Below are 49,297 nucleotides of genomic sequence, written 5' to 3' on the forward strand. Positions count from 1 at the left end.
GCGTATATCGTTTGTTTGGTACTCCTTTTGGCATAGCAAAACACCCCACTTGTTAGATAGTATACCATACTGTCTAACAAATGGGGTGCAGTTCAAACAGAATGTAATCTTTATTTTTGTTTTTGATCTCAAAATACTGCTGCATCATGGGCGTCAGTTCAGCCATGTTCTTACCTCTTTCTTATAATTTGTGTGCAAACAGACAGCGAAGCGAGGTTTTCTCGATCTCTGCCTCGATAAATTCACCGATTTTGATATCGTCACCGCGCACGCACACGAGCAGGTTGCCCTCGGTACGGGCGGTAAACGGATATTCCGGTCCTTTGGCATTGCCGTCTACAAGCAGACGCAATTTTTTACCCTGATACGCCGTCTGCTTTTCAGCAACGATTTCATCCTGCGCCTTGAGCAGGCGCTCGAAGCGGCGCTGCTTATCCTGCGGCGTAGCGTTATCCTCATAGGAGGCTGCGGGCGTGCCCGTGCGAGGCGAATACAGGAAGGTAAACAGCAGATCAAACCGGGTATCCTGCACCAGCTTCAGGGTCTGCTCGAAATCCTCGTCCGTTTCGCCCGGGAAACCGACGATAATATCGCTTGACAGCGTAATATCCGGCATTTTCGACCGTGCATCCGCAATCAGCGATTTGTAGTGTTCTGCCGTATAGCGGCGGTTCATGCGGTGCAGAATCTCGTCGCTGCCCGACTGGAACGGCAGATGCAGCTGCTTTGCGACCTTGCCGCACTCCGCCATGGTGGAAAACAGCTTGGGAGACGCGTCCTTCGGGTGGCTTGTCATAAACCGCAGCCAGAAATCGCCGGGCACGGCGTTGAGACGGCGCAGAAGATCGGCAAAATTCACGTCAATGCCGAGATCCTTGCCATAGGAGTTGACATTCTGGCCGAGCAACGTAATCTCCTTGTAACCCGCCGCGACCAGCTCACGCAGTTCTTTCTCGATCTCCTCCGGTCGGCGGCTACGCTCTCTGCCGCGCACATACGGCACGATGCAGTAGGTGCAGAAATTGTTGCAGCCGTACATGATGGACAGCCACGCCTTTGCGCCCTTGGCACGCAGCACCGGCAGACCTTCGGCGATATCATCCTCGCCGCCGATGTCGAACACGCGCTTTTTCTCGGTCAGCACGCGGTACAGCAGCGACGGAAATCGCCAGAGCGCATGCGTGCCGAACAGAAGATTGACCTGCGGATAGCTTTTCTTAATCTTCTCGACGTTTTTCTCCTGCTGGGCCATGCAGCCGCACATTGCAATAACAATGCCCGGGCGCTCCTTTTTCAGATGGCGGAGTGCGCCGACGTTGCCGAACGCACGATCCTCGGCATGCTCACGCACAGCACAGGTGTTGAACAGAATAAAATCTGCCTCGTCGGGCGTATCGGTCATTTCGTAGCCCATTTCGGACAGCATGCCGCGGATACGCTCGGTATCCGCCTCGTTCTGCTGGCAGCCGAACGTATGCGTATAGGCTTTGGGGCGCTTGTCCCCCAATAGGCGGGCTACTGCGTCAATATAGGTAAACTGCGATTGCAGCTGTTCTTCGGAAACATTCTGGGTTGCCATGAAACTCTCCTTTTATCGAAATGGAGTGCCGTCAGAAGTAAACACGTTCATGCGGTGGTACGCGCTGAACGGAATCTCGTACTGCGGCAGATACTGCCGAATGGCACGGGTCAGATATTCCGGACTCATGTTGTTATTGCCGGCAGCGGTGGTGACAACAGCGGTCACCTCATCAGGGCCGTCAGTAACGGTCAGATCGCGCATCAGCTCACGCATATTGACCGTCTTTTCGCCGCGCTTGGAACGCTTGACGATCTCGACCATGGGGCGGCGGAACAGATTGCGCACATCGTCGGCAAAGCCCTTGGGCGTACCATCCTCAAAACCCCATGTGATGCGGTACTGCGACCATTCAATTGAACCGACCTTCATGCCGCCGTCGGCAAGCGGGTAAATCTCGATTGCACGCAGGCCCTCGGGAAATACATCATTGAGCGCTTCCACCGCATTTTCCGGCACGGCTTCTGCCGTGATATTGAAATCCAGAAATTCGCACTCGCCGGAGTAGCCGGTCGAGAGCGGCAGCGCCACCGAAACGTAGGCGTGCTGATTGAAACCCTCGGTGAACCACAGCGGCATCTGGCAGCGTGCCATCGAACGCTGCATAGCGTGCATCAGATCAAGGTGAGAGATATACTTGGCTCTTCCTTCTTTGGCAAATTTCATTCGAGCCTTAAACATGGCACTTGCCTCCCTTCAGCAGAGCGCTTGCGCCGCAGCCGGCACACTGGTGCATACAGTCCGGCGTGATAGCCGCTTCGCGGGAACGCTCCCACTCACGCTTGAGATGCTCCTTGCGCGTGCCGCAGCCGATGTGATCCCACGGGAACACCTCGTCCATCGGACGCTGACGAGATGCGTAGAACTCTGGATCGAGTCCGCAGTCGCGAAACGCCTGCATCCACTTGTCAAAGTCGAAGCACTGATCCCAGCCGTCCATCTTGCAGCCGCGCTGCCACGCCAGCAGAATCGCCTTGCCCTGACGGCGGTCGCCGCGTGCAATAACGCCCTCGAGCACCGAGGTCTCGGCATCATGCCAGTTGTAGGTGACATTCTTGGTTTTCATGACCACCTTGAGGTGCGCCTGCTTCTCGCGGAACTGCTCGAGCGTGTCCTGCGCGTCCCACTGGAACGGGGTCTGGGGCTTGGGCACAAAGCACGAAGCCGACGCTGTGATACGCACGCCGCGCGCACGGTTGGGCGTGTTCTCACGCCAGCAATAGGCGACCTTTTTGCAAATGTCGGAAATGCCGTCCAGATCCTCGTATGTCTCGGTCGGCAGACCCATCATGAAATAGAGCTTGACGTTATTCCAGCCGCCTTGAAAGGCAATCTCGCAGGCATGTAGTACATCCTCCTCGCGGATGTTCTTGTTGATAACATCACGCAGGCGCTGCGTACCGGCCTCACATGCGAACGTCAGGCCGCTTTTGCGGGTTTTCTGTACGCGCTCCATCAGTTCGGCGGAAAAGCTGTCCGCACGAAGAGAAGGCAGCGACAGGCTGATATGCCGCGGCTCACAATAGTCGAGCATGCACTCGGTCAGACCGGACAGCTCACCGTAGTCACTGGTAGACAGCGAGGACAGAGAGATTTCCTCGTAACCGGAGTTCTTGAGCACCGCCTGCGCCTGCTTGAGCAGCACTTCCTTGGACTTGGTGCGCAGCGGACGATACGTGTGGCCGGCCTGACAGAATCGGCAGCCGCGCGGACAGCCGCGGAACAACTCGATCATCGCACGGTCGAACACAATATCCGTCGAGGGCACGACGAAGGACTCCGGATAGTACATGGTATCCAGATCCTTGACGATGCGCTTCTGCACGAGTGCGGGTGCGCCGTGTGTCGGCGTAACGCTCTCAATTGTGCCGTTCTCGTGGTACTTGACCTCGTACAGCGAAGGTACATACATGCCCTCGATCTGTGCTGCCGCAATCAGGAATTCCTGCTTAGACCAGCCTTCGCGCTTGGCCTTGCGGTACAGATCGGTAAATTCCAGCATGATCTCCTCGCCGTCGCCGATCATGAACAGGTCAACGAAGTCAGCCAGCGGCTCCGGATTGTAGGCACACGGACCGCCGCAGGCTACAATATGCTTGAGTTCGGTACGGTCCTTTGCCAGCACCGGAATACCGCCGAGATCCAGCATATTCAGAATGTTGGAAAACGACAGCTCATACTGCAGCGTAAACGCGATAATATCAAAGTCATAAAGCGGATCACCGCTCTCCAGACCATACAGCGGCAGACCGGCCTCGCGCATTTCAGCCTCCATGTCGATCCATGGCGCGCAGACGCGTTCGCACCAGATGCCCTTCTGATCATTGAGCAGGCCGTAAAGGATACGCGAACCGAGGTGAGACATGGCAACCTCATAGGTATCCGGAAAACAGAACGCAAATCTCAGATCGATGTTCTTTTTATCTTTCATCACCGAGCCCCATTCACCGCCGACGTAGCGTGCCGGCTTCTGTACACGGGACAAAATGGCTTCCATCTTTTTATGCAAGACGTATTCCTCCATTTTCATTCATACAGATTATTGTATCATATCCTTCCGAAAAAAACCATACTGTTTTTGACTGTTTTCGCGCAGAAAGTACACAAAACAAAAAAGAAACGCGAAGAAAGCCTTTACACTTTCTTCGCGTTTTGCTTATTCCTCTGAAATTTCCGGCTTACTGCCGAGCAGTCGGGACGTATTGAACACAGTCAGCGCCGTGAGTACGGCATCAACGACAACTGCCATCCACATCTGCGCCAGACCGATCAGCGCCAGTACAGCAAGTACCAGCTTGATGGCGGCCAGCAGTGTCAGATTCTGCATTGCCACTCCGTGTGTACTCTTGCAGACCTGAACAGCTTCGCCGAGACCGCTCAGATCATTTGCGGTAATCAGTACATTCGCCGCATCCGCTGAATAGCGGGAGCCGCGCGTGCCCATTGCCACACCGACATCAGCCATCTTGAGCTGCTCGATATCGCTTACGCCGTCGCCGACATAGGCGGTCGTACCGTCTGTCGGAATCGTGCGCATCATAAAGTCCAGCTTCGCTTGCTTTTCCTCGGGCATCAAGCTGCAGTGAACGGTATCGATACCGGCGGCATTTGCAATTCGCTGGGTTGGTGTCTCAGCGTCACCGGTGATAAGTACAGTACGCTCAACGCCCTGATCCTTGATCTTCTTGATCGCGTCAGCAGCGGACGGACGAACCGTATCCTCCAATTCAATCACGCCGATGTGCTCCCCTTCACAGGCGATGTAAACAACCGTGCCGTCGATATCCGGCAAGCCCTTGACACCGCGGGAGACCATCAGCTTTCGGTTGCCTACCAGCAGAACGTGATCACCGATACGGGCGCGCACGCCGCGGCCCGGGAATTCCTCGAATTCCTCGATCTTCGGCAGCTTTTCCCGGCATGCACTTACGATTGCGCGTGCAACCGGATGCTGCGAAAGCTGCTCGGCTGCTGCGGCAAGTGCCAGACAGTTCTTTTCGGAGAACTCCTGCGTGGGATAAATCTTTTTAACCTGCAGATTGCCGGTGGTCACTGTGCCGGTCTTGTTGAATACGACCAGACGCAGATCTGCAGTCCGTTCCATCGCTTCGCTGCCCTTCATGTGAACGCCTTCGCTCTCAAGTCGGCCGCCGCCGCATACAAAAGCAAGCGGTACAGCCAACGCCAGTGCGGTCGGACAGCAGGCGATGAGAAGCGTCAGTCCGCGATATACCCAGCCGGTCATATCCGAACCGGGCATGAACAGCGGCGGAAGTGCGGCTGCCAGTACGGCAATGACGATCACAACCGGAACCAGGCGCTTGGCATTACGCTGCGCACTGTTTTCCAACGCTGCCTTGTGTTCGGCAGCTGCATTCTGTACGCGGCGAATCTGACGAACCGCGCAGTCCTCGTAGCGCGAGATCACACGAATCAGCATCAGAGAGCCGTTATACCGGCTGCCTGCCAGCACACGCGTATTCTTATCAACTGCCATCGGCACGTTTTCGCCGGTAAGCACGCTGTCATCCACCGTGCCGTCTCCGCGAAGCACAACACCGTCAATCGGTACGCGCTCACCCGAGTGCACCAGAACCAGCTCGCCCAGACGGATATCTGCCAGCGGAACCTGACGCTGTTCGCCCTTCATGTTGACGACCGTTGCCTTTTCCGGCATGAAATCATGCTGCTGCGGCAACGCCTGATAGGTGGATGCCAGAACGATATCACCTGCGATTTTGCCAATCTCGAACAGGATGAGCACAACCGTTGCTTCTGCACGGCTGCCGAGCGCGAATGCGCCGATAGACGCTATTAGCACGAGCAGATATTCATCGAAAAACGAGCCGTGTGTCAGATTGGTCAGCACACGCGCTGCAATCGGCAGCGCTGTGATCAAAAACGCCAGCAGGCAGAGCGGCAATGCCGCGCTCGAATCTCCCATTGCGATTCCGGCCACAAGAACGATTGCCGCGGCAGCCAGCCGTGCACCTACACTCTGCATATCCAGCCGTGTCATCGGCTGATAGGTCACTTCAGCACCTTCCTGTATACGGCGTGCATTTTCTCGCCGCAGACGGGTCTGCTCACGCCGACGCATTTTCGCCCGGTACTGTGCCTTCTGCACGAAATTCATACCGGTGGTATCGTCCGCGTCCTCCGGAGCTTCGATTACTGACGGTTCCGGCTTCTTTTCCTCCGGCTTTTTTTCATCCTTTGGTTTAGGCTTCTCCTTAGGTGCGGATTTTGCCTGTTCCTTTTTCTCCGCCTTGTCCTTTTCATGGTTTTTCAGTTTTTCTTTTAGCTTCTGCAGCCTGTCCGGCTTTTCCTCTATGATAGGCTCGAATTCCGCTTCCTCTGATTGTTCTTCCTCAGGAAGCTCGTCCTCTATACCTTCGTCGTCAAATTCCGGTTCGTCCCAGTCGCCCTCGTCTTCGGTCTCATCCGACGAATCTTCTTCTTCGTCAAATTCGTCTTCCGAATTTTCCGGCGATTCCTCAGCTGCGTCTGATTCCTCCGAGGGCTTTGCAGGCTCAGCTGCCGCCGCTTCCTCGGGCGGCGTTTCCGCCTCCGGAGATTCGCTTTCACTTTGGTGCGATGTATCGGCTTCCGGCTGTTCTGCATTCTTGTCCGGCGGCTCAGGCTCGCCGGGCGGCGCTGATTCTTCTTTTTCAGGCAGTTTTTTATTCTCTTCGGGTTTAGGTTTTTCCGGAGCGGCAAACAGCTGCGCTACTGCCGAATTTTCCAGATCCGCTAAAATCGAATCGACCTGTGCTAAAATATCTTCCGCCGTTGTCTGGTCCTTCTTCTGTTCCGAATCAGGGCGGTTATTTTCGCTCATTCCGTTTATCCCTCCTGCACGTGCGCGATTCCCTGTGCCAAAATGGTCTGAATATGATCATCGCACAGCGCATAGTATACTGTTTTTCCGTTTTTTCGACTCTTGACCAGCCGCGCCTGCTTCAAAAAACGAAGCTGATGCGATATCGCGGACTGGCTCATGTTCAGCAGCGATGCAATATCGCAGACACACAGCTCCGCGGAAACGAGCGCCGCCAGTATCCGCAAGCGGGTCTTGTCGGAAAACGCTTTGAAAAAATCTGATGCGGCTGTAGTGATCTCCTCTGCCGGCATTGCGCTGCGCGCTGCCATAACTGCATCTGTATGGACGATATGCTCCTCGCAGCACTCCAGTTCTGCGTCTGTATGCTTTGCCGACAATTTGATCCCTCCCGCAATATGTGCATATCTATTCAACTTATGATAACATTCCAGTCCACTTCTGTCAAGAATCGAGTCGGACACAAATGACAATTTTGCGTGCAAAAAAGTCCTGCAGGCCGGATACGGTCTGCAGGACTTGAACGCAATTTTTACTTTTCGGGCTGTTCACGCTTCGGATCGGTCATAACTTCCTTGAATGAAGTTGCCAGACCCGCAAGGCTCTGAATCTCGCTCGGGATGATGATCTTGGTTGCCTTGCCGTCGGCGGCGCTGCTGAATGCCTCGAGAGATTTCAGCTTGATAACCTGCTCGGTCGGTGCCGCTTCATTCAGCAGAGTGATGGAGTCTGCCAGTGCCTTCTGCACGGTAAGCAGCGCTTCCGCTTCACCTTCGGCCTCCTTGATCTTGGCAAGGCGATTTGCCTCTGCAGCAAGAACAGTTGCTTCCTTTTCGCCTTCAGCCACCAGAATCGCGGACTGCTTTTTACCTTCCGCTACCAGAATGGACTCACGGCGTTCGCGCTCGGCCTTCATCTGCTTCTCCATAGATTCCTGAATGGCAGCCGGCGGAATGATGTTTTTCAGCTCCACGCGATTTACTTTAATGCCCCAGTCATCGGTCGCTTCATCGAGGATGGAGCGCATTTTGGTGTTGATGATATCGCGGCTGGTCAGCGTCTGGTCAAGCTCAAGATCACCGATGATGTTTCGCAGTGTGGTTGCAGTCAGATTTTCGATTGCCGCCATCGGGCTTTCGATACCGTATGCAAACAGCTTCGGGTCGGTAATCTGGAAGTACACGACCGTGTCGATCTGCATGGTTACATTATCCTTGGTGATAACCGGCTGCGGCGGGAAATCGACTACCTGCTCCTTGAGGGTTACCTTGCGGGCAATGCGCTCAAACAGCGGCACCTTGAAATGCAGGCCGGTGCTCCATGTGTCACGGTAGGTACCGAGACGCTCGATAACATACGCCTTCGCCTGCGGCACGATCACGATATTGCTTGCAATGAACGCGATGAGCAGAACAATCAGCACAATCCAGATGATGGGTACAATAATATAATCCATGATAACGCTCCTTTACAGTTGGTTCGGTTTTACAATCGCCTTGACGCCGCGGATCTCCACAACCGTGACTCTTGTCCCGATTGCAATTTGCGCGTCAGTCGTACTGCGGGCTGTCCAGATCTTTCCGTTGATTTTCACCGCACCGGTCTCCAGAACATTGTCAATCGGTTCGGTAACAACGGCAGCCTGTCCGATGATACGATCTGCGTTGGTTGCCTGCTGCCGACTGCCGAGAAAACGGCGGCAGAGCGGACGCACCAGTACAAGCAGCAGCGCGGAGAACACGATGAACACAATCCACTGCCCCATCAGTCCGACCGAAAGGCTGGCTGCAATGAGTGCCGCGACACCGCCGGCAGCGAACCAGATGCCGCACAATGTGAGTGTAAACGCCTCTACCGCTACACTGATGATAATGACAGCCAGCCAGACATACAGGCTGTCAATTCCAAACATCATAAACTATCCCCTCCTTTGGCAACAGTATAGCATGTGCATACGAAAAAGTACAGCAAAACCCGATCAAATTTCCGGCTAATCTTTGCATATTGCACAAAATGTCGAATAAAACAAAATCCGCTCGAACCGTGCAGTACAGTTCGAGCGGGAAATCTTCAAAAAATCAGCGGGTCATGCAGCGCGAGACGTATCAGCCAAATTGCGATATCCAGCACGATAACGCTCCACAGCAGCACGCGCTCGAGGTTTTTGGAGCCGAAAAGCGGCTTTTTGCCAAACAGCGCGTACAAAACGACCGGCGGCAGCACGAAAACCATCGGGTGAAACCGCAGTGCCGTACGAAAGTCCAGTCGGAGCAGAGCGGCAAGTGCGCGGCTCAGTCCGCAGCCGGGACACGGCACACCGGTCAAGTATTTGATCGGACAGTTCCAGCCGAACAGCAGCGCCGAGGCATATGCCAACGCACCCAGTATCAGCAGCACGAGCAGGCCGTTCAGACCGCGCCGAAAGCGCTCCGGCATCAGCCCTTGTAGGTCTCGCGGAACTCGAGGAACTCGTCATAGGTGCATTCCTTGTCCAGAACGCCCTTTTCACGAATTTCGATAATACGGGTCGCAATGGTCTGCACGAACTCGTGGTCGTGGGAAGCAAACAGCACGGTGCCCTTGAAATCACGAACGCCGTTGTTGACTGCGGTGATGGATTCCAGATCAAGGTGGTTGGTCGGCTGGTCGATGACGAGCACGTTCGAGCCGAACAGCATCATGCGCGCCAGCATCAGGCGAACCTTCTCACCGCCGGACAGTACGCGAACCGGCTTGTAAACATCGTCGCCGGAGAACAGCATACGGCCGAGGAAGCCGCGCAGTGTGGATTCCAGTGTATCCGTGCGGGAATACGGCGCGATCCAGTCGAGCATATTCTCCTCGTGGCCCTCGAAGAACTCGTTGTTGTCCTTGGGGAAATAGCTCTGCGAGGTGGTGACACCCCACTTGAAGCTGCCCTCATCCGGTTTCATCTCACCCATAAGAATCTGGAACAGCGTAGTCATTGCCAGCTCGTTATCCGAGATGAACGCAATCTTGTCACCGCGGCGCACGATGAAAGATACGTTGTCGAGCACCTTCTCGCCGTCGATGGTCTTGGAGATGCCGCGCACCTCGAGAATGTCCTTGCCTGCCTCACGGTCCGCGTCAAACGCTACCCACGGGTAACGGCGGGACGAAGCCGGCATTTCCTCGACGGACAGCTTGTCGATCAGCTTGCGGCGGCTGGTCGCCTGACGGGACTTGGACTTGTTTGCCGCAAAACGCTGAATGAAGTTCTGCAGTTCCTTGATCTTTTCCTCGTTCTTGCGGTTCTGATCCTTGATCATGCGCTGAACCAGCTGAGAGGACTCATACCAGAACTCGTAGTTGCCGACATACAGCTTGATCTTGCCGTAGTCGATATCAACAATATGGGTACATACATTGTTCAGGAAATGACGGTCATGCGATACAACGAGGACGGTGCCCTCAAAATCGGCAAGGAAGTCCTCCAGCCAGCGGACTGCCTGAATATCCAGATGGTTGGTAGGCTCGTCCAGCAGCAGGATATCCGGCTTGCCGAACAGTGCACGCGCCAGCAGCACCTTGACCTTCTCGACGTCACCGAGGTTCTTCATCTCGGTGTACAGGATGGCATCTGCATCCAGACCCAGACCGTTCAGCAGCTGGCTGGCCTCGGTCTCGGCGTCCCAACCGCCCATTTCAGCAAACTCGGACTCCAGCTCGGCAGCCCTGTTGCCGTCCTCCTCGGTGAACGGATCCTTCATGTAGAGCGCATCCTTTTCGTGCATGACCTCAAGCAGACGCTCGTTGCCGCCGAGAACCGTGTTGAGAACAGTCTCCTCGTTGAAGGCAAAGTGGTCCTGCTTGAGTACGCTCATACGGGTCTTGGGCGCAATCGAAACCGTGCCGGTGGATGGGTCCAAATCGCCGGACAGAATGCGCAGAAATGTAGACTTGCCTGCACCGTTTGCACCGATAACACCGTAGCAGTTGCCCTGGGTAAATTTCAGGTTTACATCTTTGAACAGCGGCTCGCCGCTGAAGTTTAAGCTAAGATCGCTGATAGTGATCATGTAAGAGATTCCTCCCGCATTATTTTTCAATTAGAATCAGTATACCACATAAACCGCTGTTTTCACAGATAATTTACAGATGCAGCCGTATTTTTGTTCATGTTGTCTTGAAACGACACCCAGAATGCTATATACTATATTTATAAATATCAATCCCTATTTGTTTCAGGAGGTTTTTCCCTATGTCTAACCTGATGAAAGTTATCAAGTCTCGCCGCTCTACGCGCGCGTTCAAGTCCGAGCTGCCGCCGAAGGATCAGATCATGCAGATTGTTGAAGCTGCCGAGTGGGCTCCCTCCGGCATGGGCAAGTATCTGTGGCACTTTACCGTTGTTTACAGCGCCGAGAAGTCGCTCAAGCTGGCTCGTGCCGTCGCTGAGGCAGACAATCGCGGTCCGCAGTACAATTTCTACGGTGCGCCGGTCAACATTATCATTTCCTACAAACGGGATGAGCACCACGCTCTGGTAGACGGCGCTGCTGCAATGGAGAATCTGCTGCTGATGGCTACCGAGCTTGGCCTCGGCTCCTGCTGGATCAACCAGCTGCGCGAGACCTGCGACGTGCCCGAGGTTCGTGCACTGCTGACTGAGTACGGCGTACCGGAGGACCACATCGTTGTCTGCTCCGCTGCAATTGGCTACATCGAGAAGGAAACGCCGGCAAAGCCGCGCCATGAGGGCTTAGTTTCGATTACCGAATAATCGAAATAATGGAAAATTGAGAATTGAGAATGGAAAATGCCGCTATTCTTGCGTGCATTAAATTATTCGGCTGTGCCAAATACCTTAATTTTCAATTCATTAGCGACGAAAGGAGCTAATATCATGGATGAGAAGATTGCTAAATTAAAAGAGTGGATCGACGGCAGCGACAACATTGTCTTTTTCGGCGGTGCGGGCGTATCGACCGAGAGCGGCATTCCGGATTTCCGCTCGGTGGATGGTCTATACAACCAGCAGTACAAGTACCCGCCGGAGACCATTCTCAGCCACACGTTCTTTTTGAGCGAAACTGAGGAGTTTTATCGCTTCTATCGGGCGAAAATGCTGGCTCTTGATGCAAAGCCGAATGCGGCTCACCTCAAGCTGGCCGAGTGGGAACGCGAGGGCAAGTGCCGTGCCGTTGTAACGCAGAACATCGACGGTCTGCACCAGAAGGCAGGCTCGAAGGAAGTGCTTGAGCTGCACGGTTCGGTGCTGCGCAACTATTGCATGCGCTGCCGCAAGCCATATCCGGTTGAGGATATCGCCAAGGGCACCGGCATTCCGCGATGCTCCTGCGGCGGCATTATCAAGCCGGATGTCGTGCTGTACGAGGAGGGACTCGACAGCTACACGATCAACAAGAGCGTAGACTACATCTCCAAGGCTGATATTCTGATTATCGGCGGCACATCGCTGGCTGTGTATCCGGCCGCTGGTCTGATCGACTATTACCGCGGCAATAAGCTGGTTTTGGTCAATAAGTCCCCTACTCCTGCGGATCGCCGTGCTGATCTGGTCATTCACGCGCCAATCGGCGAGGTTTTCTCGCAGCTGTAAAAATAAAGCTCCCTTTTCCGGTTATATAAACTGCAAACCGAAAAAGGTGGTATTATGCCGATTGATAGAATTGCACTCATTTTTGCCATCATCGAGGGATGAAACTGCTGTACAGATAGGAAAAGACCCGCTTTCAGCGGGTCTTTTCTCGTCAAATGGTAAGAGGTAAAATAGGAATACGCGATATTCAGCTTAGTTGAATGCCTGCTCGAGGTCAGCCAGAATATCATTGATATTCTCGGTGCCGATGGACAGACGGATGGTGCCCTGATGGATACCCTGATCCTCCAGCTCCTCTGCGGTCAGCTGCGAGTGAGTGGTGGTTGCCGGATGGATGACCAGGCTCTTAACGTCAGCAACATTTGCCAACAGAGAAAAGATCTGCAGCTTGTCAATGAACTTAAATGCTGCTTCCTTTCCGCCCTTGATATCGAAGGTGAAGATGGATGCGCCGCCGTTCGGGAAGTACTTCTCGTACAGAGCATGATCCGGGTGATTCGGCAGAGACGGATGGTTCACATGCTCAACCTGCGGGTGATTGGTCAGGAACTCAACAACCTTCTTGGTGTTCTCAACGTGACGCTCGATACGCAGAGACAGAGTCTCAGTGCCCTGCAGCAGCAAAAATGCGTTGAACGGAGAAATGGTAGCACCGGTATCACGCAGCAGGATAGCGCGGATGTAGGTTACGAAAGCAGCAGGACCAACTGCATCTGCGAAAGAGATGCCGTGATAACTCGGGTTCGGCTCAGCGATCGGTGCATACTTGCCGGATGCCTTCCAGTCGAACTTGCCGGAATCAACAATGATGCCGCCGAGGGTCGTGCCGTGGCCGCCGATGAACTTGGTAGCAGAGTGAACAACGATATCAGCGCCGTACTCAATTGGACGGATGAGGTACGGGGTACCGAAAGTGTTGTCGATTACGAGCGGCAGACCGTGCTTGTGCGCAACCTTTGCGATAGCCTCGATATCCGGAATATCGGAATTCGGGTTGCCGAGAGTCTCGATGTAAACCGCCTTAGTATTGTCCTTGATAGCGCCTTCCAGTTCTTCCAGATTGTGTGCATCAACGAAGGTGGTCTCAACGCCGAACTGCGGCAGAGTATGTGCCAGCAGGTTGTAGCTGCCGCCGTAGATGGTCTTCTGTGCTACGATGTGGTCGCCGGCCTGAGCAAGTGCCTGAATGGTGTAGGTAATCGCTGCGGCGCCGGAAGCGGTAGCCAGAGCGGCAACACCGCCCTCGAGTGCTGCAATGCGCTTCTCGAACACATCCTGCGTGGAATTGGTCAGACGACCGTAGATATTGCCTGCGTCAGCCAGACCGAAACGGTCAGCCGCATGCTGGCTGTCATGGAAAACGTAAGAAGTGGTCTGGTAGATCGGAACTGCACGGGAATCGGTAACCGGATCAGCGGTCTCCTGACCGATGTGCAGCTGCTTGGTTTCAAAGGACCAGTTTTCGGTATTCTTGATAGTTGCCATGATAATAATCTCCTTTTTATATACATGTTTGAAGTGATTGATTCGTTTCGTGTACTAAAAAGAAGGTTCACATTCGCCCAAATCGGAAATTCGAGCGGAGCAGCTTTTCAAAGTAGTATCGCATAACCGCGTCTCCTAAATTCATATTATTTCACTGGGATTGCTATGATTATACTAAACTCCCCCTCTTCTGTCAACCCTTTCCGACAAACTTTTTTCGTTCCGGCAGATTGCCCAATTTCCGATGGTCCAATCCCTATTTTTTCGATAGGTTTTGGGGTGGTGTTTCCTGTTCGCCATCCAAATAAAAGAAAACCGCCGCACAGGGATTGTGCAGCGGTTTTGATGATCAATGTTCAGCAGCGAAAAATCAGAACTCGATCTTCTTTGCGATATAAGCAGCAACTTCCTCAATCTTGATGCGCTCCTGCTCCATAGTGTCACGGTCACGAACGGTTACGCAGCCATCCTGCTCGGTCTCGAAATCGACGGTTACGCAGTACGGCGTACCGATCTCGTCCTCACGGCGGTAGCGCTTACCGATAGAGCCTGCATCGTCAAAATCAACAGAGAACTGCTTAGCCAGCTCCTGCCAGATCGGCATAGCCTTGTCGGTCAGCTTCTTGGACAGCGGCAGTACAGCAGCCTTGAACGGTGCCAGAGCCGGATGCAGACGCAGAACAGTACGAACATCGTCCTTGCCGTTCTTGTCCTGACCTACGACTTCCTCGTCGTAAGCGTCGCACAGGAAAGCCAGTGCAACACGGTCAGCACCAAGCGAAGGCTCGATAACATACGGAATATACTTCTCATTTGCTTCCTGATCGAAGTATTCCATCGAAACACCCGAGGTGTTCTGATGCTGGGTCAGGTCGAAATTGGTGCGGTCGGCAATGCCCCACAGTTCGCCCCAGCCAAACGGGAACATAAACTCGATATCGGTGGTAGCGTTGGAGTAATGAGACAGCTCCTCCGGATCGTGGTCGCGCAGACGCAGGTTCTCGTCCTTCATGCCGAGAGACAGCAGGAAGTTGTGGCAGTAATCCTTCCAGTACTTGAACCACTCAAGGTCGGTGCCCGGCTTGCAGAAGAACTCCAGTTCCATCTGCTCAAACTCGCGGGTACGGAAGGTGAAGTTGCCCGGAGTAATCTCGTTGCGGAAGGACTTGCCTACCTGACCAACGCCGAACGGAATCTTCTTACGGGTGGTGCGCTGGATATTCTGGAAGTTTACGAAGATGCCCTGTGCGGTCTCCGGACGCAGATACAGCTCGTTCTTCGCGTTCTCGGTAACGCCCTGGAAGGTCTTGAACATCAGATTGAACTGACGGATGTCGGTCCAGTTGTGCTTGCCGCAGGTCGGGCATGCGATCTCATGTTCGTCGATGAATGCCTTCATCTCAGCCTGGCTGAGTGCGTCAACACTCTTGCCGAGATCGTAGTTGTTCTCAGCACACCAGTCCTCAATTACCTTGTCGGCACGGAAACGCTCCTTGCACTCCTTGCAGTCCATCAGCGGGTCAGAGAAGCCGCCAACATGACCGGAAGCAACCCAGGTCATCGGGTTCATCAGGATCGCGGAGTCAAGACCTACATTGTACTGGCTCTCCTGCACAAATTTCTTGCGCCATGCTGCCTTGACGTTGTTCTTGAACTCAACGCCGAGCGGACCGTAGTCCCAGGTGTTTGCAAGACCGCCGTAAATCTCCGAGCCGGAGTATACAAAGCCGCGGCCCTTGCAGAGCGCTACGATCTTTTCCATTGTTTTTTCGCTGTTTTTCATGTTAAATTCTCCTTTTGGCACAGCTGGCTGCTGCACGCTGTTTTTGCTTTGCACCGGAAAAAGTGCTTGACATGAAATTATTCTACCGTTATAATTAATCATTGTCAAGAGTAGTTTAACGAGTTAAACGAATAGAATTCGGTTTGATCAGTAAATTGCTTGCGAGAAGCTGACATTAAGGCGATTCGCTCAGTTGGGAGCGGAAGCGGTACAGAAAGCAGTCCCCGTTCTTCCCTGTTCAGTTGAGTTTGCTCAAAACGCTTTTCTTGACACATATATTCGGGCTTGTAGCTCAGTTTGGGAGAGCGTTCGGTTCGCATCCGAGAGGTCGAGGGTTCGATCCCCTTCAAGTCCACCATAATGCGAAGATACAAACTTTTTTTCATAGTTCGGAATGTTTTCGCATTAACCATCAGAATAGAGCACACCTGATTGCGGGTGTGCTCTTTTTCTTTGCCCTCCTCTCTGTTATAATAAAAATATAGGATTGGAGGAAATATGAATGGTTTCAAGAAAAATTTTTGTCGGTGAAAAATACTTGCACTTTAAGAACAAGCTGTATCAGGTACTCGCTATCGCCACGCACACAGAAACCGGCGAACCGCTGGTGATCTATCAGGCGCTCTACGGCGACTTCAAAATTTATGCGCGGCCGTATGATATGTTCGCCTCCGAGGTGGATCACAAGAAGTACCCTGATGTTACGCAGCGTTTCCGCTTTACTCATGTAATCTTTGACGGAGATACGCCGAAGGCAACTGAATAAAAACAGCCCCTCCAGGAGCCAGCATAAAACCAGTTCTCGGAGGGGTTTCGCTTTACTCCTGCATAGCCTCGGCAGGCTTCTTCACAAGGTCCTCACCGTACTGATACCGCGCCCAGACCGAAGCCTACGCCGCGGTTGCCGGAAGCGTCATACGGGAAGAAGTTGACGGTCACGCGAGCATACATACCGGAGTAAACATCGGTCGGCAACAGGTCGGCATGGACGTTGGAAATATGCACGCACTGCGGCTTCTGCTTGTGACCCAGTGCCCCTTGCACTCCCAGGACGAACGGCTCACCGGACGGACGGGTGCCGTCGCCGCCGCAGATAACCAGATAGCGTATCTGCAGACGTTTTCCCTTCCACAGCTCCTTGACGTCGTATCCCACAGAGCGGTCAGCTGCTCGAGCTACTCCTCCGTCCAGCAGAAGTAAAGACGCTTGCTCGGCTTGATGCCGCAGCTGTGCTTCCCGACTGCAGCCAGATTGGCTGCGAAATTGTTGTTTTACATTGAATCTTCTTTCTTGTGTATTTTATCGTACAATGCCAATACGCCGCTTGACGATGTCGGTCGCAACGTCGCCAAGATAGTACATCACGCGATGCTCGCCGGACACTCTCGGTGCGCCGATTATGCGCTTGGCTTTGTGCTTGTCAGTAAAACCGTAGATTTTTGCGACTTGCTCCAGTGTCAGCAATACCATGTTCGAATACATCCGCATCAGGTCGTTCTTGCCCCCCTGACGGAGTTCCTGATAGGTTCAGGCGTTTATGTTTTACACCTCCTTGTGTGATTTATAATCACGCAGGTGGTACACTAATTACAACCAATCGAATGTTTGATGTAAAGTAAGGGTGTTTGTTCTGACATTAGGAGAAAGAATCAAAAGAGAAAATGGTCGAAGTTCCCGACACCTATCTCAAGGGCCGCAAGCCGGAGGATTTCTGCGCTATGCATGTCCGCGGTGGCAGTATGTATCCTGATTTCCGTAATGGTGATATCGTGCTGGTGCTCAAGCAGAACACCAGGGAACCACAGCGGCGAGATCGGAGTCATCAGCTATGGCGATGACGAAATGACCATCAAACGCATCAACTATGTTCAGAGCTAGGATTGGCTAGAGCTTGTGCCCCTGAAACCCGTCTCACCCGCCCAGACGGATCGAGGGCACCGACCCGGAAAGATGCCGTATTATCGGTATCCCGCGCGTACTGATACGCGAGTTCTAAATATAAAAATTACGCCCACCGGCTGCAACCGATGAGCGTTAGCGAGTGCATTCTACCCTCTTATTTTACAACCAAAGATGTTTTACAATAAAAACAAACACATCAGACGGATGTTTCCGCAAAACGTTTACCTATAATGGCAAGCGGTACTCCGTCCGGGTAAAGACCGCGCGCGATCTCTGGCACAAGGTCGAGGAAAAGAGTAGCGGCTATCTTTTTACGCAGCCGACTACCGGCAGACCGCACACCGAAACGTCCATGAAGCAGATGTGGCGCTCGTTCAAGCAGGCACTTGATCTCGATATGGGCGCACAGATGGCCAGCGGCGCAATCGACCCGGAAACGTCGTTGTGGCTGATGATCTCACGCCGTACTGCCTGCGGCATACATACGCGACTGATTTGCAGTCCGCCGACGTGCCGATCAACGTTGCAAAGGACTTTCTGGGCACAAGTCGATTGCCATGACGTCGCATATTTATACGCACCTCTCCGATGAAGCGTTCACGAACGCCTCGTTAAAGGTGCTCAGTTTTGCGACCGAGAGCAGGAAGAAAACGCAGAAAAAAGTCGTCTCTATCCATTGATTTTTGCTCCCACACTTAGTCCCACATCCTGCACCCGTAAAAACCCCAAAAAAACCGCATTCACACAAAAACAAAAAAAGCGCCGCTTCCCTTGCGACACTGTAAAAAATTCAAATAAACAGAGAAAAAGCTCCCAAACCACAATGTTTAGGAGCTTTTCGTTTGGTGGAAGTTACAGGGCTCGAACCTGTGACCCTCTGCTTGTAAGGCAGATGCTCTCCCAGCTGAGCTAAACTTCCATCGGGTCGTTGTCGTCTCATCCCTGACGACTTGTTTAGTATATAACAGAATTACGAATCTGTCAACACATTTTCTGAAAAAATTCCAAAAAATTTTTAGACCCGAAAATTTACGCCGCGCACAGCGTTCTCCGACATGCGCGGCGTAATGTATTATCGTTCCATCTTTTCACAGAACCTCATCAGCATTGCCGCGACCTGTGCGCGGGTGGCATTCCCATGTGGATTCAGTCTGCCGTGTGAACCGTTGACGATTCCGTTCGCTGCCGCCCATCGCATAGCATCGACCGCGTAGGCGCTGACGGTATCTGCGTCTGCAAAGGCATCCAGTGTGCCGCTGGCTTCAGGGACATCCGCATAGCGGTACAGCATGGTGACGAGCTGCTCTCGTGTAATGCCGGCCTCCGGCGCGCGGCCATCCGAAATGCCTGCCGACTGCGCCCACGCCATGCCCTTCTCGTACCAGTTTGCACCGCCGGTCGTATCCGCACCCGCGTACCGTGCGAGAATCGTCATCAGCATACCGCGCGTGGTCGTGCCATCCGGCGAGAACGCATCCGTACCTGTGCCGCTCATCAGACCCTTTTCCACAACACAGCGTACGGCATCGGCGTACCACTCGGTTGGCTTGACGTCATCGAAGCTCACATTTTGAGCAGGCTGTCTCTCGAAAATAGGTGTAAGCGTGACATTGCACGCAGGCATGACGAATGTAAACCGACCGTCCTTCTCCGTCACTGCGACCGGCTTGCCGCTCTGGTCGGTAACCGCGATTGTTTTGAGCGCATAGCCTTCCTTTGGCACAGCTTTAATCATCACTGTGCTGCCTTTGGCTGCGTTTTTCGGTGTGATTGAGACCTCGCCGTGCTCGCTCTTAGCCGCAGTCACCGCACCGGTCGGCGTGCGGACCGGACCGCCGCCGCCACTGCCGCTCGTTCCGCCACTCTGCTGAGCAGTGAACACCGGTGCTGCAGTCTGCGTGCCGTTCAGTTTAGTAAGTGCTTCCTCCGTCAGCGTCGTGTACGTTTTATCACCGATTTTCCACCCGTCAAACGTGTATCCGCGCTTACTATCGGTCGGAAACGCCGTTCCGATATCTCCCGCGCCGTAAACGTTGGTCTGCGCACTGCTGTCCGCAAACACGAACGTGATCTCCGCGCGGCGCATATCCACTGCGGAACGGTCGATCGTGTACGTCACGCCATGGATGGTCAGCGTATCGCCCGCGGCCACGGCATCCGGCGCAGAAACCGTGATCGGCTCGGTCGCAAAGCCGGTCAGTCGAATCGTCAGGCCGTCGATTACGGCAGTAACGGTACTCGGCGTGACAGTTGCCGTCTCGAGCGCCTTCTTGATCTGAAACGAGAAGGTTTGTGCCTCGGGCAGCACATAGTTGCCCGCCTTTCCGCCTGCCAGAGCGACCGCACGTGCGGTGTACTCCCCGATTTCGGTCCGGCTGCCGTCCTCGATTATGACAGTAAGCGCATCTCCGTTCACCGCGCCAATCGCTTCTGCCGTGACCGATTTCGGCGTACTATCATAATAGAAAATACTCTCGCTGTTCCATTTTATCTCAACAGGCTTCGGCTGTACGGTCAACACGCCGTTTTCGTATGTAATTTTGTAATTTTCAGCTTGTGCATTCATCGGGATAATCGTGTAAGTTCCAATATCGCTAAACTGCGCATAGTCAAACGCATAGTGCAGACCCGAAAGCACAGTTTCGTTCTCATTATTCACGAATCCGTTGATTTCCACACCATTATCACTTAACGTTTCCCCATAGGTTATGGTTTTATCCTTGGCACGAATACACAGCGGCGCTTTTTCAATATGAAACCGAACCGCTTGCGAGGTTGCGGAAGCCGTGCTGCTCGTTTCCGATGCATACGCTTCCACCCAGTAAGTTCCAGCGTTGATCGGCGCACCATCCAGCTGATTGCTCTTTGCACCGTTGCTGTCGGCGTAGTAGCGATATGTCGGCGCGGACGTGCCCGAGCAGGTCAGATTGCTCTCGCTGTACGGCAGACCGGTATAGACTGCATCCTTCGCGCTTACAATAAGTTCGACCGCTTTCGGCAGGATTTTACCCTTTACAGTGCAGTTTTCGTCCTCTAACGTGTAATTTTTATTCGTAAGTGTAACTGTAACCGTCACGTCCCACTCGCCAGCTTCGGCAGATGCGTACCGTGTTGAGAGCGTGTAATCCGTGCCCTCGCTCAGTGCCGCGCCTTCCGGAAGATTGCTGAACGCCAAACCGCTAATCCGTGCATCATCATCGCGTCCGTTGCATGTCTTGTCCGCGACTTTCAGCGCTGTTGTATCCAAGGAAATCGTGCGCTTATTGATTGTAAAACTGCCGACATTCACCCGTTCGACCGCAGAAAAGTTATCACTCGATGCAATCCCGACCGCCACGTTGTAAGTTCCGGCACGAACCGGCAAAGCTGTGCTGTCGTTGTACCAAACTGTGACCTCGCCAACGCCTGTTCTCGTCCACACCGACGCCTCACACGGCTTGCCGTCGTAGGTCGAATCAACAGGCAATGCAATCTTGTAATCGGTGTCCTTTTCGGGTGTTTTCGGTGTGATTTGGAATGTTTTCTCAACTTTTCCGGTATAATTTTCCTTGCCGGTAATTGTCACCGTTCCTGCACCGCAGTCTCTGTTATTGGTGTAAGAAAGTTCGTAATCTACGTTGATTTTCAACGTTTTATTGTCTATTGCGATGATTGGCTTGGGATTATGCTCGACTCCGTCATACACATACTCGGTCTGCTTCATATCAATCTGCGCGTCTGCAATATCCCGCGGAGTAACTTTCAGCGTGCCATTGGCATAGCTGATTGCGTAATTTTTCGTCTTATCTGTACCGTTTCCGCATATTTTTGCATTATGTGGTACATTTTCTGCATTTCCTGCATTCGTCTGCGTGCCGGAAACCTTCACCTCGATGATTTTGTCGCCGGGCACCAGTTTGCCTGCTGTGTATCCATCTTTCACCAGAGGTTCGCCATCGTACACTTTCTCTGCACTTTCCGCCGTAATTGTCAGCGGTTTCGGCTGAATTTCTGCAGAAAACTCCTCGCTTTCCACAGTGTACTTGCTGTCTTCCGACATAAATTTGAGCCGATATTTGTCCCCGACATTCGGGACGGTTTCACCGTTTACGACCTCGAATGTGCCGGAAAGTTCGGTGCCGTTCAGCGTTGCACTGCAACCGGAAACATCAACCATTTCATTCCAGGTCTGGCCGTATGTGCCGGTGGCCACTGCAGACCAGTTAATAACCGGGGTTTTCTCTGTGTTTTCTTCGGCTGAGCACAAAACGATGTCAAGTTTCTCAGGTGTAATCTTCATACATGAAGCCGTCAAGTGATAGACAGCTCCTGATTTTGCAAATCTTGTGACGTACATAAACCATTGACCGCCTTCTGTCCTGAAAGAAACTCCATCCAGTCCGTCAGACGAAACCGCAGTTCCATCCGCAGTATTCAGTTCAATATCACAAGACGCCTCTGAATTGACCGTTTTATCCTCAAAAAGCGCATCTGCCGTATAAGTATCCCGACATGGCTCATCATTAGTTGGAATCGAAACAGTAATCGACTTTTCAACTACAGGTGTACCATTTCGATTGATTCGGATTGATGTAGTTGGTTGAGCCTTTCTACATATCCGTTCCGGATAAACCGCATTCTGATAAGTGCCGTCGGCCGCTCCCGCAGGAACGACTACCATGCCGAGCGCCATCGAGAGCGCCAAGACCACCGAAAATGCCGTTTTAAGACGTTTCACGTTTTCCTCCTGACCCGCAAGCTGGTATTTGACGATTGCGTGCGCTTTGTTCACTGCACTCTGCACAATTTTTCGCAGAGAACACATATATTTTTATTCAGCTTACCATGAGGTTTCATATGCGTCAATGTTTTAATCGACAAAATTCGACATATAATATTCATCATTTTCCATAAAGGCACAGCCAGTCGTTAGTCTGTTTCTTTGTGTCTACTCCGCTTATACAGTGAGCCTTTCATCGGCAGAATATTCATATTTGCATATTTATGTTATTATCTTAAAAGCGACTACTAATTCTCTATTATGGCATTTCCATATATATATTGTCTGATGTTTTTCGTTTAATAACTATACGTTCATTTATCTGTGTTTCGCATAAATATTCTATAAGTGCAAAAAGCTCCGTGAAGCTTTCCACAGGGCTACGCCGTTGATGAGTAATAATAAGACGAAAAACACGAGCGCTGTATATTAATTTTACCCGACAGTTTAGTTTCTCCATAAATCCATGCTATTCTTCCTGATTCATATGATAAGGTACAATAAGTTGCGCAAATTGAAAACCTCACCACGACCTCCGGTAATGTCACGCTCCACATGACGCGGCTCAAGGGCGTGTCCTTCGAGACAGCCATCATCGAACGGTATCGCTGCCGGGAGAGCAGCGTGGAGGAAGCGCTCATCGAGATGTATCTGGCAGGCGTTTCCGTGCGCCGTGTGGAGGACATCACCGAGGCGTTGTGGGGCAGCAAGGTTTCGCCCGCTACCATCAGCGAGCTGAACAAGAAATCCTATGTCCACATCGAGGCCTGGCGGAACCGTCCGTTACAGGGCGGACGCCATCCATACGTCTACGTGGACGGTATCTACCTGCGCTACCACTGAGGCGGAGAGTACGAAAATGTAGCTATTCTGGTGGCAATCGCCGTGAATGAGGATGGTTTCCGTGAGGTTTTGGGAGCTGTCGAGGAAATGAAGGAGGCCAAGGCCAGCTGGGTCAGCTTCTTCCAATGGCTCCGCGGCCGCGGTCTGGACGGCGTGAAGCTCATCGTCGGCGACAAGTGCATGGGGATGGTGGAGGCCGTGGGCGAGGTGTTCCCGGACGCCAAATACCAGCGCTGCACGGTGCATTTCTATCGCAATGTTTTCTCTGTTGTACCTAAATCCAAGGTCAAAATTGTAGCAAAAATGCTCAAGGCGATCCAGCCAAAAGACGCCCCGCGACAAGGCTAAAGCGGTCGTTGCCGGACTGCGCGCCATGAAGCTAAAGGAGGCTGCCAAGAAGGTCGAGGACGGCATTGAGGAAACTCTGATCTACTGCGATTTTCCCAGCGAGCATTGGACTCGCATCCATACCAACAACGTGATTGAGCAGCTGAATCGTGAAATCCGCCGGCGTACCCGTGTGGTGGGAACATTTCCTGACGGCAACTCTGCTCTGATACTGGTCTGTGCCCGGCTTCGCCATGTGGCGGGCACGCAGTGGGGCAGCAAAAAATATATGAACATGAAGCACTTGGAGACGGCGCTGGACGACGCCTTTATTGCCGGTTGACTTCATTCAGCCGGAGCCTGCAAATAATTTTGCGCATAAATCTTGACGGGACCGAATCTATTAGATGCACGCATGTGATATAATCTTGGCCACGCATTTTGTCAATTCATATACAGATCTTTGTCGAAATCATAGATGCTACCGCACTGTTTCCGATTATTGAACAAAAAAGTGCTCTCCGTTTGATGGAGAGCACCTTCGCTTTTCACTTATCCGACACGCTGTCTGGAGTGGTGCAGTTCGATCTGCTTGGACTTGATGAACACGCTCAGCTTCTTGTAGGCGAGCATGGTAATCGCAGTCAGGATTGCGCCTTTGATGAGATTGAACGGCAGAACGCCAAGCAGCAGATAGCCCTGCATGCCGGTCACATACGGGTTGATAGCATTGCACGCATCAAAGATAGCCTGCAACGGCATAACCTGCGAATAAAACGGAATGATAAGGAAATAGTTGGTCAGCATGCCGACACAGGCCATAGCGACCGATCCGGCTGCACAGCCGAGGACAGCCATCTTGCGGCTCTTGTGTCCGCGGTACAGCAACACGGCGATAACAACGAGCGTGGAAAGCATCAGGAAATCTGCGACCTCACCGGAGCCGCCGGTCTGGGTCTGGGTCAGATGAATAATGTCCTTGATGCCGATCATTGTAATCGCCGGAGCGATGCCGAAGATAAACGCGCCGATGAGCACGACCGCGCCGGACAGATCCACCTTGAGAAACGGCGGCATGAACGGAATCGGAAACTCAAAGTACATCAGTACGGTTGCGATAGCCGCAAAAATTGCGGTGTAGGTGATTTTGCTGGTTTTTGTCATTGCTGTTTTTTCTCCCTTTCAGGAGTCCTGTTCCATAAATAAAACAAGCCCCCGGATTGCTCCAGAGGCATACAGACGTAGCGATAGGTACATCTGTTTCTCTCATCCGGACTATAACCGTCGGTTGGGATTCTAACCCATCATGCCTTGCGGCTCGCAGACTATCAGACTCGAAGCCTGTATACTGCCGGTGGAGACTTTCACTCCGCCCTGAAACAGAACTGATTTATTATACTGCTATTATAGTCTCCGGTAAGGGATTTGTCAACACTTCAGCAAGAAAAACATAAAGCCGCCTTTCCTTGCGAAAAGCGGCTTTTTATCAGAAATCAGTCTTCCTTGCTGCCCATCAGAGTAACCATAACGGCCTTCTGTGCGTGCAGGCGGTTTTCTGCTTCATCGAAAATTTCGTTTGCGTGCTCCTCGAACACCTTGGTGGTGATCTCCTGCTCACGGTAGGCAGGCAGGCAGTGCTGCACCATGCAGCCCGGCTTTGCAGCAGCCAGCAGCTCATCATTGACCTGATAGCCCTGGAATGCCTTCATGCGGACTTCCTTCTCGGCTTCCTGACCCATGGACGCCCATGTATCAGTGATAACAACGTCTGCGTTCTCAGCAGCCTTCATCGGGTCATCAGTGATGAAGAAGTTCGGGTTCGGCTCTGCGAATGCCATAACCTCAGCGTCCGGACGGTAGTCCGCCGGCGTTGCGATGGAAACCTTCATGCCGGTCTTGAGGCCGCCGACGATCAGCGAGTTTGCCATGTTGTTGCCGTCGCCAATGTAGCACATCTTGAGCCCCTCAAGAACGGCAAACTTCTCACGGATGGTCATGAGGTCTGCCAGAACCTGACACGGATGGCAGAAGTCAGTCAGACCGTTGATGATCGGAATAGAGCCGTAGTTTGCCAGATCCTCTACTTCCTTCTGCTCGTAGGTGCGGATCATAATGCCGTCCAGATAACGGCTCAGCACACGGGCCGTGTCCTGTACCGGCTCGCCGCGGCCGATCTGAAGGTCGCGATTGGACAGGAACAGTGCCTGACCGCCCAGCTGATACATGCCGGTCTCGAAAGAAACACGGGTACGGGTGGAGGACTTCTGGAAGATCATGCCAAGGCTCTTACCTTCCAGATGACGATGGGAAATGTTGTGCTTTTTCTCATACTTGAGCTGATCCGCCAGATCGAGCAGACCGATGATCTCTTCAGTGGAGCAGTCAAGCAGCTTCAGTAAATGCTTCATTGTAAAAAACCCCTTTTAATAGAGTGAAGATTGAGGAGTGGAGAGTGGAGATTTTCTGCGGAGTGAACCTTCTCTTCACTCTTAACTCTCCACTCTTCACTCTCTCTTAAAAGACTTTTGCCATGATGGAAAGCGCTTCATCCATTTCTTCCTTGGAAATGGTGAGCGGCGGAAGCAGACGAACGGCATTTTTGCCGGCGGTGATCGCCAGAACGCCGTTTTCGATCAGCTTATTGGCAAACACGGAGTGCTTTCCTTCCTCAACGATGATGCCGAGCATGAGACCCATGCCGCGCACGCCCTTGATATTCGGCGAGCCAAGAGACAGGATGCCGTTGCGCAGGTACTCGCCCTTTTCGCGTACTTTCATCAGAAACTGGCCGTCACCGACCGTATCGAGCACGACGTTTGCTGCGGAGCAGACAATCGGCGTACCGCCGAAGGTGGTCGCGTGCGTGCCCGGCGTCAGGACGTTGCAGCAGGTATCCGCCGCCATGACAGCGCCGATCGGCATGCCGCCGCCAAGACCCTTTGCCATAGTGACAACGTCCGGCTTGATGTCGTACTGCTGGAAGGCAAACAGGCTGCCGGTACGGCCGATACCAGTCTGCACCTCGTCGATGATGAGCAGCATATCCTTCTCGCGGCAGAGCTTCTCTACCTCCTTGACGAACTCGCGGTCAAGCGGCAGGACACCGCCCTCACCCTGGATCAGCTCCATCATGATGGCACAAGTCATATCGTCCGCCTTTGCGCGTACCGACTTGATGTCGTTGGCAACCGCGTAATCAAAGCCCTCGGTAAACGGGAAGAAATAGTTGTGGAAACGCTCCTGACCGGTGGCCTTCAGCGTGGTTACGGTACGACCATGGAAGGAGTTGATGAGCGTCAGCACCTTGTAGCGGCCCTCGCCGTACTTGTCGAACGAATACTTACGAGCCAGCTTGATGGCACCCTCGTTTGCCTCAGCGCCCGAGTTGGCAAAGAATACCTTGCCGCCCAGATGCGTCTTTTCTACCAGCTTCTTGGCAACCTGAACCATCGGTTCGGTGGTGAACAGGTTGGAAACATGCATCAGCTTGTGCGCCTGCTTGTCGATTGCGTCAATGATCGCCGGATTGGCATAACCCAGACAGTTTACACCGATGCCGGAAGCAAGATCGATGTACTTCTTGCCCTCAACGTCCCACAGAGTCGCACCCTCGCCGTGGTCCAGCGCAATCGGAAACCGGCCGTAGGTATTCATTACATATTTGTTTTCTTCGCTTTTTAATTCATTGTAAGTCATAGGGTATCACCTTTTACCGGAGATACGGAGCGAATCATTCTCCATTCTCCATTTTCAATTCTCAATTACTGAAACATAGTGCCTGCGCCGACCTTGGAGAGCAGCTCGATCAGGATCGAATGCTTTACACGACCGTCCAGAATGGTAGCACGCTCAACGCCCTTTCGGACTGCCTCAACGCAGCAGTCTACCTTCGGGATCATGCCGCCCTTGATCACGCCGTCACGCACCAGCTTGGGCACCTCGGACACCTTCAGGCGGTGAATGACACTGTCCGGGTCGTCGACATCCAGCATCAGGCCGCGCACGTCGGTCAGCAGGATCAGCTTCTTTGCGCCGAGTGCGACTGCCAGCTTGCTGGCTGCGGTGTCGGCGTTGATATTGTAGTTGGTTTCATCGTCGATGCCCTGTGCAACGGTCGAAACGACCGGGATGTATCCCTGCTGCAGCACATCGATGACCGGAGCCGGGTCAACGTCCATGATATCACCGACGTAGCCGTAATCCGTGCCGGCACGGTCGGTCAGGCGCTTTGCCTGAAACAGACCGCCGTCCATGCCGCCAAGGCCGATGCCGCGTCCGCCTGCCTTCTCGAGCAGGGTTACAAGATCCTTGTTGACCTTGCCGCACAGCACCATCTGGACAATATCCATGGTTTCACGGTCGGTGTAGCGCAGACCGTTGACGAACTTGCTCTCCTTGCCGATCTTTCCCAGCATTTCGTTGATCTCCGGGCCGCCGCCGTGTACGATAACGACCTTGACACCGACCAGATTGAGCAGCACCAGATCGTGGATAACGGCATCCTTGAGTTCTTCGTTGATCATCGCGTTGCCGCCGTATTTTACGACAACAGTCTGACCGTAATATTCCTGAATGTACGGAAGCGCTTCGACCAGAATATTGGCGCGCAGCTCCGCATCAAGTTGAGTATCCATACTAATTCGTTCCTTTATCGGGAGTTTTCTTCGTTTTTAAGAATCAAGTTCTGTAATCACCGTTGATTTTAACGTAGTCGTAAGTAAGATCGCAACCCCATGCAGTAGCGCTGTCCTCGCCCTCATTTACGTCAACTGCAATGGTAACCTCGCTCTCGGAGAGCACCTTCTTCGCCAGTTCTTCATCAAAATCCAAAGCCGCACCCTTGTCGCAGACTGCTACGCTGCCTGCTGCGGACTCGAACGCCACAGAAACGTACTCCGGACGGAACGGTGCCTTGGAGTAGCCCATTGCACACAGTACACGACCCCAGTTTGCATCTGCACCGAACATCGCCGCCTTGACAAGGTTGGAGCCGACAACGGCCTTGGCCAGTCGCTCAGCTGCCTCCTCGGAGCGGGAGTTCTTAACGGTGCAGGTAACCAGCTTGGTTGCGCCTTCGCCGTCTGCAGCAATCTGGCGTGCCAGACGGGTGTTCACCTCGTTCAGCGCCTTGCAGAACGCCTGATATTCCTCGTCCTGCCACTCGATGAGCGTGTTGCCGGCCATGCCGTTTGCGAGCACGATGCACATATCGTTGGTGGAGGTGTCGCCGTCAACCGTTACGCGGTTGTAGGTCTTCTTGACGTTCTCCTGCAGGGCGTCGGTCAGCATTTCGTGCGTGATAGCGCAGTCGGTCGTGATGAAGGACAGCATGGTGCCCATGTTCGGATGAATCATGCCGCTGCCCTTGCAGATGCCGCCGATGCGGCAGGTCTTGCCGCCGATGGTAAACTCGACAGCCGCCGTCTTGGGCTTGGTGTCGGTGGTCATGATGGCACGGTTGGCCTTTTCGGAGGCATTGTCCTCCAGTTTAAGCTCCGGAAGGTGCTCCTCGATGCACTCGATGTTCAGGCGCTGGCCGATAACACCGGTGGATGCAACGGCAACGTCGGTTTCCGCAACGCCGAGCAGTTGAGCAGCTGCCTTTGCCATGCGGCGGGCGTTCTCCATGCCGTCCGGTGCGCAGGCGTTCGCGTTGCCTGCATTAGCAACGATAGCGCGTGCTACGCCGTCCTCGAGGTGCTCCATGGTAACGTACAGCGGAGCCGCCTTAACGCGATTCATCGTGTAAGTGGCAGCCGCGGTGCATTCGCATTCGCTGAAAATGATCGCGGTATCATCATTGGTTCGGCTTTCCTTGACGCCGCAGCGCACGCTGCCCGCCTTGAAGCCCTTTGCGGCACAAACGCCGCCTTCGATAATCTTCATAACTGTTTCCTCCTGCTGAAATCAGAGGTTTAAGCCGGTCGTTTCATCCAGACCGAGCATGATATTCATATTCTGCACGGCAGCGCCCGAAGCGCCCTTGCCGAGATTGTCAAACAGCGCGGTGACGATCGTTTGCTCCTCGTGGCCGCAGACAATGAGCTTTAAGCTGTCGTGACCGGCCAGCGTGTTGGCGTAGATCATCGGCTCTTCCCCGCCGAACGGCGCCACAGTGACAAGCTGCTGACCCTCATAGTGCTTGGCAAGCGTTCCATGCACAAGGTGTGCGTCTACGCCCGGGAGCATAACGGTAGTCGCCATGCCCTTGTAGAAGTCGCCGACAATCGGAACGAACACCGGCGCCTGCGTCAGACCGCAGATGTAGCCCATCTCCGGCAGGTGCTTATGATGCAGGTTCAGGCCGTAAATGCGCTCAGAATCGTGCCGCGGATCGCGGTTCTCGTCCTGATACTCCGCGATCATCTTCTTGCCGCCGCCGGAGTAACCGGTCAGTGAAGCACAGGTAAGCGCGGTGTCCTCGGCAATGATACCGTTTGCTACCAGCGGGTAAACCGAGGAAATAAATCCGCTCGCGTGGCAGCCCGGATTAGCCACACGCTTAGAGTTCTTGATGGCTTCGCGGTGCGCCTTGGAAAGCTCGGCAAAGCCGTAGTCCCAATCCGGGTCGGTGCGGTGCGCGGTCGATGCGTCAATAACACGGGTCGTGTCGTTCTCGATGAGCGAAACGGCCTCGCGTGCCGCCGCATCCGGCAGGCACAGAAACGCAATGTCGGCTGCATTGAGGAACTTGCGGCGCTCCTCGATGTCCTTGCGCTTGTCCTCGTCGATGAGCAGCAGCTCGATATCGTCGCGGCCGCCGAGACGCTCATAAATCTGCAGACCGGTCGTGCCTTCCTTGCCGTCGATGTAAATTTTAGGCTTCATCGTCCTCAACCTCCGCGATGAACTTATCGATCTTGTCGATCTGGCGGGTTACCTCCTGCGGAGCCGGGCCGCCGATGACCTTACGCTCGGCAACACAGGTACGCAGGTCGAGTGCATCGTATACATCGTCGCCGAACTTGTTGGAAATTGCTGCAAAGTCACGCATGGTCATGGTCTCAAGGGTCTCATCGGCCTTGATGCACTGGTTGACCAGACGGCCCACCGTCTTGTACGCATCGCGGAACGGAACGCCCTTCTTGGTCAGGTAATCGGCGCAGTCGGTCGCGTTGATGAAGCCGCGCGAAGCTGCCTTTCGCATATTGTCGCGGCGCAGCGTCATGGTGGAGAACATCGGCGTGAATACCTCGAGGCACTGCTTTACGGTGTCGATAGCGCCGAATACAGCCTCCTTGTCCTCCTGCATATCCTTGTTGTAGGCCAGCGGCAGACCCTTGAGTACGGTCAGCATGGTCGTTAGCGCGCCGTAAACGCGGCCGGTCTTGCCGCGGATGAGCTCGCAGACATCCGGGTTCTTCTTCTGCGGCATGATGGACGAGCCGGTGGAGTATGCGTCGTCCAGCTCAACGAACTTGAACTCCCAGGAGCACCACGAAATAATTTCCTCGGACAGGCGGGACAGGTGCATCATCAGGATGGACAGCGCGGAGAGCAGCTCCACGCAGTAGTCACGGTCGGATACGCCGTCGAGCGAGTTGTCGGTCAGGCGGGCAAAGCCAAGCTGCTCACGAACGAAGTCACGGTCGATAGGATATGTAGTCGAAGCCAGTGCGCCCGAGCCGAGCGGCATTTCGTCCATGCGCTCGTAGCAGTCCTGCAGGCGGGATACGTCGCGCTTGAGCATGTTGGCATACGCCATCATATAATGTGCAAAGGTCGTCGGCTGTGCACGCTGCAGATGGGTGTAGCCCGGCATAACCGCATCGAGATTCTCACGGCTCTTTACAGTCAGCGCCTTCATAAAGCCAAGGATCAGCTTGATGATCTCCTTGATCTCCTTCTTGACGTACAGACGCATATCGAGTGCAACCTGATCGTTTCTCGAACGGCCGGTGTGCAGACGCTTGCCGGTGTCACCGATGCGCTCGGTCAGCAGCTGCTCGACATTCATATGAATGTCCTCGTAATCGAGTGAGAACTCAACCTTGCCGTCCTCAATATCCTTGAGAATGCCCTTCAAACCTTCGACGATCTTTTCGGCCTCATGCTCCTCGATGATGCCCTGCTTGCCCAGCATGGTAGCGTGCGCGATAGATCCGGTGATATCTTCCTTATATAAACGGCAGTCAAACAGGATGGAAGAGTTGAAATCGTTTACCACCAGATCGGTTTCCTTCTGGAAACGTCCTGCCCATAATTTTGCCATATTTATGTTACCTCACAAAACACTCATAGGGCGGCACACAACGGGCGTGCCGCCCTACGATTTCTTTTACTTACTTTTCAACAGACGGGAAATGCTCACCGGTCTTCTTGTACAGGATCTGATCGTTCAGGGCACGAACCTTGAGCGGCAGGCCGAACAGGTTGATGAAGCCTGCGGAATCTGCCTGATCGTAGCAGTCATCCTCGTTGAAGGTTGCCATATCCTCGGAGTACAGGCTGTACGGAGAGGTTACGGAAGCCGGGATGATGTTGCCCTTGTACAGCTTCAGCTTAACATCGCCGGTAACGGTTTCCTGGGTGGAGTCAACAAATGCAGAGAGCGCCTTGCGAAGCGGCGTGTACCACTGGCCATTGTAAACCAGCTCGCCGAACTTGAGAGCAACCTGATTCTTGTAGTGCGAGGTTTCCTTGTCGAGGGTGATCTCCTCCAGCTTTGCATGTGCTGCATACAGGACCGCACCGCCCGGAGTCTCATAAACACCGCGGCTCTTCATGCCGACCAGACGGTTCTCAACGATATCGAGGATACCGATGCCATTCTCGCCGCCCAGCTTGTTCAGCTTCTCGATCAGGGCAACGGACTCGAGCTTCTCGCCGTCAACTGCGGTCGGAACGCCCTTCTCGAAGTGGATGGTAACATAGGTCGGCTTGTCCGGAGCCATTTCCGGGGAAACGCCCAGCTCGAGGAAACCCGGCTTGTTGATCGGTGCTTCGTTGGACGGCAGCTCGAGGTCCAGGCCCTCATGGCTGAGGTGCCACAGGTTCTTATCCTTGGAGTAGTTGGTCTCCTTGTTGATCTTCAGCGGAATGTTGTGTGCTTCCGCATACTCGATCTCCTTCTCACGGCTGTTCAGCTCCCAGAAACGCCACGGAGCGATAATATCCATCTGCGGTGCAAATGCGTGAATAGCCAGCTCGAAACGAACCTGATCGTTGCCCTTGCCGGTGCAGCCGTGGCAGATTGCGTCAGCGCCTTCCTTCAGCGCGATATCAACAATACGCTTTGCGATGATCGGACGAGCGAACGAGGTACCCAGCAGATACTGCTCGTAGGTTGCGCCCGCCTTCATGGTCGGGATGATGTAGTCATCAACGAAGTCCTTGGTCAAGTCCTCGATGTACAGCTTGGACGCGCCGGTCTTAAGCGCCTTCTCCTCCAGGCCGTCCAACTCGGTGCCCTGACCGACATTGCCGGAAACCGCGATGACTTCGCAGCCATAATGCTCCTTCAGCCACGGGATGAGTACCGAAGTATCCAGACCGCCGGAATATGCCAGAACAACTTTGTTATATTTCTTTTCCATGTTTTTCGACCTCGCATTCTGCGTTTTTTTCGATGGTCTTATTATACTACCGCCATACTCATTTGGCAAGCAAAATTTATAATTATTTTCTCGATTGTATATTTATGCATACTATGAATTTAGATTTGATAAATAATGCTTGCACTTTCTGTAAAAACGTACTATTATATTATAAATGCACTGTGTCAAGACAGATTGCACGGAATGAATAAAAGCGCACAAAAAATGGTGCGCAAAGGGGCGTTTTTCGCAATGACCGAAAGAAATTTAACCATGCTCACTGACTTTTACGAGTTTACGATGGCGAACGGATACTTCGAAAAGGGTATCGGCAACCGCCGCGCATACTTCGATATGTTCTTCCGCCGCGTACCGGACGGCGGCGGATATGCCATCATGGCAGGCGTGGAACAGCTGATTGAATACTTCAACAACCTGCATTTTTCCGAGGAGGATATTGCATATCTTCGCAGCCGCAAGTGCTTCTCGGAGTCCTTCCTCAATTATCTGCGCGATTTTGAGTTTGAATGCGACGTATGGGCCGTACCCGAGGGTACGCCGGTATTTCCCGGCGAGCCTCTCGTAACGGTGGCCGGTCCGATGATCCAGGCACAATTTGTCGAAACCATGATCCTGCTGACCATCAACCACCAGACCCTGATCGCCACCAAGGCGAACCGCATCACGCGTGCGGCAGAGGGCCGTACTGTGCTCGAGTTCGGCTCCCGCCGTGCACAGGGCTACGACGGCGCTATCCTCGGTGCCCGCGCTGCCTACATCGGCGGCTGTCAGGGTACCGCCTGCGTTCTGTCCGACCGTGACTACAAGATTCCGGCCGGCGGCACGATGGCGCACTCCTGGGTGCAGATGTTTGACAGCGAGTACGAAGCCTTCAAGGCTTATGCGGATATTTATCCGGATAACTGCGTATTTCTGGTTGACACTTATAATGTACTCAAGTCCGGTGTGCCGAACGCAATCCGCGTTGCCAAGGAACTGGAAGCGGAAAAGGGCATCCGCGCACGCGGCATCCGTCTGGATTCCGGCGATATCGCTTACCTTTCTATCGAGGCCCGCAAAATGCTCGATGCCGCCGGCTTTGAGGACATGCAGATCATGGCGTCCAACTCGCTCGATGAGTATCTGGTACGCGACCTGCTCGTGCAGGGTGCCCGCGTAGACTCGTTCGGCATCGGCGAGCGGCTCATCACCTCCAAGTCCGAGCCGGTATTCGGCGGCGTATACAAGCTGGCTGCCGTTGAGGACGAAAACGGCGAGATCATCCCGAAGATCAAAGTTTCCGAGAACGTCGAGAAGATCACCACGCCGCACTTCAAGCAGGTGTACCGCCTGTTCGACAACAAGACCGGCAAGGCACTTGGCGACGTGCTCACCGTACACGACGAGCAGATCGACGCTTCCCTGCCGTATGTGCTGTTCCATCCGGTCTACACCTGGAAACAGCGTATCGTTACCGATTATACGGTTCGTCCGCTGCGCGTACAGCTGTTCAAGCACGGCAAATGCGTTTACAACAGCCCGGATGTTGAGGACATCCGCAAGTACTGCATCCGTGAGGTTGATACTCTGTGGGATCAGATCAAGCGTTTCGAGAATCCGCAGACCTACTTCGTGGATCTCTCCAAAAAGCTGTGGAGCTGCAAGAACGAGCTTCTTGAAGCCTGCCGCATCTAACAAGCAAATTTGCAGACAGCGAACCGCAACGGTTCGCTGTTTCTTTGCGCCATCATCGCAAGATTGTATAAAAGCTGTGCAGCACCCCTGCACAGAATTTCACTACTCCAGCCTGTTTCAGCAGTTTTTCGCAGAGATACGCTATCTTTTCACAAACACAAATCGCAAGAATTTAGTAGCACATCGCACCGCAGGAGATTATACTAATAATCACTAATAATCGCGGTCAAAAAAAGAAAACCGCATATTCCACACAAATTGAAGGGACACATCAATGAAAGCATTTTTATCTTCCCTGAGCCGCAGCAAACGCTATGTTGTCGCGGAACTGTTTCTTGTTTATTTCGCACAGGGACTGAGTTCCATCATGCTCGGCTCCGTGCTGCCGGATTTACGCGCGGCCTACGCGCTGGATTACCAGATCGGCGGCACGCTGCTGTCCGCACAGTCAATCGGCTATCTCGGCATCGGCCTGCTGTCCGGTCTGGCTGCCATCAAATGGGGACTCAAACGCGCATACCTCATCCTGTATTATGTATTCGCGGTCGGCTTTGTCATGCTGCTGACCAACGGCTCACCGGTCTGGCTGCTGGCGGCCATGTTCCTGACCGGCATTTCCAAGGGCGCTATCACGGATTACAACAACCGCGTAATGAGTGAATACGCGAACGGCAGCGCGACCCCGCTCAACATGATGCACGCGGCGTATGCATTTGGTGCGTGTGTGGCGCCGCTGGCCGTACTCGCCTGCCATAAGCTGGGCGGTGACAACGGCTGGCGTCTTGCGCTCGAGATTTCCATTGTGCTGCTGACGGCTTCGTTTATCTTCGGCCTGTTTATGAAGATGGATGACGATAAATCCACGAAAACCGAGCAGAAATCCGCAACCGATTACGGCTTTTTCCGCGAAAAGCTGTTCTGGCTGTGCACAGCGCTCTGCTTTTTCTACGAGGCTGTTGAGGCTTCCATGATGGGCTGGCTGACCAGCTTTTACATTGATTCCGGCGTGCTCGCCGCAGACGCTGCGCAGATCATCACTTCCCTGCTGTGGGTTTCGCTGCTGATCGGCCGCTTCTCGTGCAGCGTGATCGCTGCGAAGTTCCGTCCGTGGCAGATGATCACGGTCATGTGCTTCGGCGTGGCGGCGTTCCTCGTGCTGCTCGTCACCGGAACCACGCTGCCGATTCTCGCCGTTGCGACGATTGGTCTGGGGCTGTGCATGTCCGGCATGTACGGCACAACGGTGGCCAATGCCGGAGATTTGTTCTCGCGCTATCCGGCATCCATGGGCATTTATGTTACGCTTAACGGCTTCGGCGCGGCTATGGCTCCGGCTGCGATCGGCATCGCTGCCAACCGCACGGGTATCCGCTGGGGTTTTGCTACCCTGCTGATCGCAGGCGTGCTGCTCGTTGTCTCGGCAGTGCTCAATGCACGGTATTTCAAGGGCAGACAGCATAGCAAGGCGGTTTCCCGCGCCTAAAAAGCACAAAAAAACCTCTCTCAAGCGTTTTGAGAGAGGTTTTATTTTTATTCCGCTGCCGTTTCCGGCTCCTGCTCGACAGCCTGCCTTGCAGTTCTTGCGGCAAGGTGTGTCTCCAGCCAACGGGAAATATCTCCGAAGGTTTCAAGTCTGTCAAGCTCGTTGAGCACCTCGTGGCGCGCATCCTTATAAAAGATGACCTCGATATTCTTCACACCGTTGCCGCGATACAGATTGACCGTACGGCGCACACCCTCACCGTACCGCCCGACCGGGTCCTTATCACCCGAGATGAACAGCAGCGGCAGGTCCTTTGGTGTTTTTCGGAAGGTCACCGGATTGTTCGCCTTGGTGATGAGTGTAAACAGGTCGCGGAATCCGGTCGCGGTAAACACGAAATTGCACTTTTCATCCGACTGATAGAGCGACACGACCGCCTCATCACGGCTGAGCCAGTCAAACACAGTTTTCGGCTGCTTGATTTTCCTGTTGAAGCCCTTGAACACCAGATTGGACAGCAGTCCGCTGCGATAGGTGATGCCGCGCGAGCGCGCTACCGAATCCGCAAGATGTACGATGCTGCCGGAGGCAGCGATCGGGCCGACTGTTCCGATAAGAATGCAGCCGGACAGCTTCTCTCCGTAATCGAGCAGGTACAGCCGTGCGATCAGCGAACCCATCGAGTGCCCGAGCAGGAAATACGGCAGGTCGGGATAGCGGCGCTGCATCAGGTCGGTCAGGTGCTTGACATCCTCAACAAGATACTTCCAACCGTCGCGGGCGGCAAAAAAACCGAGATCCGCCGTGCGTGAGACCGATGCTCCGTGTCCGATATGATCGTTTCCGCAGACAATGAAGCCCAGTCCGCAGAGATATTTTGCAAATGCGGTATAGCGCGAAAAATACTCGCACATGCCGTGAGACAGCTGTACGATACCGCGCACCTCTACTCCTTCGGGAACAAGAATATAATAGGTGACATTGGAAACACCATTGGCACTTTTGTAAATATTTTGCGTACACTTGATATTCATATGCAACACCCGATCATGGACTGTACTTCTTCACTGTTAATACTATACCACAAATCCACTTATTGTGCACCTGTTTTTGATAAAGTTCACAGTTCATTTAAAAATACACTGTCAAAAACTGCTGATTTTAAAACGCCTTTCCCAACTGCAAATTATGCAGGATTACGATATTGCAAACAGCGGCCGATATGCTACAATAAAATAAACCACGGGCAATCAGTACTGCCCAATCCAAAAGAAAGAAGGATATACCCATGCCGTATATTGCTGTTACCACTTCCAAGGCCCTGTCCGACGAGCAGAAGGACGAGCTGAAGAAGACCATCGGCCAGAAGATTTCCCTGATTCCAGGCAAGACCGAGGCTGCTCTGATGGTTGACATCTCCGATAACCACACCATGTACTTTGCAGGCGAGAAGCGCAAGCTGGCGTACGTTGATGTTCGCTGCTACGGTTCGACCGAGTTTGAGAACAAGAAGGCGCTGACCGAGGCACTGTTTGATGCTGTCGAGCTGCACACCGGTCTGCACGATGACAGCATTTACCTGACGTACACCGAGTTCTCCAACTGGGGCACCCGCGGTACCATGAAGTAAACTGCAGAAAGACGCTGAGAGGGTTCTCGGCGTCTTTTTAGGTTTCGGATGGAGAATTGCGAATGTCTGAATTTTCAGAATGTTCACATTTGAGCGATTGACGTTCGCCCGCTTTCGGTCTATTATAGTTTACAAGTAAACCGTTTGCCGAAAGGAGGACACCGCATGTCCGGCTCTCCCCACGATTTTGCCGCCGATGCGTTCCACGCGGGTCAGCTGTACCGCAGCTGCTTTCGTGAGCTGACCGAAAGCTGCGGCTTTACGCCAAATGAGATGTTCGTGCTGCTGTTTCTGTACCGCAACGCGCCCGAGCAGGACACCGCAACTGTCATTGCACAGGCGTGGAACGTTTCCAAGCCGCTGGTGACGCGCAGCGTAGACGGACTGCAGAGGCGCGGTCTGCTCTACTGCGTGCGCGACGAGAACGACCGCCGCCTGGTGCACCTGCACCTGTCTGATGAAGGACACGCTGCCGCCAAAGAGCTCCATCACCGCTGCGAAACCTTTGCGCTGACACTGCAGCAGGGTATCTCCGAGCAGGAAATGCAAACTCTGTGCAGTGTGATGCAGAAAATGCAGCGAAACCTCAACGATTTACTCGAAAGGACGAAACTCACATGAATAACAACCCCAAAGGGGCGAAAAATCCCAAAAAACCGCTGATCTTCTATTATGCTGTCATGCTGCTCGTGCTTATGATGCTCAACTGGCTGCTGTTTCCGAGCTTGCTACAGCGACAGGTGACCGAGGTCGGCTACGACGAGTTCATCTCCATGGTGGACAAGGGTCAGGTCGAGACCATCGCCTACGACAAGCAGGATCAGGAAATTACCTTCGAGGCCAAGAACGACAAGGGCAAGGACGCACTCTACAAGACTGGCATCTTCCCGGATGACGAGCTGGTCGGCCGTCTGCTGGGGGCCAATGTCAAGTTTGCCGCCGAGATTCCAACCCAGACCTCTCCCCTGCTGAGCATGCTCATCAGCTACGTTGTTCCAATTGTGCTCATTATCGCGGTCGGTCAATGGCTGCAGAAAAAGATGATGAAGAACATGGGCGGCAACATGATGAGCTTCGGCAAATCCAACGCCAAGATTTACGCCGAGACCGAGACCGGCAAGACCTTTGCCGATGTCGCCGGTCAGGATGAAGCCAAGGAGGCCCTCACTGAGATCGTGGACTTCCTGCACAACCCGAACAAGTATGCCTCCATCGGCGCCAAGCTGCCCAAGGGCGCGCTGCTGGTCGGCCCTCCGGGCACCGGCAAGACCTTGCTGGCGAAGGCCGTTGCCGGTGAAGCGCATGTGCCGTTCTTCTCCATCTCCGGCTCGGAGTTCGTCGAAATGTTCGTCGGCATGGGCGCGGCCAAGGTGCGCGATCTGTTCAAGCAAGCCAGCGAAAAAGCACCGTGCATCGTGTTCATTGACGAGATTGATACCATCGGTAAAAAGCGCGACGGCGCAGGCATGGGCGGCAACGATGAGCGCGAGCAGACGCTCAACCAGTTGCTGACCGAGATGGACGGCTTTGACGGCACCAAAGGCGTCGTTATTCTGGCGGCGACCAACCGTCCAGAGTCGCTTGACCCGGCTCTGCTGCGTCCGGGCCGTTTTGATCGCCGCATTCCAGTGCAGCTGCCCGATCTGCAGGGTCGTATCGCAATTTTGAAGGTGCACGCTAAGGATGTTCATATGTCCGGCAATATCGACTTTAACTCGATTGCCCGTGCAACTTCGGGTGCTTCCGGTGCTGACCTCGCCAACATTATCAACGAGGCGGCTCTGCGTGCCGTTCGTCTTGGACGCAACAGTGTCATTCAGGCCGATCTGGATGAGAGCGTCGAGACCGTCATTGCCGGTGCGCAGCGCAAGAACGCCGTGCTCAGCGCCAAGGAGAAGGAGATTGTTGCGTACCACGAGATCGGTCACGCACTGGTGGCTGCCAAGCAGACCGACTCCGCGCCTGTCACCAAGATTACCATTGTGCCGCGCACCTCGGGTGCACTCGGCTACACCATGCAGGTGGATGAGGGCGAGCACAATCTGATGAGCAAGGATGAACTGCTGAACAAGGTGGCAACGCTCACCGGCGGCCGTGCAGCCGAGGAGTTGATTTTCGGCTCGATTACGACAGGTGCATCTAATGACATCGAGCAGGCCACCAAGCTGACACGCTCGATGATCACGCGCTACGGCATGAGCCGCAAGTTCGATATGGTTGCGCTCGAGACCGTGACGAATCAGTATTTGTCGGGTGATACCGCGCTCGCCTGCTCGGCGGAGACCGCGGCGAAGATTGACGAGGAAGTGATTGCCACCGTCAAGACCGCGCATGAGAAGGCCATCGGCATCCTGCAGAATAATATGGATGCCCTGCACCGGCTCGCGCATTTCCTGCTGGAGAAGGAAACCATCACCGGCGAGGAATTTATGGATTTGCTGCATAAGAGCGAATAAGAGAAAGCCTCTCTCGTTGCGAGAGAGGCTTTCTCAATTCTCAATTATTTTCACCGTAATGTTAAAATCTCTGCCGGATGCTCAAACCTGAGGTCGGACGTTAGTTTCTCCGCCTCGGAGCACCCCCACAGTGCGAGGACGCTCTTGACGCCGGCGCTCTTGGCGCACTGCATATCGTACTCGCTGTCGCCGATATAGACGGCGTCCTCGGGTTTACAACCGAACCGACGCAGACACTCGAGCAGAGCGTCCGGCGCAGGCTTAGGATGCTCAACATCATCCGCGCAGATAATCTCATCAAACCATGGCGTGAAACCAATCGGCTTGATGCCTTGCTCAAGCTGCAGGCGCGTGCGCGAGGTAACAATACCGCACTGACATCCGCCGTTCCGCAGTTCGGCTATCACCTCGGGGATGCCGTCGTACATCGGGATTTCGTCCAGCCGGTCATACGCCAGCGCTTCCCAGCGAGCCATGATCGGCTCGACCTGCTCGGCTGGAATGCTTAATTTCGCCAATGCGCGTCTGCCCGGCATACCGAAGGAGAAAATCAGCTGCTCGTAGGTGAACTCATAGCCAAACTCGGCAAGTGCGGTGCGCATCGCCCACTGGTCTACCTTTGAGGAGTCGATCAGCGTGCCGTCAATGTCAAAAATAAAGTATTTCATGTGGTTTCCTCCATCTTTTTCGCCAAGGTAAATAACCCTCGGGTGTAGTCCTGCTCGAAGGACCGGGACAGCTCTATCACCGGCATGGCCTGCTCCGGCAGCGCCTGCGCACAGCTTACGCAGATTTGCGATGCCTTATCTGCCAGACGCGGGTCAGCGTACAGCACCACCCTGTCCGGATTGATGAGCGCCGCACAGCCGCAGATGACCTTGGTGAAATAGTCGCTTATATCCGCGCCTGCAAAGTGATTCTGCGCGTATTCGAGATTGTGTTCAATCGGCAGATAGTGTAATTCACCGGCAAAGCCTGCGGCACCGCCCCAGACCTTTCCGTCCAGCACGATACCTGCGCCTGCGCCCAGCTTGCCGATGTAAATACACACGACGGCTTTCGGTGTGGGCGTGTACTGCGCCGCGTAGCCTGCGGCCACGACCTGCATATCGCGAGCCGCCATACACGGCAGGCCGGTTTTATCACGAAGATACGCACTAAGGCTTACGCCCCGCAGCTCAGGGTAGCCAAAGCTCTCGGTGACGATGCCGTTATGCATCGTTCCGGCAAAGCCGAGTACCACCGCTGCAAGCCGCGGGTAACGCGCCCTAACACGCATCAGAAGCGTGTCGAGAAGTTCGCGCACATCGCCGGAGCAGGTCTGCTGTTCCTGTTCGAGCGGTGTGCCGTCGAGGTCGCACACAAACCAGTGCAGCGTGTCCTGCTCCAGCCGCAGACACAGGAACAGCCGGTACTGCGGGTTCAGCCGGTACTGCATGGCGCAGCGTCCACCAGTGGAAGCCGCCGTGCCGATTTCTTGCGCTTCTCCGCACTCGACCATCTCATCCACAATGCGGCTGACGGTCGGAAAGCTGAGATGTGTCAGCCGCGCAAGATCGTTCTTGCCGGCAGAGCCGTTCTGCATCGCCTGCCGGAGCAGAGCCGTGTTCTCCCGCTTGAGTTTGCCTGTGTCTGCCATGGCGCACCTCTTTTCAAAATACTTTTTAATAGTATGTTAATTTCTTAGGATTAGTATACCCTCTGTGAGTGGTTCTGTCAATGCTAAATTAGGAATTAACGTGAGGATTTATTGTCTGCACAGCATTGTTCTTTCCATTCCACCCATACTGTGGTATACTATTCGCAAAGGAAGGAGGAGACAAAATGTCCACTACAATTTCAATCTCGGTGATGTGCTCTGTGGGGAGCCTGACCTGCGGTATACTTTCACTTGTGTTGCCGTTCATTGCGCTGGCCAGACGAAAAAACGCGCTGCCATTTGCAGCGGTCAGTATGGGTTTGTGCTCACTGGCGTTGCTCGGACAGATTTTCGAGTACAATGTCCGCGTATATGCACAGGATTTCAGCGCCCTTCTGGATACATCGTTCGCTATTCGGTTCTGTGCAGTCGTACTGTTCCTGCTGGCGGCTGTTGTAAACGCGGGCGTGTGCATGTACCAGATGAAACGCAGTGTAAAGCAGCACCCGCAACATTAATTTACCATAGATAATGCACAATAAAACCAAAACCGCCTTTTCAGGCGGTTTTATTATTTTAACAAGGTCTTACAGCTGCCGGTTTGAGGCGGATTGACCTTGCAGGTCTGACAATATTTGAAATCCACTCCCTTTAGGTCTATGCAGATGAGTTACAGGCGATGTGCCAAGCCAACGTACCCTATGGTATACCTTTAATAATAAGATAGAATCATGTGAAGAAGGGTAAATCGCTACGTTATCTTCACTCTCCACTCTTAATTACTCCGTTGATTTCCGCTTCGGCAGATTGAAGTCAATCCCGGTGAGCATTTTCACAATCCACAGCAGGAGCAGCAGCACGAGCACCGGCAGCACGCACGAGGTAACGATCAGCACAGCGAGTGCCTCCATGACATTGCTGAGCAGTTTTTCAAACTTTTCCGTCACGCCGGAGACCGCATTCTGCACCGAGGACGTGATACCCGACCAGAAACCGCTCTTTTCGCTGTCCGAATCCGAGTCTGAACCCGCACTGGTATCGATAGCATCCGCTGCACTTTGCGCGTCCTCAATGGTCTGCGACAGCGAGGTTTCATAGGTGGCCTCGATCATGCGCGATACTGTGATGCCGCCCGGAACGACAAGCCAAACCGCCATGCCGAACAGCGCCAGCTTGAATGCGAGCTTCGCCAGAATCTCGCTGCTGCGGAACTGCCGGACGATGAGCAGCACGCACACTGCCGGTAAAATAAACCGAAAAACCGCGTATCCGGTAATGGTGAGCAGGTATTTCTCCAGCATAATGGCGCACAGTACGATCAGAAAGTCGGACGTGAGATCAGCCAGCTTTTCTGCGATGGCGCTGCCCGTGTCTCCCGGCAGAGCCGAAACAGCTGCAGATGCTGCCGTGGAAGCCGCAGTCAGCTTCATCACAGTCGCCTGCTTTTCGTTTAAATATTCAATGCTCGTCCGGTGCGTCTCCGGTGAAGACTGCCATCCCGAAATGCCGAAAAAGCAGCCAAGTCCGATCATCAACAGCAGCACACACGAAACGATTCGCTTTGTCAGTTCGTTCATTTTATCCCTCATCTCTATTAGAAAACCCCCAACGGTCAGACAGACTAACGATTGGGGGTTGTTCACACTTATATGATTACTTGCTCCAGGCTGCCTTGGCTGCGCCTTCCTTGAATACCTCGTGGAAGCCCTTGACATTCGCTGCAATGTCACCGCCGAACACGGCAGAACCTGCTACGATAACGTCTGCACCGGCGGCTACGATGTCGGCGGTATTGTTCAGCTTTGCACCGCCGTCAATCTCCAGCTCGCACTTATAGCCATTCTTCTGGATTTCCGTGCGGACAGCCTTGATTTTGTCCATGCACTCCGGGATAAAGCCCTGACCGCCAAAGCCCGGCTCAACGGTCATGATGAGCACCATATCGCAATACGGCAGCAGCGGGAACAGCACCTCAGCGGGGGTTTTCGGCTTGATAACGCAGGCTGCCTTGACACCGGCTGCGCGGATTTTCTTCAGCTGCTCGAGCGTATCACCGTTGGACTCGTAGTGTACGGTGATGATATCCGAGCCGGCCTTGATGAAGTCATCCAGATACTGGTCCGGGTCCGAGATCATCAGATGTACATCGAGCACCTTGTCGGTTGCCTTGCGCAGCGCCTTAACCACCGGAGCGCCGATGGTGATATTCGGCACGAAGTGACCGTCCATAACGTCAACGTGAACATATTCCGCACCGGCATCGGTGGCAATTTTAATATCGCGTGCAAGATTTGCAAAATCTGCGGACAGAATAGACGGTGAGAGCTTGATTTCCATGACAGTTCCTCCTGTAACCGCAGAGTATTCCGCGGCATAATTTGATACCAGACGCGCCTGTATGCTCAACCGGTTTGCACGGCGCCGTCTTTTTGAATACGAGGGCGGCATGCACGGTCGCCCTCCTCTTGACTTACATTATATCACACCTCTTTGGAAATTGAAAGGAAAGAGTGTGGAGTGGAGATAACATAACGTTTTCATCTTCTTCACACTGCTGCATCTTGTCACATCCTGCGGTTTCCATTTTTAATGAGCTATACCCAGAAGAAGGCTGCACCACACCGTCAATTACCGTTTGCTAATTCCTGATTACTAATTTGTTCTAACGGTATAGAAAACTTCTCCATCGAAATCAACAATATTTTGTCGCCCTCACCGATTGATTTATCTGCGTGAAAAAGGTAGAATAGAAGTATCATGCAATAAAGGAGCGAACACGATCATGAGCGTCAATCGTTGTTATTCCGAGAAAAAAAACGGCTTCGATGTCGAAGCACGCAGCCTGTTCTCCAGCCTGCACGACCTGTTGGAAATCAAAAACCTGACTCATGTGCGCTATCTCTGCCGCTACGACGCAGAGGGACTTGCACCTGAGACCTACGAGAAGGCAAAGGGCATCGTATTCTCCGAGCCTATGGCTGATGTGTGCTACGACGAGGACTTTCCCCGTCCGGAAGGCGCTCACACCATCCTTGCGGTAGAGCCGCTGCCCGGTCAGTTCGATCAGCGCGCCGATTCCTGCGAACAGTGCATCCAGCTGCTCACCGGCGGCGAACGCCCGACCGTTGCCGCTGCTAAAATCTACGTTCTGGAAGGCGAACTCACCGCTGAGGACATGGACAAGATTCGCGGCTACCTGATCAACCCCGTGGACACCCGCGAGGCTTCGATGGACAAGCCTGCTACCCTCAAGGTGGAATACGCTATCCCGACCAGCGTTGCGTCCGTTGTCGGCTTCACCCACATGGACGAGAGTGCGCTCTCTGACCTGCTGCACCACATGGGTCTTGCGATGGACCTTGACGACCTCAAGTTCCTGCAGACCTACTTCCGCGACACCGAGAAGCGCGACCCGACCATCACCGAAGTCCGCATGGTCGATACCTACTGGTCTGACCACTGCCGCCACACCACCTTCCTCACCCAGATCGACGATGTAAAGTTTGAGGACCAGATGGTGCAGGACGCATTTGACCGCTACATGGCTGCCCGTGTGGAGGTCTACGGCGAGGAAAAGGCTGCCAAGCGTCCGGTAACGCTGATGGACATGGGCACCATCGCCGCTAAGGTGCTCAAAAAGCGCGGCTACCTGAAGAATATCGACGAGTCCGAGGAGATCAACGCCTGCTCCATTAAGGTAAAGGCACTCGTGAACGGCCACTACGAGGACTGGCTGCTCATGTTCAAGAACGAGACCCATAACCACCCGACCGAGATCGAGCCGTTCGGCGGCGCGGCTACCTGCCTCGGCGGCGCCATCCGCGACCCGCTGTCTGGTCGCTCTTACGTTTATCAGGCGATGCGCGTGACCGGTGCGGGTGACCCGACCGTACCGCTGTCTGAGACCCTCGAACACAAGCTGCCGCAGCGCAAGCTGTGCCAGACTGCTGCTGCGGGCTACTCCTCCTATGGCAACCAGATTGGCCTTGCTACCGGTCTCGTACACGAGATTTACCATCCGGGCTATGTCGCAAAGCGCATGGAGATCGGCGCGGTAGTCGGCGCAGCTCCGCTGGAGAACGTCATCCGCGAGGTACCCGAGCCGGGCGACATCGTTATCCTGCTCGGCGGCAAGACCGGCCGCGACGGCTGCGGCGGCGCAACCGGCTCCTCCAAGAAGCACACCGAGGAATCCCTCGAAACCTGCGGCGCGGAAGTCCAGAAGGGCAATCCGCCGGAGGAGCGCAAGATTCAGCGTCTGTTCCGCGACGGCAACGTCACCCGCATGATCCGCCGCTGCAACGACTTCGGCGCGGGCGGTGTATCCGTTGCCATCGGCGAGCTGGCTGACGGTCTGGACATCGACCTGAACGCCGTACCGAAGAAGTACGACGGTCTGGACGGCACCGAGCTGGCTATCTCCGAGTCGCAGGAGCGCATGGCTGTCGTTGTCCGTGCAAAGGACGTAGACGCTTTTATTGCCGCAGCTGCCAAGGAGAATATCGAGGCTGTTGTTGTCGCAACCGTTACCGACAAGAACCGCCTGTGCATGACCTGGAACGGCGTCAAGATTGTCGATGTTTCCCGCGATTTCCTCAACACCAACGGCTGCTCTAAGCACGTTGACGCAGAGGTTGGCGCACTGCCGACTCCGTCCATCTCCTGCGCTCCGGCAGGCAATTCCGAGAAGGAAAAGCTGCTGAACCACGCCTCTACCCTCGGCATCTGCCTCGAGCGCGGTCTGGTTGAGCGTTTCGACGGCTCCATCGGCGCAAGCTCGGTATTCATGCCGTTCGGCGGCAAGTATCAGCTCACCCCGACGCAGGTCATGGCGGCCACCATGCCGGCGCTGAACGGTCAGTGCGAGACCGCGTCCGTTATGGCGTTCGGCTTTGACCCGTATTTCACCGAGCAGAACCCGTATCTCGGCGCTTCCTCTGCGGTTATTGAGTCGGTAGCCAAGCTGGTCGCAGCGGGCTGTGACTTTGAGACCGCTTACCTCACCTTCCAGGAGTATTTCGAGCGTCTCGGCAAGGACCCGAAGCGTTTCGGCAAACCGCTCTCCGCGCTGCTGGGCGCATACACCGCACAAGAGAACCTGTGTCTGGCAGCCATCGGCGGCAAGGACTCCATGTCCGGCTCGTTCGACGATATGGACGTACCTCCCACGCTGGTTTCCTTCGCAATCGCACCGCAGGACGCTTCCCGCCTCATCTCTCCTGAGTTCAAGGCGGCAGGTCATCCGGTTTACTTCTTCGATGCACCGTACAATCAGGACGGCACGCCGGATTACACCACGCTCAAGTTCATGTGGAACGAGGTTGCAAACCTGATCGCGTCCGGCAAGGCGGTATCCGCGTGGGCGCTGTCCACCGGCGGTATCGCTGAGGGCGTTTGCAAGATGGCGCTCGGCAACAAGGTTGGCTTTAAGATGGACGATTCCTTCCCGTCTGACGCGCTGTACCTCAAGAACTTCGGCGGCATCCTGATCGAAGCCGCATCCGAACTCCCGGCTTACTGGCTGGTCGGCTATACCACCGACGATGAGAAGATCACGGTTGCCGGCGAGTCCGTAACGCTCGACGAGCTGACGAGCGCCTTCGAGGGCAAGCTCGAGAGCGTGTTCCCGACCAAGGCAGCTGCTTCCGACGAGCATCTGACCAAGGTTTCCTTCACCGAGCGCAATGTATCCGCTCCGGCAGTCAAGAGCGCAAAGCCGCTGGCCGTTATCCCGGTGTTCCCGGGCACCAACTGCGAGTACGACACCGCCCGTGCGGTCGAGAATGCAGGCGGCGCGGCTGAGATTGTCGTTGTCCGCAACTTCTCCGCGGATGCCCTCCGTGAGAGCGCAGAGCAGCTCGAGAACTCTATCCGCAAGGCGCAGATGGTTATCCTGCCGGGCGGCTTCTCCGGCGGTGACGAGCCGGACGGCTCGGGCAAGTTCATCGCGTCCTTCCTGCGTGACGCAGGCATCAAGGATAGCATCCACGAGCTGTTGAACAAGCGCGACGGCCTGATGCTCGGCATCTGCAACGGCTTCCAGGCGCTCATTAAGCTGGGTCTGGTTCCCTACGGCGAAATCCGTGACGAGATGACCGGCGACGACCCGACCCTGACGTTCAACCTCATCGGCCGCCACCAGAGCCGCTACGCCACCACCCGCGTAGCCTCTGTGAAGAGCCCGTGGCTGTCCTCCTGCAACGTCGGTGACCTGCATTCCATCGCGTTCTCGCACGGTGAGGGTCGCTTCGTAGCGCCGCAGCACGTCATTGACGACCTGATTAAGAACGGTCAGGTGGCGTTCCAGTACACCGATCTGAACGGCGACCCGTCCATGGACATCGCGTGGAACCCGAACGGCTCCATGTGCGCCATCGAGGGTATCACCTCGCCGGACGGCCGTGTCCTCGGCAAGATGGGCCACACCGAACGTTACAGCCCGTTCGTCGGCAAGAATATCTACGGCGAAAAGTATCAGCCGCTGTTTGCAAACGGCGTGAAATACTTTAAGTAAAGCCTGTGCAGAAAGCGCCCTCGGAGAGGGCGCTTTCACTGTTCACGGATGCAATTATACTTAATTAGTAATTAGTAGTTAGTAATTAAGAGCGCTGCCGCGCCAGTTAAGAAGATAAGCACTGGTGCGGCAGCACCTTTAATTACTAATTCCCCATTACTAATTACTAATTAGCAGAACTGATTTCTAATTGAAAGAAGGTTTTTAGATGGTTCCCTACGACCACAAAGTCCAATACTACGAAACCGACGGCATGGGCATCGTCCACCACTCGAACTACATCCGCTGGTTCGAGGAGGCGCGCGTGGACCTGCTCGAGCAGCTCGGCTTTGGCTACGACCGCATTGAAGAGGCCGGTTACAGCGGTCCGGTGCTGGAGGTCTCCTGCCAGTACAAAACCATGTCGAAATTCGGCGAAACCGTGCGAATCGAAGCATCTATCACGCAGTACAACGGCGTGCGCATGACGCTGCACTACGATGTCTATGACAAGGCAACCGGCACGCTACGCTGTACCGGCGACAGCCGCCACTGCTTTATCAACGCCGAGGGCAAACCGGCTATCCTCAAGCGCTGCTGGCCGGAGTTTGACGCGGCACTGGCTGCAAATACTGTCAAAGAATAAAAAAACCGTCATCTCTGCATTTGAACTGCACCCCATTTGTTAGACAGTATGGTATACTATCTAACAAGTGGGGTGTTTTGCTATGCCAAAAGGAGTACCAAACAAACGATATACGC

Annotated in this window: 42 protein-coding genes, 2 tRNA genes, 1 pseudogene and 1 riboswitch; of the genes and pseudogenes, 14 read left to right on the plus strand and 31 right to left on the minus strand. The window is 54.1% G+C overall.

What is annotated here, in order from left to right; translation table 11 throughout:
- Positions 1-73: 73 nt before the first annotated feature.
- From C7386_RS11175 to C7386_RS11220, 10 genes are all read right to left on the minus strand, one after another.
- Positions 74-166: a MutS N-terminal domain-containing protein gene (locus tag C7386_RS11175; RefSeq protein ID WP_116705572.1), complete on the minus strand. Its 93-nt coding sequence runs from the start codon at positions 164-166 to the stop codon at positions 74-76.
- A gap of 15 nt (positions 167-181) precedes the next feature.
- Positions 182-1,579, minus strand: a complete 1,398-nt coding sequence (gene miaB, locus C7386_RS11180; RefSeq protein WP_110436766.1) for a tRNA (N6-isopentenyl adenosine(37)-C2)-methylthiotransferase MiaB — start codon at positions 1,577-1,579, stop codon at positions 182-184.
- 12 nt (positions 1,580-1,591) lie between these two features.
- Complete coding sequence (locus C7386_RS11185; protein ID WP_110436765.1) at positions 1,592-2,260, minus strand: TIGR03936 family radical SAM-associated protein; 669 nt, start codon at positions 2,258-2,260, stop codon at positions 1,592-1,594.
- Positions 2,253-4,103 (minus strand): TIGR03960 family B12-binding radical SAM protein, encoded by a 1,851-nt coding sequence (locus C7386_RS11190; protein WP_110437222.1) that lies wholly within the window; start codon positions 4,101-4,103, stop codon positions 2,253-2,255. Before C7386_RS11190 ends, C7386_RS11185 begins: the two co-directional genes overlap by 8 nt.
- 132 nt (positions 4,104-4,235) lie before the next feature.
- Positions 4,236-6,920 carry a heavy metal translocating P-type ATPase gene (locus tag C7386_RS11195; protein ID WP_116705573.1) on the minus strand — a complete coding sequence of 895 codons (2,685 nt, stop codon included), beginning with the start codon at positions 6,918-6,920 and terminating at the stop codon, positions 4,236-4,238.
- 5 nt (positions 6,921-6,925) lie between these two features.
- Positions 6,926-7,300: an ArsR/SmtB family transcription factor gene (locus C7386_RS11200; protein WP_459702508.1), complete on the minus strand. Its 375-nt coding sequence runs from the start codon at positions 7,298-7,300 to the stop codon at positions 6,926-6,928.
- Between the two features lie 152 nt (positions 7,301-7,452).
- Positions 7,453-8,376 (minus strand): SPFH domain-containing protein, encoded by a 924-nt coding sequence (locus tag C7386_RS11205; RefSeq protein WP_110436763.1) that lies wholly within the window; start codon positions 8,374-8,376, stop codon positions 7,453-7,455.
- Positions 8,377-8,388: 12 nt separating this feature from the next.
- Entirely contained in the window at positions 8,389-8,835 is a 447-nt protein-coding gene (locus C7386_RS11210; RefSeq protein ID WP_116705574.1) for an NfeD family protein, read from the minus strand.
- Between the two features lie 155 nt (positions 8,836-8,990).
- Complete coding sequence (locus C7386_RS11215) at positions 8,991-9,356, minus strand: DUF2752 domain-containing protein (RefSeq protein WP_110436761.1); 366 nt, start codon at positions 9,354-9,356, stop codon at positions 8,991-8,993.
- Positions 9,356-10,960, minus strand: a complete 1,605-nt coding sequence (locus tag C7386_RS11220; RefSeq protein WP_110436760.1) for an ABC-F family ATP-binding cassette domain-containing protein — start codon at positions 10,958-10,960, stop codon at positions 9,356-9,358. Before C7386_RS11220 ends, C7386_RS11215 begins: the two co-directional genes overlap by 1 nt.
- 182 nt (positions 10,961-11,142) lie before the next feature.
- Here C7386_RS11220 and C7386_RS11225 point away from each other — a divergent pair, with 182 nt between their 5' ends.
- Both C7386_RS11225 and C7386_RS11230 read left to right on the plus strand, forming a co-directional pair.
- A complete protein-coding gene (locus C7386_RS11225) occupies positions 11,143-11,664 on the plus strand; it encodes a nitroreductase family protein (protein ID WP_110436759.1) in 522 nt (173 codons plus the stop codon).
- Positions 11,665-11,787: 123 nt separating this feature from the next.
- Positions 11,788-12,504 carry an NAD-dependent protein deacylase gene (locus C7386_RS11230; protein ID WP_110436758.1) on the plus strand — a complete coding sequence of 239 codons (717 nt, stop codon included), beginning with the start codon at positions 11,788-11,790 and terminating at the stop codon, positions 12,502-12,504.
- Positions 12,505-12,696: 192 nt separating this feature from the next.
- Here the strand turns inward: C7386_RS11230 and C7386_RS11235 are convergent, their stop codons facing one another.
- From C7386_RS11235 to C7386_RS11240, 3 genes are all read right to left on the minus strand, one after another.
- A complete protein-coding gene (locus C7386_RS11235; RefSeq protein WP_110436757.1) occupies positions 12,697-13,989 on the minus strand; it encodes an O-acetylhomoserine aminocarboxypropyltransferase/cysteine synthase family protein in 1,293 nt (430 codons plus the stop codon).
- A 146-nt stretch (positions 13,990-14,135) separates the two neighbouring features.
- Entirely contained in the window at positions 14,136-14,342 is a 207-nt protein-coding gene (locus tag C7386_RS13505) for a hypothetical protein (RefSeq protein WP_165815541.1), read from the minus strand.
- A gap of 17 nt (positions 14,343-14,359) precedes the next feature.
- Entirely contained in the window at positions 14,360-15,772 is a 1,413-nt protein-coding gene (locus tag C7386_RS11240; RefSeq protein ID WP_110436756.1) for a glycine--tRNA ligase, read from the minus strand.
- Positions 15,773-16,053: 281 nt separating this feature from the next.
- Between C7386_RS11240 and C7386_RS11245 the strand changes: the two genes are divergently transcribed.
- Positions 16,054-16,130: transfer RNA gene (locus tag C7386_RS11245), tRNA-Ala, on the plus strand.
- A gap of 144 nt (positions 16,131-16,274) precedes the next feature.
- Positions 16,275-16,538, plus strand: a complete 264-nt coding sequence (locus C7386_RS11250) for a DUF1653 domain-containing protein (protein ID WP_110436755.1) — start codon at positions 16,275-16,277, stop codon at positions 16,536-16,538.
- A 92-nt stretch (positions 16,539-16,630) separates the two neighbouring features.
- Here the strand turns inward: C7386_RS11250 and C7386_RS11255 are convergent, their stop codons facing one another.
- Positions 16,631-16,927 (minus strand): ssDNA-binding protein, encoded by a 297-nt coding sequence (locus C7386_RS11255; protein WP_195385563.1) that lies wholly within the window; start codon positions 16,925-16,927, stop codon positions 16,631-16,633.
- 144 nt (positions 16,928-17,071) lie between these two features.
- Positions 17,072-17,242, minus strand: coding sequence for a hypothetical protein (locus tag C7386_RS13510; protein ID WP_158577985.1), 171 nt, complete (start codon positions 17,240-17,242; stop codon positions 17,072-17,074).
- Positions 17,243-17,433: 191 nt separating this feature from the next.
- Here C7386_RS13510 and C7386_RS11265 point away from each other — a divergent pair, with 191 nt between their 5' ends.
- Entirely contained in the window at positions 17,434-17,610 is a 177-nt protein-coding gene (locus C7386_RS11265) for a S24 family peptidase (RefSeq protein WP_110436752.1), read from the plus strand.
- 367 nt (positions 17,611-17,977) lie between these two features.
- Here C7386_RS11265 and C7386_RS13515 read toward each other — a convergent pair whose 3' ends face one another.
- From C7386_RS13515 to C7386_RS11275, 3 genes are all read right to left on the minus strand, one after another.
- Positions 17,978-18,154 carry a hypothetical protein gene (locus tag C7386_RS13515; protein WP_165815542.1) on the minus strand — a complete coding sequence of 59 codons (177 nt, stop codon included), beginning with the start codon at positions 18,152-18,154 and terminating at the stop codon, positions 17,978-17,980.
- Between the two features lie 363 nt (positions 18,155-18,517).
- Positions 18,518-18,593 (minus strand) — tRNA-Val (locus C7386_RS11270).
- A gap of 153 nt (positions 18,594-18,746) precedes the next feature.
- On the minus strand, positions 18,747-21,953 hold the full coding sequence (locus C7386_RS11275; RefSeq protein WP_165815543.1) for an MBG domain-containing protein: 3,207 nt from the start codon (positions 21,951-21,953) through the stop codon (positions 18,747-18,749).
- 999 nt (positions 21,954-22,952) lie between these two features.
- Here C7386_RS11275 and C7386_RS11280 point away from each other — a divergent pair.
- A pseudogene (locus C7386_RS11280) lies at positions 22,953-23,946 on the plus strand (IS256 family transposase); the annotation flags it as partial.
- A gap of 209 nt (positions 23,947-24,155) precedes the next feature.
- Here the strand turns inward: C7386_RS11280 and C7386_RS11285 are convergent.
- The 8 genes from C7386_RS11285 to C7386_RS11320 all read right to left on the minus strand — a co-directional run bounded on the left by C7386_RS11285 (position 24,156) and on the right by C7386_RS11320 (position 33,139).
- Complete coding sequence (locus tag C7386_RS11285; RefSeq protein ID WP_110436750.1) at positions 24,156-24,767, minus strand: ECF transporter S component; 612 nt, start codon at positions 24,765-24,767, stop codon at positions 24,156-24,158.
- 90 nt (positions 24,768-24,857) lie between these two features.
- Positions 24,858-24,989: riboswitch (FMN riboswitch) on the minus strand.
- A 107-nt stretch (positions 24,990-25,096) separates the two neighbouring features.
- Positions 25,097-26,011 (minus strand): ornithine carbamoyltransferase, encoded by a 915-nt coding sequence (gene argF, locus C7386_RS11290; RefSeq protein ID WP_116705575.1) that lies wholly within the window; start codon positions 26,009-26,011, stop codon positions 25,097-25,099.
- Positions 26,012-26,117: 106 nt separating this feature from the next.
- Positions 26,118-27,299: an aspartate aminotransferase family protein gene (locus tag C7386_RS11295; RefSeq protein ID WP_116705576.1), complete on the minus strand. Its 1,182-nt coding sequence runs from the start codon at positions 27,297-27,299 to the stop codon at positions 26,118-26,120.
- Between the two features lie 65 nt (positions 27,300-27,364).
- A complete protein-coding gene (argB, locus tag C7386_RS11300; RefSeq protein WP_116705577.1) occupies positions 27,365-28,237 on the minus strand; it encodes an acetylglutamate kinase in 873 nt (290 codons plus the stop codon).
- 43 nt (positions 28,238-28,280) lie between these two features.
- Positions 28,281-29,489: a bifunctional glutamate N-acetyltransferase/amino-acid acetyltransferase ArgJ gene (argJ, locus tag C7386_RS11305; RefSeq protein ID WP_110436746.1), complete on the minus strand. Its 1,209-nt coding sequence runs from the start codon at positions 29,487-29,489 to the stop codon at positions 28,281-28,283.
- A gap of 21 nt (positions 29,490-29,510) precedes the next feature.
- A complete protein-coding gene (argC, locus tag C7386_RS11310) occupies positions 29,511-30,431 on the minus strand; it encodes an N-acetyl-gamma-glutamyl-phosphate reductase (protein WP_110436745.1) in 921 nt (306 codons plus the stop codon).
- Positions 30,421-31,815 carry an argininosuccinate lyase gene (argH, locus tag C7386_RS11315; RefSeq protein WP_110436744.1) on the minus strand — a complete coding sequence of 465 codons (1,395 nt, stop codon included), beginning with the start codon at positions 31,813-31,815 and terminating at the stop codon, positions 30,421-30,423. The genes argC and argH overlap by 11 nt, the downstream gene beginning before the upstream one ends.
- Positions 31,816-31,885: 70 nt before the next feature.
- Positions 31,886-33,139 carry an argininosuccinate synthase gene (locus C7386_RS11320; RefSeq protein ID WP_110436743.1) on the minus strand — a complete coding sequence of 418 codons (1,254 nt, stop codon included), beginning with the start codon at positions 33,137-33,139 and terminating at the stop codon, positions 31,886-31,888.
- Between the two features lie 252 nt (positions 33,140-33,391).
- On the opposite strand from C7386_RS11320, the gene C7386_RS11325 reads away from it, so the two are divergent.
- Together C7386_RS11325 and C7386_RS11330 are read left to right on the plus strand one after the other, a co-directional pair.
- Positions 33,392-34,834, plus strand: coding sequence for a nicotinate phosphoribosyltransferase (locus C7386_RS11325; RefSeq protein ID WP_110436742.1), 1,443 nt, complete (start codon positions 33,392-33,394; stop codon positions 34,832-34,834).
- Between the two features lie 274 nt (positions 34,835-35,108).
- A complete protein-coding gene (locus C7386_RS11330) occupies positions 35,109-36,317 on the plus strand; it encodes an MFS transporter (RefSeq protein WP_110436741.1) in 1,209 nt (402 codons plus the stop codon).
- 47 nt (positions 36,318-36,364) lie between these two features.
- Here C7386_RS11330 and C7386_RS11335 read toward each other — a convergent pair whose 3' ends face one another.
- Complete coding sequence (locus tag C7386_RS11335) at positions 36,365-37,351, minus strand: alpha/beta fold hydrolase (protein ID WP_110436740.1); 987 nt, start codon at positions 37,349-37,351, stop codon at positions 36,365-36,367.
- Between the two features lie 254 nt (positions 37,352-37,605).
- On the opposite strand from C7386_RS11335, the gene C7386_RS11340 reads away from it, so the two are divergent.
- From C7386_RS11340 to ftsH, 3 genes are all read left to right on the plus strand, one after another.
- Complete coding sequence (locus C7386_RS11340) at positions 37,606-37,947, plus strand: phenylpyruvate tautomerase MIF-related protein (RefSeq protein WP_110436739.1); 342 nt, start codon at positions 37,606-37,608, stop codon at positions 37,945-37,947.
- Between the two features lie 165 nt (positions 37,948-38,112).
- Positions 38,113-38,568 carry a MarR family winged helix-turn-helix transcriptional regulator gene (locus C7386_RS11345; protein ID WP_110436738.1) on the plus strand — a complete coding sequence of 152 codons (456 nt, stop codon included), beginning with the start codon at positions 38,113-38,115 and terminating at the stop codon, positions 38,566-38,568.
- Positions 38,565-40,403 carry an ATP-dependent zinc metalloprotease FtsH gene (gene ftsH, locus C7386_RS11350; RefSeq protein WP_110436737.1) on the plus strand — a complete coding sequence of 613 codons (1,839 nt, stop codon included), beginning with the start codon at positions 38,565-38,567 and terminating at the stop codon, positions 40,401-40,403. The genes C7386_RS11345 and ftsH overlap by 4 nt, the downstream gene beginning before the upstream one ends.
- Before the next feature lie 50 nt (positions 40,404-40,453).
- On the opposite strand, the gene C7386_RS11355 is transcribed toward ftsH, so the two are convergent.
- Positions 40,454-41,071, minus strand: coding sequence for an HAD family hydrolase (locus C7386_RS11355; protein ID WP_110436736.1), 618 nt, complete (start codon positions 41,069-41,071; stop codon positions 40,454-40,456).
- Entirely contained in the window at positions 41,068-42,042 is a 975-nt protein-coding gene (locus tag C7386_RS11360) for an ROK family transcriptional regulator (RefSeq protein WP_110436735.1), read from the minus strand. Before C7386_RS11360 ends, C7386_RS11355 begins: the two co-directional genes overlap by 4 nt.
- Positions 42,043-42,227: 185 nt before the next feature.
- On the opposite strand from C7386_RS11360, the gene C7386_RS11365 reads away from it, so the two are divergent.
- Positions 42,228-42,560, plus strand: a complete 333-nt coding sequence (locus C7386_RS11365) for a hypothetical protein (RefSeq protein WP_110436734.1) — start codon at positions 42,228-42,230, stop codon at positions 42,558-42,560.
- Positions 42,561-42,821: 261 nt separating this feature from the next.
- Here C7386_RS11365 and C7386_RS11370 read toward each other — a convergent pair whose 3' ends face one another.
- Both C7386_RS11370 and rpe read right to left on the minus strand, forming a co-directional pair.
- Positions 42,822-43,619 (minus strand): hypothetical protein, encoded by a 798-nt coding sequence (locus C7386_RS11370; RefSeq protein ID WP_110436733.1) that lies wholly within the window; start codon positions 43,617-43,619, stop codon positions 42,822-42,824.
- A gap of 76 nt (positions 43,620-43,695) precedes the next feature.
- A complete protein-coding gene (rpe, locus tag C7386_RS11375) occupies positions 43,696-44,379 on the minus strand; it encodes a ribulose-phosphate 3-epimerase (RefSeq protein ID WP_110436732.1) in 684 nt (227 codons plus the stop codon).
- A gap of 445 nt (positions 44,380-44,824) precedes the next feature.
- On the opposite strand from rpe, the gene C7386_RS11380 reads away from it, so the two are divergent.
- Both C7386_RS11380 and C7386_RS11385 read left to right on the plus strand, forming a co-directional pair.
- Positions 44,825-48,556, plus strand: coding sequence for a phosphoribosylformylglycinamidine synthase (locus tag C7386_RS11380; RefSeq protein ID WP_207655875.1), 3,732 nt, complete (start codon positions 44,825-44,827; stop codon positions 48,554-48,556).
- Between the two features lie 208 nt (positions 48,557-48,764).
- Entirely contained in the window at positions 48,765-49,181 is a 417-nt protein-coding gene (locus C7386_RS11385; protein ID WP_110436731.1) for an acyl-CoA thioesterase, read from the plus strand.
- The last annotated feature ends 116 nt before the right edge of the window (positions 49,182-49,297 follow it).

Source organism: Agathobaculum butyriciproducens, assembly GCA_003096535.1.
GTDB classification, from domain to species: Bacteria; Bacillota; Clostridia; order Oscillospirales; family Butyricicoccaceae; genus Agathobaculum; species Agathobaculum butyriciproducens.

Coding starts and splice junctions, on each gene's coding strand:
- argJ (WP_110436746.1), bottom strand. CDS start 29,489: ATGAAGATTATCGAAGGCGGCGTTTGTGCCGCAAAGGGCTTCAAGGCG.
- C7386_RS11355 (WP_110436736.1), bottom strand. CDS start 41,071: ATGAAATACTTTATTTTTGACATTGACGGCACGCTGATCGACTCCTCA.
- C7386_RS11295 (WP_116705576.1), bottom strand. CDS start 27,299: ATGACTTACAATGAATTAAAAAGCGAAGAAAACAAATATGTAATGAAT.
- ftsH (WP_110436737.1), top strand. CDS start 38,565: ATGAATAACAACCCCAAAGGGGCGAAAAATCCCAAAAAACCGCTGATC.
- C7386_RS11190 (WP_110437222.1), bottom strand. CDS start 4,103: ATGGAGGAATACGTCTTGCATAAAAAGATGGAAGCCATTTTGTCCCGT.
- C7386_RS11325 (WP_110436742.1), top strand. CDS start 33,392: ATGACCGAAAGAAATTTAACCATGCTCACTGACTTTTACGAGTTTACG.
- C7386_RS11210 (WP_116705574.1), bottom strand. CDS start 8,835: ATGATGTTTGGAATTGACAGCCTGTATGTCTGGCTGGCTGTCATTATC.
- argC (WP_110436745.1), bottom strand. CDS start 30,431: ATGAAGCCTAAAATTTACATCGACGGCAAGGAAGGCACGACCGGTCTG.
- C7386_RS11195 (WP_116705573.1), bottom strand. CDS start 6,920: ATGAGCGAAAATAACCGCCCTGATTCGGAACAGAAGAAGGACCAGACA.
- C7386_RS11380 (WP_207655875.1), top strand. CDS start 44,825: ATGAGCGTCAATCGTTGTTATTCCGAGAAAAAAAACGGCTTCGATGTC.
- C7386_RS13515 (WP_165815542.1), bottom strand. CDS start 18,154: ATGCCGCAGGCAGTACGGCGTGAGATCATCAGCCACAACGACGTTTCC.
- C7386_RS11265 (WP_110436752.1), top strand. CDS start 17,434: ATGGTCGAAGTTCCCGACACCTATCTCAAGGGCCGCAAGCCGGAGGAT.
- C7386_RS11275 (WP_165815543.1), bottom strand. CDS start 21,953: ATGAAGATTACACCTGAGAAACTTGACATCGTTTTGTGCTCAGCCGAA.
- C7386_RS11320 (WP_110436743.1), bottom strand. CDS start 33,139: ATGGAAAAGAAATATAACAAAGTTGTTCTGGCATATTCCGGCGGTCTG.
- C7386_RS11370 (WP_110436733.1), bottom strand. CDS start 43,619: ATGAACGAACTGACAAAGCGAATCGTTTCGTGTGTGCTGCTGTTGATG.
- C7386_RS11285 (WP_110436750.1), bottom strand. CDS start 24,767: ATGACAAAAACCAGCAAAATCACCTACACCGCAATTTTTGCGGCTATC.
- rpe (WP_110436732.1), bottom strand. CDS start 44,379: ATGGAAATCAAGCTCTCACCGTCTATTCTGTCCGCAGATTTTGCAAAT.
- C7386_RS11340 (WP_110436739.1), top strand. CDS start 37,606: ATGCCGTATATTGCTGTTACCACTTCCAAGGCCCTGTCCGACGAGCAG.
- C7386_RS11175 (WP_116705572.1), bottom strand. CDS start 166: ATGGCTGAACTGACGCCCATGATGCAGCAGTATTTTGAGATCAAAAAC.
- C7386_RS11185 (WP_110436765.1), bottom strand. CDS start 2,260: ATGTTTAAGGCTCGAATGAAATTTGCCAAAGAAGGAAGAGCCAAGTAT.
- C7386_RS13510 (WP_158577985.1), bottom strand. CDS start 17,242: ATGGTATTGCTGACACTGGAGCAAGTCGCAAAAATCTACGGTTTTACT.
- miaB (WP_110436766.1), bottom strand. CDS start 1,579: ATGGCAACCCAGAATGTTTCCGAAGAACAGCTGCAATCGCAGTTTACC.
- argH (WP_110436744.1), bottom strand. CDS start 31,815: ATGGCAAAATTATGGGCAGGACGTTTCCAGAAGGAAACCGATCTGGTG.
- C7386_RS11215 (WP_110436761.1), bottom strand. CDS start 9,356: ATGCCGGAGCGCTTTCGGCGCGGTCTGAACGGCCTGCTCGTGCTGCTG.
- C7386_RS11330 (WP_110436741.1), top strand. CDS start 35,109: ATGAAAGCATTTTTATCTTCCCTGAGCCGCAGCAAACGCTATGTTGTC.
- C7386_RS11345 (WP_110436738.1), top strand. CDS start 38,113: ATGTCCGGCTCTCCCCACGATTTTGCCGCCGATGCGTTCCACGCGGGT.
- C7386_RS11335 (WP_110436740.1), bottom strand. CDS start 37,351: ATGAATATCAAGTGTACGCAAAATATTTACAAAAGTGCCAATGGTGTT.
- C7386_RS11230 (WP_110436758.1), top strand. CDS start 11,788: ATGGATGAGAAGATTGCTAAATTAAAAGAGTGGATCGACGGCAGCGAC.
- C7386_RS11240 (WP_110436756.1), bottom strand. CDS start 15,772: ATGAAAAACAGCGAAAAAACAATGGAAAAGATCGTAGCGCTCTGCAAG.
- C7386_RS11225 (WP_110436759.1), top strand. CDS start 11,143: ATGTCTAACCTGATGAAAGTTATCAAGTCTCGCCGCTCTACGCGCGCG.
- argF (WP_116705575.1), bottom strand. CDS start 26,011: ATGAAGCATTTACTGAAGCTGCTTGACTGCTCCACTGAAGAGATCATC.
- C7386_RS11365 (WP_110436734.1), top strand. CDS start 42,228: ATGTCCACTACAATTTCAATCTCGGTGATGTGCTCTGTGGGGAGCCTG.
- C7386_RS11360 (WP_110436735.1), bottom strand. CDS start 42,042: ATGGCAGACACAGGCAAACTCAAGCGGGAGAACACGGCTCTGCTCCGG.
- C7386_RS11205 (WP_110436763.1), bottom strand. CDS start 8,376: ATGGATTATATTATTGTACCCATCATCTGGATTGTGCTGATTGTTCTG.
- C7386_RS11235 (WP_110436757.1), bottom strand. CDS start 13,989: ATGGCAACTATCAAGAATACCGAAAACTGGTCCTTTGAAACCAAGCAG.
- C7386_RS11385 (WP_110436731.1), top strand. CDS start 48,765: ATGGTTCCCTACGACCACAAAGTCCAATACTACGAAACCGACGGCATG.
- C7386_RS11250 (WP_110436755.1), top strand. CDS start 16,275: ATGGTTTCAAGAAAAATTTTTGTCGGTGAAAAATACTTGCACTTTAAG.
- argB (WP_116705577.1), bottom strand. CDS start 28,237: ATGGATACTCAACTTGATGCGGAGCTGCGCGCCAATATTCTGGTCGAA.
- C7386_RS11220 (WP_110436760.1), bottom strand. CDS start 10,960: ATGATCACTATCAGCGATCTTAGCTTAAACTTCAGCGGCGAGCCGCTG.